This is a genomic window from Saccharomonospora iraqiensis subsp. paurometabolica YIM 90007, assembly GCF_000231035.2.
GTDB classification, from domain to species: domain Bacteria; phylum Actinomycetota; class Actinomycetes; order Mycobacteriales; family Pseudonocardiaceae; genus Saccharomonospora; species Saccharomonospora paurometabolica.
Genome location: NZ_KI912258.1, coordinates 229969 through 276602, shown reverse-complemented (window position 1 = coordinate 276602; position 46634 = coordinate 229969). Strand labels below are relative to the sequence as shown.

Below are 46634 nucleotides of genomic sequence, written 5' to 3'. Positions count from 1 at the left end.
GAGCCGCCGCACCCCGCTGGTGGCGACCACGGTGCCGCGCCGCCCGCCCACGCTGTAGGCGACGGGGGCGGCCTCGTCCAGCCAGAACACCGACTCCTCGCACCGGCACACCGAACCGAGCACGCTCAGGTGCTCGCGCCGCCACCGCCGGTACCGGGCGGTCCTGCGCACCGCCACCGACGCCACCCACGCGAGCAGCCCGAACACCGCGGCCGCGGGACCGAGCCGGGCGACGTCGTCCCACGGCATCCGCCCGTCACGCAGGGCGTTGACGCAACTGTTCGCCACCCCCAGCAGGCCGTCGACCCCGGACGGCGGCAGCACCAGCAACGTCGCCGCCGCCGAGGCCGTCCCCAGCATCGCCGTGACCGCACTCACCCACCCCGCCAACGCGAGACCGGGCCGCACCTCCGGCGTCACCACCCGGCGCAGGAGGACGGGCCCGAGGACACCGAGGAACACGGCCGCCACCAGCAGCCCGAGCGCGACGGTCACGACGGATCCCTCCTGCCCAGCGCACGACGGAGGATGTCGGACTCCTCCGGGCTCGCCGACCGCGCGAAGTGCAGCAACACCTGCTCGGTGTCCCCGCTGGACTGCAGGACCTCCCGCAGCAGCCGCGCGCCGACCTCCTCCCGGGACTCGACGGCGGTGTACTCGTAGGCACGCCCCGCGCGGTGGCGCCGGACGTAGCCCTTGCCGTGCAGATTGTCCAGCACGGTCATCACCGTCGTATAGGCCAGCGGCCGGTCACTGTCGAGCCGGTCGAGCACCGCACGCACCCGCAGCGGCTCCTCGGCCGACCACAACACGTCCATCACCCGAGCCTCCAGCTCCCCGAGCCCACGCATGCGGCCCCCTTTCCACCACCGGCGATGATAACGGCCGCCCACCACCGTGGGGGTGTTGCCGTGAAGGGCACTTTCCCTGCGTGTGGTGCCGTGAGGGGCACATTCACTGCGCCGGATGCAGGGAATGTGCCCCTCACGGCACAACCCGCCCCGCCGCGACCGGTGCGCGGTCAGCGGCGGCGGTGGGCGAGGTAGCCGGGGGTGGCGCCCGCGGTGCGGTCGGTGGGCTCCGCGTCCTCGGGACGCGGGGCCGGGGTGATCAGCACACCGGCGTCGGACGCCGCGACCGGGGCGGAGCCCTCGCCGCGGTCGATCGTCAGGCCCGTGCGGAGGTCGACCGCCACGGGCGCGCCGGAGCGCGTGCCGTACCCCACGCCGCTCCCGGCGACGGTGAGGGCCAGCAACCCGTCGGCGCCGTCGTCGGTCCACCGGGACTCCCCGGTGCGCAGATCGAACGCGCGCGTGACCCGGTAGCCGTCCAGGCCGCTGACGACCAGCGTGCCGTTGTCCGGGTCGACCACCGACCGGAACTCGGTCTCGTCACCGAGCGCGGCGAGCAGCTCACCGGTGCGCAGGTCGTGCAGGCTGGTGCGCTCGCCCCCATCGCCGGACCAGCGCAGCGCCACCACGCCCTCGTCCGAACCCTGGGTGCCCTCCAACAGCTCCACCCGGTCGGTCCCGGACCACCCGGACGGCAACTCCAGCTCCGACGACCGCCACAGCGTGTCCCCGCTGCCGGTGTCCAGCGCCGTGAGCTCCCCGTCGTGGCCGAACAGGCCCGCACCGTGGTGTTCGTAGAGCGCGACCGCCCCGTCCACCGGCGGCGCGACGGGCTCCCCCGTGTCGGCGGCCAGCATCACCCGCTGCCCCGACTCCCCGCCGACGACCGAGTTCGCCACCCGCCCGAAGATCAGTCCGGGCCCCTGCAACGGGCCGGGCACGGACGTCGGACCCCACAACCGGCGCCCGTCGGCGGTGTCGTACACGTTCGCGCTGGTCCTCGTGGCGATCTTGCCTTCGCGGTTGTCCGCGTCGCTGGCCAGCACCACCGCGCCGGGCCGGTCACCGACCTCGGTGACGCCGTACCCGACGCACGAGGGGTTGGTCCACACCGTCCACCGGGTCTCCCCGGACGGCGCCACCCCGACGATCCCCAACTCCGACTCGTCGTCCGCGGGGAACCGGATACCCACCAGGTTGTCGCCCGCCGGGTAGGGGACGTCGTCGAACGGCGCCTTCCAGGCGGCCTCCGGCTGCGCCAGCACCGGCGCGGAGTCCGCCTCGGGAGCGGGCAGCGGCGCCGAGGTGGACGTGTCCAACCGCGGCTCCGGCAACGCGGGCCCGGAATCACCGGCCCCGGATGCCGTGGTGTCCTCCACCGGCGCACCACAAGCGCCCACGAGAAGCCCGACGCCCAGCACGAGTGCCGGGAGCCGACCGGATGCGTGTCGCATGAAACCTCCGAGCCTTACTACTAGCCGCGATAGTAGACGACTCGTGGATCACCCGGTGACCACCCGGCACTGGGATGCCCGACGGTACCTGCAGGGAGCGTCGAACTGCACGTCAGCGGCTGTCGAGAGGGCTAACCCCGCACAGGCTGAGAGACCGACTCAGTCAACATGGAATCCTCCTGATCACCAGGACCGTCCCCGCCTATGCGGAGAAGACAGGAACTGCATCGGTCCGGCGGCCCCGGCGAAGGGACAACCCTGCATGAGCGGGGAAGACACGGTGCTGGTCGGCCCGTTCCCGCGCGCACGGGACCACCCCCGCACGCGCGGGGAAGACTGCGAGTCGGCACGGCGGTAGGCGGTCGACACGGGACCAACCCCGCACGCGCGGGGAAGACTCGAACGCGCTCCCGGCGAACGTCGGGTTTTGCGGACCACCCCCGCACGCGCGGGGAAGACGGCATCGTGGCGATATCGGTCGTGGTCGACCGGGGACCACCCCCGCACGCGCGGGGAAGACGGACGCGCTCGGCACCACGCCCCCTGAGGGCGTGGACCACCCCCGCACGCGCGGGGGAAGACTCGTCGGACCACTCGCCCAGCTCGTCGAACCCGGGACCACCCCCGCACGCGCGGGGAAGACCACCCGTCCATCCCGGACGGCTGGCCCGAGTTCGGACCACCCCCGCACGCGCGGGGAAGACGCCTGCTCCATGGGCGACCGGGGCCGGGCGCAGGGACCACCCCCGCACGCGCGGGGAAGACATCGTCGGGATGTTCGTCGCCGCCGGGACGGTGGGACCATCCCCGCACGCGCGGGGAAGACTTGGTGTTGAATCCGATCTCGGCGCCGCCGACCGGACCACCCCCGCACGCGCGGGGAAGACCCGACCAAGGCGACGAGCGCGGCCGGTTTGCTCGGACCACCCCCGCACGCGCGGGGAAGACTCCGTGATCCGGAAATCGGTACGGGTCTCCGGAGGACCACCCCCGCACGCGCGGGGAAGACCCACCGGGACGGAGCAAGATTCGTCACGCTCCGGGACCACCCCCGCACGCGCGGGGAAGACCCGTTCGACGCCTACGACCGCTTGTTCCCCGACGGACCACCCCCGCACGCGCGGGGAAGACCGGATGTTGGATTCGACCAGGTCGCCGCCTTGAGGACCACCCCCGCACGCGCGGGGAAGACTTATCGGGGTCTATCTGCCGTCTGACCTGCTGTGGACCACCCCCGCACGCGCGGGGAAGACGGTCTCTACGACGACATCCGGCTGTGGTGGGAGGGACCACCCCGCACGCGCGGGGAAGACCAGTGCTTGATGATCAACCCTGGGAGTGACCAGGGACCACCCCCGCACGCGCGGGGAAGACCCTGGTCGATCGCCCACGTCTTGTGGTGTGCGCGGACCACCCCCGCACGCGCGGGGAAGACACCAGGTAGTCCGTGCGGAACCGTGGATCCACCGGACCACCCCCGCACGCGCGGGGAAGACTCGCGGAGCTCGGCGATCAGCCTCGCGGCCTCGGGACCACCCCCGCACGCGCGGGGAAGACATCGGACGACTTGTTTCGTCGCGATCGTGGGTCGGACCACCCCCGCACGCGCGGGGAAGACTACCAGCAGTTCCAGCGCAAGGCCCGCACCAACGGACCACCCCCGCACGCGCGGGGAAGACGAGGGGTTGCCACTAGCCTGGTCTCACGGGAGCGGACCACCCCCGCACGCGCGGGGAAGACCTGGGCAATCGGGCGCTGGTGGTCAACGCCGAGGGACCACCCCCGCACGCGCGGGGAAGACGACCTGCTCATCGACCAGGAGAAGTCGTTCGACGGACCACCCCCGCACGCGCGGGGAAGACCGTGTGCCGGGTCGTCAGCGTCCATCCCACGGAGGGACCACCCCCGCACGCGCGGGGAAGACCCGCTCACCTTGAGGGATCTCATGCAGCCCACGGGACCACCCCCGCACGCGCGGGGAAGACGGAAGATTGACCTGTACGAACTCGTCGACTCCGGGACCACCCCCGCACGCGCGGGGAAGACTTCACCTCGGCCTCGGTTTCCCACACCCCCTAGGGACCACCCCCGCACGCGCGGGGAAGACGTACGTGCCGTCGACTTCACTCCGTAACCAACCGGACCACCCCCGCACGCGCGGGGAAGACCGTCGCGTCCTGCTCGGGCTGGGCGAGGTCGCTGGGACCACCCCCGCACGCGCGGGGAAGACGGGGTGCGTGTGGTGCCCATGGTCACGGCTCCGGGACCACCCCCGCACGCGCGGGGAAGACAAGACCAGCTTTCTCTACTCGCTGTTGTCCCAGGGACCACCCCCGCACGCGCGGGGAAGACGTCTCTATGCGGTCTTGTAGACGCTCTGCGTAGGGACCACCCCCGCACGCGCGGGGAAGACGCCCGCGACGGGCGCCCGACGGGCAAGGTGCCGGGACCACCCCCGCACGCGCGGGGAAGACGACGTGTTGACTGCGGGCTATCCTTGCCAGCCGGGACCACCCCCGCACGCGCGGGGAAGACGGTTACCTCCGTGTCGTCTCCTACCCGCTCCGCGGACCACCCCCGCACGCGCGGGGAAGACTTTGCGTCATCCTGAAAGTGATACCCGCCGTACGGACCACCCCCGCACGCGCGGGGAAGACCAGGCCGACCTGCCCGGCGCGCTGCAGGCCGAGGGACCACCCCCGCACGCGCGGGGAAGACCCGACCGCATCTACGCCGGGGACACGCTGCAGAGGACCACCCCCGCACGCGCGGGGAAGACGATCAGGCGACCGTCTACGCCAACCGCGATTGGGGACCACCCCCGCACGCGCGGGGAAGACCTCGCCACCCAGGGCGGGCCGATCCTCGCCGAGGGACCACCCCCGCACGCGCGGGGAAGACTGTCAGGGCGCGAGTCGTAGCGCCGGATGGTGGGGACCACCCCCGCACGCGCGGGGAAGACCCAGGAAGAGCCTGGTAGTTCACCTGGCGCCCGGGACCACCCCCGCACGCGCGGGGAAGACGCGCTGAAGGGCCTGGTCGCCGAGATCCGCCAGGGACCACCCCCGCACGCGCGGGGAAGACGCCACCAGCGGCGCAATGTCGGTCTCGGCGTCCGGACCACCCCCGCACGCGCGGGGAAGACGCGACGAGCCGTCGCGGTGGGCGAGGCTGGACAGGACCACCCCCGCACGCGCGGGGAAGACATCATCCTCACCGACCAGGGCAGCCCGAACCCGGGACCACCCCCGCACGCGCGGGGAAGACACGTGAACGTGCTCAACTCTGCTCCTTCGTCGCGGACCACCCCCGCACGCGCGGGGAAGACAACCCGAGGGAACCCCGGGCCCTTACGCTCTGATGGACCACCCCCGCACGCGCGGGGAAGACGACGGTTTCGCCTCCCGCCTGCTGGGCTTCGTAGGACCACCCCCGCACGCGCGGGGAAGACACTTGATGACCTGCGGCGATGTGAGGCACTGGGGCGTTTTTCATTCACTTTACTTCGTGCGTGCGCTCGGCCCCACAGACCCATGAGCGCCCTGCGGGCGCTCCTACCCCCGGTTGCCGAAGCGCCTTCGGCGGCTCGCCTTGCTCCAGCCCACCGACTTCGCACCGGACGACGGCGACTTCGCTTCGTCGGACGGGTTCGGGCGCAACATCAGGTTGATGCCGTCGAAGTCGACCGGTTGCCAGTCATGCCCGTGGACCTGGAACGCGAGCCCCTGCTCGTTGTCGGCGGAGTAGACCATGATGGCCCGGCCCGACTGCACCATGTCGAGCACCCGCTCCCACAGCAGCGCACGGATGCGCGCGTTGACCGTGCCGACGAACACTCCGGGAGAGATCTCCAGCATCCAGCGCGTGAGATGCCCGCGCAGCCCTACCGGGCAGGCGGCGACCACGACGACGGTCATTCGTCGTCACTCCCGTAGGAGACACCGCCGGCCACTTCCCGGCCGTCGTAGTCCCACAGCATGACCACGTCCGGGTCGTCGAACGCCTCCGGGCCGTACTCCACCACGTCGTCCTCCTCGTCGGCGAGCAGCGACTTGACGTCCCGCACGCACTCATCGAGGAAGTGGCCGTCCTTCATGTGGTCCCGCACGGCACGTCGGGTCTCCGCCCCGATGTCGGCGACGTTCGCGGCCGCGATGTCGAAGGCGATCGGGATGGTGACGTCGGCCTTGTACAGGTCGGCGACGTCGAACACGAACGAGCGCACGTGTCCGGTGTGGATGAAGCCGAGTCCGGGAGCGCAGCCCAGCGCGACGACCACCGCGTGCACCACGCCGTAGAGGCTGGTGTTCGCCGCCGACAGCGCCTGGTTCACGGGGTTCGCGCTGTCGAAGTCGCCGGGGTCGTACTGTCGTCGATCCCAGGGAATCCCCACCCGTTTCGCGTGTTCCCGGTACAGCCGGCGGACCCGCGCCCCTTCCCTGCCCCGGAGCTGCTGCATCGTCAGCTTCGCGGTGTCCTCCCCGGGGAACCGCATCGCGTACATCTGCCGGGCCACCCGGAGCCGGGAACTCCGCTGGGACACCAGCGCCGCCTGGGCCTCCAGCAGCCGGGACGAACGCGCGAGCGACCGCCCGTGGGCGTAGTAGCGGACGCCGTGCTCGCCGACCCACACCGCCGTCGCACCGCTCTCGGCGAGCAGCACCATCGCCTGCTGGCTCACCGTGGTCCCCGGGCCGAGCAGCAGCGCCCCGATCGTGGCGGCCGGGACGTGCACGGTTCCCCGGGCGTCGTGCGCGGTGATCGCGTTGGCGTCCCGGTGGATCACGCTGTGCTCCACGTACAGGAACGTCATCCGGTCCTGCGCACGGGTCAGGTGGTTGATCGGGACCGGCGGCGGCCCCGGGACGTTACCCATCGCCGGAGCGCTCGGCCGTCGTCACCGGAGCGAGGGTGAGCAGGCCACAGCCGTACCCTTTCGCGGGACCGATGCCGTGGGTGAGGGCATGCCGCAGCGCGGCCGGATCGGCGACCTCCAGGACGCCCTCGAACACGGCGGTCGCCAACGTCACCTGCCGTCCTTCACGGGCGAACTTCCACGTACGCCGATGGCGGACGGCGAGGTCGGGTTCCCCGCCGGTCCCCTCGGCGATCTTGAAGCCGTTCCGCGCGGCCCGGTCGAGCAGCCAGTCGTTCTGCTGGTTCACGGTGACGTGGCCGTACCGTTGCGACCGACCGGCGTCCGCGTTCCTCCGCCGGTTCACGACCGGGTTGGCGGTGAGCCGGAACGCCCAGCGTTGCCCGGCGGCGAGCCGGTTGAGCAGCGGGGTGTAGTCGCGGGTGTCCCAGGTCTGGGTGGTCGGCCAGCCGCACTGCTCCACCAGGTGCGTCAGGTCCGGCCGGCGCGGGCTCACCACATACAGCTTCGTGCCCGTCGCGCTCTCGTCGAGCCGCCACAGCACGCGGCCCTCGTCCGAGGTTCCGGCGGAGCGGCCGGGAAACGCGGCCAACACCGCGGCATGCAGCCGTTGCGGGGACACGAGCATGTTCTTGGCGCCGCGTCGTGCGGTGTTGATCTCGAGGCGGCTCAGATACATCGTCAGCCCTCTCCTGGAAGCGGCGCGAACGGCTCATGGTGGTCCTGTTCGGCGCGATCGTCGTGGGACGGCGTGAAGTGTGGGTTGTCCACCGTGACGGCGCCCCAGGACACCGAGCGCCAGCCGTAGCGCCGGTGTCGGGGGTCGAAACTCAACGGCTCGTCCCGCACCAGCACGGCACCGGGTTCCTCCGCGGGGCAGTCGGTGACCGTGGTCAGCGTGACCGAGCGCTCGTGCCGCCTGACCGCGACCGACGCGCTCGCCTGCCACCCGGTGTCGGTCAGGGCACGGTCGAGGTCGCCGTCCCACATCCCCAGCACCAACGGCCCGGTGGGCGGGCACGAGCGGCGGCCCAGATACAGCGGGAAGTGCGGGCGCCGCAGCGCGTCCCGCGCCGACGCCAGCAGCTCGGGATCGCCGTCGAGCACCGCGAGGAACACCGCGTCGGCCAGGTAGAAGCGGTAAGACAGCGGCAGGGGCTTCCCGTCGCGCGGTCGTGCGGTCTGGAAGTCCCGCTCCAGTCTGCCCGGTTGTTCCACCCGCACCCCGAGACGCAGCGCCCGCAGGTCGTCGAGGTCGTCGGTGCGCTGCCTGCCCAGCGCCGCCGCGAGGAGACCGACCACCCCGCTCTTGCTCGGCACCCGATCGGTGTTGCGGCGGGTGAAACGACTACTGGTGCCCCACGCCTGCAGCGGGGCCGCCAGCCGGAGCGCCAGCACCGTCATTCGGTGCCCAGACGCTCGTCGACCGCGGCGCCGACGCGCTGCACAGCCTCGTCGAACGAGACCCGCTCGGCGAGCCCGTCCAGGGCCGTGCCACGGTCGCCGACGGCCACCCCCAGGGCGGTCACGGGCTGCTCGTCATACGCCTCGTGGACCTCGGCGGCGTAGTCGCCGAGCCGTCGGACCGCGGCGGCGCTGCGTCCGCCGTCCCCGTCGTCGGTCACCGGGGTCTCGAACGCGCCGACGAGATTGATCGGCTGGGTGTCGCGCACCATGACCACCACCGCGTCCGGCTTCGTCCGGTTGGCGAACGTGGTCTGTTTCCCGCTGGGCATGCTGGCGACGAACGCACGCACGAACGCCTCGACGGCGCGGCGGGTCGCCTCGTCCCGGCCGAGCGTGTCCCGCAGGCGGTCGACGTCCACGGTCGCGTACCGGTACAGCGTCGAGGAGTTGTACTCGATCGTGCCGATCATCCCCGCGCCCGCGTCCTCTTCCGCGTCGGCGCTCTTGTGGTCGTCCACCGCGGTGTAGTAGTCGTACTCGTTGCTCACCTCGTGCACGCTGAGCGCGTGCGCCACCTGGGCGGCGGCGTCGACGTTGAGCTCGGGGTCGTCGGCGACCATGCGGCCGAACAGGGCCAGGTCGACGGAGCGGTCGCGAGCGGCGCGGGCCTTGGCCTCCTTCTTGTCGATCGTGACGTCCCCACCGTCGGCCTCGTGGTGGGCGGTGACCGCGAGGTCGGCCAGCGCGTCGATCTGCGGATTGCTGAGGAAGACCAGGTAGCCGGACTCGTGCGGCGCGTCGGCTTTCCTGGCGGGCTTGAGATTGATCCCCGCCGCGGTGATCGTCTTGTGGGCGAGGTCGAGCGCCTGCTCCGTCAGCATGGCATCCCGCTTGGTGATCCGTTCGGAGACGAGTTCGACGACCCGCTTCGTGCGCACGCCGAGCTCACTGCGGTCCAGCAGCCCGTCGAAATCGGTGCGGGTGGCGCGCTTCCACGCCTGGCTGGACACCCGGGCGCGGCGCCTGCCCCCGTACACGGCGGTTTTCGGGCTGCCGGTGTCGTCTCTGTTGATATTGCTCGGCGGGACGGTCTGCACGACGTGGATGTCGAGGATGGTGCGTGGCACGAGTCGGGTCACCTTTCTTCGGCGGTGTTGGAGTGGTCGTCGGCGGTGGCTTCGTCCGGGGTCGTCGCCCGGCCGTCGTCGGTGCGGAGGTGGAAGTCGCGCCCCCACACCAGGCGCACGCGCTGCGGGCCGCCCGGCCGTTGCCAGCGCCAGAGCTGGCCGGCGAGCACTCCGTAGTCCAACGGCAGGCTCTGTGCGCGGAGTTGTTGCACCAGGCCGCGCGCGTGGTGGGCGAGTTCGTCGAGGGTGGTGGACGTGCCCAGCGCCTGGAACCGGCGCAGCACAGGGTGCCGCTCCGGCACCTCGGCCTCGGGGACGAGCCGCCGCACCGCACGCCCCAGCCCGTAAGTCGGGCCGGTGCGGTGCATGGGCAGCCCCTGGCCCTGCTGGTGCACGGCGTAGAGGGTCATCGCCAGGTGCGCGGCCGTTTCGGCGGCGGTCGGTTCGTCCGGTGCGTCGCCCGGAGCCAGGTCCGCACCCGTGGTGTAGGGCAGGACCTCGAAGACCGATCCGGGTGGTTTGCCCACCGCACGGCGTAGTCGGGCGAGTGCGGCCACCTGCTCGGACCGGTTCGCCAGCACCCCACCCTGCAGGTCGTGGATCGTGCGCGCGACGAACGACCGCACGACCTCCGATGGGGCGGAGATCCGGGTGGCCTCCGAGGTTTCTGTCAACGGTGTCCTCCTGGAGAGGTGGGTGGAACGGTCACGCCGACGCGGCGGTGTGCTCGTCCGCACGAGCCTGTGGCAGGGCCTTGCGGAGTGTTTTCGCGAACCGGTCGGCGGCGTGTGCGGCGGTCAGCAGGCGGTCGTTCACCGTGCGCCCGGCCCACGCGGCCTCCGGTGCGCGTTCGTGCAGCTCCTGACCGAGCCGCCACACGATGTCGTTGGCGGTGCGGTGCCACCGGGCCTCGGCGGTGACCGGATCGGTGTCCGGTCCGAGGCCGGACAGCCACTCCCGGAACGGGCCGTCGAGTTCCGCGTAGGCGAGTTCGATGGCGCGGTCCCGGTCGCCGGTGTCGGTGGCGTCCGGCATGCCGGACTTCGGCGGCGGGGCCTTGCCCGCCGCCTGGGCGAGATTCAACGCCAGCGTCCCGAGAGCGTGCGCGGCCCTCTCGGAGGCCCCCACACTCTCGCGTGCCACACCGACGAGGTGCTGCGCTCCGCGCCGGAGCAATTCCGACCTCAGCGCCAGCGCGTCGTCGGTGACCTCCTCGGTGGTGGCATCCTGGGGGCCATAGCTCATGCCGAGGGTGCGCACGCGGACGCCGAAGTCCGGGCCGAGCACTCCCTCCTCGGTCAGCTCGGCGACCCAGTCGAGCACCCCGGCGGTGAGTCTGCCCGCCGCCTCCGCCCGCTGGTCGGCCGTGATCGCGCCCGGCAACAGCGCTTCCAATCCACGCCAGATCGCCCGCTTGGGGTCATGCGGGGTCGGCATGTAGACCGGTTCTTCGCGGAGCTTCTTCTCCTGTGCCTTGCTGCGTCGCCACAGGCTGTGCGGTTCGAGCTTGTGCCGGTTCTGCGGTTCGAGGCGGTCCCCGTTGCTGATGAGCACCCGTCGGATCCGTCCGCCGTCCGCGACCAGCCGGATCCGGCGGGCCTGCCAGGTATAGAGGTCGACGGGCCCGCTCGGCTCCGGTTCGTCCCGCACGGTCGGGCCCTGCGGGCTCCGCTCCCACGCCGGCAGATCGTCGGCGTGCGTACGACTCGGGGTGTCCGCCCGGCGGGGGATGAGGTTCAGCAGCAGGGTTTCCCGGAGCGTGCCGCCCTCGGGCAGCACCCCGCCGAGGCGCCCGCACCAGCCGGTTCCGATCGGGTAGCCGCGCCCGCCCTTCACCCGGTCGTCGCCCACCGCGCCGGACTTGATGCCCGCTGGGTCGAACGACTGGCAGTGCACCACCCACCGGGCCGCCTCGGCGTAGGTGAGGGACAACTCGCCGCCGAGGCGGGTGGTGAAGAACGGTTTCCCGTTGGGCACGTCCGCGATCAGTTTGCTCAGCTCGGACGTCTCGCCCTTGCCCGTTCGCAGCTCGGCGACCTGGAAGAACGGCGTCTCCGGATGCAGGAGGTCGAACCGCACCCGATACCGGTCCAGGTAGTCGACGACCGGCTCGGTCGGCAGGCGCTCGGCCCGCCACAGCCGCTCCCACTCGTCCAGATCCTCCGGGCCGTCCCACGCCCGGTGCAGGATCGCCAGCAGCAACCGCACCAGCGCGAGATCCTGCGTGGGCAGGTCACCGGACAGCGTCGCGACCTCGTGGGCCCGGGTGAAGACCTCGGCCAGCGACAGCTCCGTCGTCGCGCCGTCGCGCATCCGCACCGGGATCCACGGTTGGTCGACGAGGTCGAAGGACGTCTGGTCAGTGGCGCTCATGGATCAGCCCCCGGCGGGTGTCGTAGGTGAGCCGGAACTCGTGCTGCCCGGCGCACACGGTGGCACGGCGCTGCTGGTCGAGCGCGAGCACGAGTTGCCCGGCCAACAGCGGTGTCTGATCGAAGGCAGTGAACCGGCTTTCGTCCTCCAGAACGCGGATAACCTCATCGATCACACCTTCGTGTGACATGGCGAAGGGGAGACGCAGCGAGCAGGCGGCCACGATCCTCGCCAGATCCGGTGGCACGACGTCGTCGAGCGGGATCTGGGTGGCCGCCCCCTCGGCGATCCAGTCCGGGGTGAGCAGGCCGCCGTCCCGGTCCCGCTGCACAACCAGAACTTCCAGCGAGTCTGCCCCGTCCCGCACCTGCGCCGCGCCGTGCGGGCCTTCGGCGTCCCCGACCCCGGCCTGCACCCAGCCGATCAGGCTCGCCCCCGATGCGGCCTCGTCGAGCAGGAACGTCGCGGCCTTGTGCCGCCGTTCCCGCGCCTTCGCGTCGGCGGCCTCGGCGGCGGCCGTCAGCGCCGGATGCCAGGACGGGTCTCCGATCGGGTCGTCGCCGTATCCGGCCTGCACGAGCGGCGCGATGTCGTCCGGCAGGCGCACCGTGTCCCGCTCGACCAGCAACGCGGCCGACCGCAGCAACGGATACTCCCCGTACACCGCCCGCGAACCGCGGACCGCCCGCACCGGTGTGCCATGCCAGTCCTGGACCCCGACGACCGCGCACCGCGGCGCCCGCACCGGGCCGGGGCGCTCCCGCCGGTGGCGGTGGGTGCGGCCGAGGCGCTGCAGCACCAGGTCGACCGGGGCGAGGTCGGTGACGAGCAGGTCGAAATCCACGTCGAGGGACTGTTCGAGCACCTGCGAGGCCACCACGATGTGCGGGCCGGCGCGGTCGTTGTCCGGCCCCGGTGGGCCGAACCGGCGGACCAGGCCCGTGTCGATCCCGGCCCGGTCGCACGCGAGGAACCGCGAGTGGTTCACCGTAACGCGGTCGCCGCCGAACTCCTCGGCCAGCCGGTCGGCGGTCTCCTGCACCCGATCCACCGTGTTGCGCACCACCGCCGCACACCCACCCTCGGCGAGGGCGTCGCGGAGATAACGCACGAGCGCGTCGAGGTCGTCCGGCAGCCGGTCGATCCCCACCTCGGCCGGGGGCTCGTCGACGTCGACCGTGCGCGGTGCCGGATCGGCCGACGTGGACACCGCCGGGTACGCCGTGTCCTTTCCCGTCGGAATCTCGGGAACCTCTCCCCGGCCCGCGGCATAGGCGCGGACCAGTTCCGCCCGGCGCGCGGCCGGGAGCGTCGCGGACAGCAGCACGACCGGCACCCCGTACGCGCCGAGCCAGTGCAGCACCCGGTGCAGATACTGCGACATGTAGACGTCGTAGGCGTGCACCTCGTCGATCACCACGACCTTGCCCGCGAGCGCCAGGTGCCGCAGCATCAGGTGCCGGCTCTTCAGCCCGGCCACCAGCACCTGGTCGATGGTGCCGACCACGAACGCCGCGAGCGGGCCTTTCTTGTTCCCCTGCAGCCACTGATGCACCGCGATGGAGTCCGCGGAGTCCTCCCCGACACAGGCGAACTCCCCCTCGCGGACGAGGCCGTCGAACGTGTCGTTGAGCGAGGCTTTCCCGTGCGCGAGCGTCACGTCCACCGGCGGCGCGTCGTCGCCGCGCGGGAGGGCACGCAGCCAGTCGGCGACCCGGACGAACATCGCGTCACTGGTGGCCTGCGTCGGCAACGCGACGAACACCCCGCCGGAGCCGAACGTGCGGGCCAGGTCCTCGGCCGCGATGAGCGCGGCCTCGGTCTTGCCCACCCCCATGGGCGCTTCCACGATCATCAACCCGGGTTCGCTCAGGTCGCGGGCCGTCTCGACCACCGCGCGCTGCACCGGCCGTGGTTTCTCGATGTGCGGGAACCGCTCGCGGAACTGCGCGTCGATGTCCGTGCCCGGCGGGGGGCTCCACCGTGCCGGGAGGTCGAGCCGCCGCCAGGCGCGATCGAGCCGGTGCCGGGTGCGCTCGGGGTCCGGCTCGGTGAGGTACTCGGCCGTGCTGACCGGCTCCAACGGGAACAGGGCCGTGTTGGAGGCGATCCAGTCGGCCACCACGACGATCGCACTGAGCAGGACCAGCAACGGTGAGTCGAGCCGGGTGTCCCATAGCTTACGCAGCACACCGTCGGCGTCGACGGACCCGGTGATGTGCGACAGCGCGTCCACACGAGCCTCCTGCCACACCCCCGTCCCGGCGAGGTGCGGGAAGTCGGTGCCCCGCGACAACGTCGCACGCTCCGGCGAGATGCCGTGATGACTGCCCACGACGGACGCCAACTGGGTCGCCGCGCCCCGACGTGGGAGGTCCAGTTCGGAGACCAGCCAGTCCCGCACCGCGACGTGGCCGACGAGCGAGTGGTTCACGCCGCTACGCGCGGGACTGTCCTTCAAGGCGGGATCGGCGTGGAGCTGGTGATCCCGCATCCGGTCGGCCAGCCGCGGCGCCTGCACGACGAACGCGGGCGACAGCTTGCCGACATCGTGCACTCCGGCGAGCCACGCGGCGAGCGTGCCGACGTCGTCCTCCCCACCCGGAAGAGCCGCTCCGATGCGGTGAACGACCTGCCCCGGCACCCAGTCGGCGACCAGGCGATGCGCCACGGCGGCACTGTCCTCAAGGTGTTGGAACAGCGGAAGCCAATGCGTGACCTGGCTCGTTTCCCGGTCGAAGTACGACTTCGCCCAGCCCGAGAGCCAGGCAGTCGAGTGGCCCAACACAACCCCCAGAGGTCATCGTCGGCACGGTCCCCCATATGTCTCTCGGGCCGCGGCTGTCGTTACAGGCCGCTGGGAAGCGAATCGCGAAACGACTACACGGTCTGCCGGTGGGACCGACCACGAGGATCTGAACGGCAGCTATGACACCGTCGGATGGCATCCTGGTCCTCCCCCGCGAACATGAGGAAGACTCGGAGGTCATGAGCTGGATTCGGCTGCGTCGATGAATGCCCCGCATGCGTGGCGAAGACCTCGACGCGGACATCCTGCGGCCATGACCGCGAGGCCACTCGTCTGCGCAGGGAACACCGACGACGTCATGTGCCTCTTGTCGTGTTTGATCAGCCCTTCGCATGCGCTGGAACACGACCTGGCGCTGCAGCTCAACCACCAGATCTCGGACCACCCCCGCACACGCGGGGAACACGGCACACCCAACGCCACCGCGAAGCTGCGCACCGGACCACCCCCGCACACGCGGGGAACACATCTGGAACCCGAGCAGCCGGCCGAGGGTGGCGGGACCACCCCCGCACACGCGGGGAACACACCCGTCGAGCGGGTCGGCGATCACGAACACGGGGACCACCCCCGCACACGCGGGGAACACGGCGGAATCCCCCACGGCTGGATCGCCGTCTACGGACCACCCCCGCACACGCGGGGAACACGGACACCCGGCCGGATCACCCGGACCTCGTCCGGGGACCACCCCCGCACACGCGGGGAACACCACGACCGGGGACGTTGGGTGCCACCAGCCGTGGGACCACCCCCGCACACGCGGGGAACACCTTCGCGCGCTCCCGCCAGGGCGGAGCGTCGAGGGACCACCCCCGCACACGCGGGGAACACCCGCACACGGCTCCGCCGGGGGCGACGGCCGGGGGACCACCCCCGCACACGCGGGGAACACGACGGTGCGGCCCTCCAGGTCGTAGGTGAACACGGACCACCCCCGCACACGCGGGGAACACGTCTCCACCGCCGGCACCGAAGCCCGGTCACACGGACCACCCCCGCACACGCGGGGAACACTCCGGCCCCGCCGAGGTGGACCGGAACCGTTCCGGACCACCCCCGCACACGCGGGGAACACCGAGTTCCCGCTCTCAACCATGCTCGCCAACGCGGACCACCCCCGCACACGCGGGGAACACGGACATCGGTCCTCCTCAGATGAGTGCGAGCTGGGACCACCCCCGCACACGCGGGGAACACACCGCAAGCTCTGTTCTGCCCGCTTCTGTCCCCGGACCACCCCCGCACACGCGGGGAACACCGCAGACCTGCGCAGAGACACGCAGGGGATGGCGGACCACCCCCGCACACGCGGGGAACACCACCCGTCGGTGCGCTGCGCGGAGCAGTACTGCGGACCACCCCCGCACACGCGGGGAACACGCGGCATCGGCCTGGTGGGTGAAGCGGTGCCGGGGACCACCCCCGCACACGCGGGGAACACTGCCGGACGATGATCCATTCGGCGCGATGCTGTGGGACCACCCCCGCACACGCGGGGAACACACCCGCGAGGATGCGCAGCAGATCAAGGAACGGGGACCACCCCCGCACACGCGGGGAACACCGTCGAGCAGGGACTCGGCGGCATCGCCGGCGGGGACCACCCCCGCACACGCGGGGAACACGGCCTGCCACTGGCCGACGCAGCGGAGCGCCTCGGACCACCCCCGCACACGCGGGGAACACTCGGACAGCTCCTCGATCGAGCCGAGGATCTTGGGACCACCCCCGCACACGCGGGGAACACGCGCCGGACCGCTCGGGCGAGGCGTACGCCGTGGGACCACCCCCGCACACGCGGGGAACACGTCGCGTGTGCTCAGTCCCCGTGGGGATTTCCGGGACCACCCCCGCACACGCGGGGAACACCACCGACCACCGATCGTGACCTGCTTCAGCTGCGGACCACCCCCGCACACGCGGGGAACACGACGGCACCCACAGCCCCACCTGGTACTACGAGGGGACCACCCCCGCACACGCGGGGAACACCTGCGCGCGCTCCCGCCAGGGCGGAGCGTCGAGGGACCACCCCCGCACACGCGGGGAACACCTCTCGCTCGCCGAAGACAAGGTGCTCGACGGGGGACCACCCCCGCACACGCGGGGAACACTCCTCCCGCACGGTGTCGAGGTCGGCCCACGCCTGGACCACCCCCGCACACGCGGGGAACACGGCGCTGGTGCACACGGCCGCCCCGGACGTGGAGGACCACCCCCGCACACGCGGGGAACACTTGTCGTGGCACGGCGAACACAGCCCTTGGCCGGGACCACCCCCGCACACGCGGGGAACACGCGTAGACGCGTTCGCGGATGAGGCGGGTTCGCGGACCACCCCCGCACACGCGGGGAACACTCTCGCCACGCCTCCCGGTCGGACGTGGAGAGGGGACCACCCCCGCACACGCGGGGAACACCGGATAACGTCACTCTCAGTACGTGCCGTCGACGGACCACCCCCGCACACGCGGGGAACACCACGGTCGCCACTACATCACCACCCACGGATCAGGACCACCCCCGCACACGCGGGGAACACTCGTTCGCCAAGGCCACCGCCGACGGCACCACGGGACCACCCCCGCACACGCGGGGAACACGTCGCCGACGACGCCACGGCGCACGGCCCGCCGGGACCACCCCCGCACACGCGGGGAACACCCCGGCGGGCGCCGGGTGGGGCCATGAGCCGCGGGACCACCCCCGCACACGCGGGGAACACCGGTCGTCGGCGGCCACCCGGGTCAGGTCAGTGGGACCACCCCCGCACACGCGGGGAACACGTACTGGCCCGATCACGGATCGGTGTAGATCAGGGGACCACCCCCGCACACGCGGGGAACACTTACCGGTCGGGGGCGGAAACTCCGGGTCTTGCGGACCACCCCCGCACACGCGGGGAACACCGTGTCCCGCGCCGTGTCCCCGGTGAGCCCGAGGGACCACCCCCGCACACGCGGGGAACACTCGGCAACCTCGTCGCAGGCGATGCCGTCGCGGGGACCACCCCCGCACACGCGGGGAACACCCCCGACACCGTGAACGGCTGGGGGACGCGCCCGGACCACCCCCGCACACGCGGGGAACACCCGGGAGGGGCTTTTTCATTCGCGGGATCACCCGGACCACCCCCGCACACGCGGGGAACACGCCGGGAGGGGCTTTTTCATGGATTCCTCCCCAGGACCACCCCCGCACACGCGGGGAACACCGCTGTGTCGAGGCGATCGTGCACAACGCACAGGGACCACCCCCGCACACGCGGGGAACACCTCTACATCCTGAACAAGTACGGCGGGTATCACGGACCACCCCCGCACACGCGGGGAACACTCGTGAGCGTGGAATCATTTACCTCGTTTTTCCGGACCACCCCCGCACACGCGGGGAACACTTGCCCGTGATCGTGATCCGGCCCGTGCCCGGCGGACCACCCCCGCACACGCGGGGAACACTCCGTACCCGCCCGGTCCGGACCACGGTGGACCGGACCACCCCCGCACACGCGGGGAACACTACCCTGGTTGCGAGCATTACCCCGGACGGTGGGGACCACCCCCGCACACGCGGGGAACACGATCAGGCGACCGTCTACGCCAACCGCGATTGGGGACCACCCCCGCACACGCGGGGAACACCGCCTGCTCGATGGGCGACCGGGGGAAGGCGCAGGGACCACCCCCGCACACGCGGGGAACACGATGTCCAGCGTCTCGATCAGCGCCGACGCCTGGGGACCACCCCCGCACACGCGGGGAACACCACAGTGGAGTGCGCCCCACCCGGTGGGCGGGTGGACCACCCCCGCACACGCGGGGAACACACTTGATGACCTGCGACGATGCGAGCCCCAACAGCGGTTTTCATTTACTTTGCCATGCAGCCTACGCACCGCGAGCCCCTGCCCTCTACGGTGCTGGCCGCTCGAAGCCGCGGAGCTACCCACCCAGCGAGACTCATGCCGGGACCTCGTGTCGCGGGTCCTGATCGCCATAGTCCGGAAGGTCGTACACCCGCGCGACGGCTGCTTCGACCTCCGAACAATCCAATCCTCCCTCCTCCGCGATCGTGAAGCCAAGCTCAAGCGCCAAGAAGGCGATAGCTCGCAATGCCGGGAGAACGTCGTCGTGTCCGGCGTCCTTACGCCGGTACAGCGGCTCGGTCTCTGACTCGATCGCCCGAGCTATGCGCAGCCGCGCTGTCGACAGCCGCCCCTTCCCGGGTGAGCTGCCGACGTTGGTCAGTGCTGACATGTCCCTCCTCCTTTCACCCGAACTTCCGATCAAGACATCAGTCCCCGGCGATCAGTCCCGGTCGGATCCGGTAGGGGATCAACTCGGTCCCCCGGTGCTTGGCGATTCGTATAGGTCCTGTCGTGCCCCGCCGTTTCCCTCCGAATACCGAAGCATTCGCTCGCCCAGCTCACAAACCTGCCGCCCGGTCACTCGAATAGCCCGTCGGTCACCCGGAGCCGCCTCGGCGAGATGCAGGAGTGCGCCGACGATCTCATGGACGTGGCGTTGTAGGGCTGGATCACCTTCCGAGGGGTTGACCCGCGCATTACGCCACGAGGCCGGAGACACCGTCTCCAACACCCCACGTGCCCGGTCGTGCAGATCTTCCCACTGTCCATGGCTACGCTCGCACATCTCCGCGAAGAGGTCGTCCAGCGCCTGCCACTGGCTTCGCGACAACGAAGCCTTCTCCCCGTTGTTCGTTGACGGCATGTCTCCTCCTTCCTACTCGGGCACGGAAAGCGGCGTGTCGGGCGAGTACAGCTCCTTGGATCGGCCGGATCCGTCACGACGATCCTGCGCGACAAGGATGAGTGTGGGCATCCGTGTGAACGAGCGCGCACCTCATATTCACCCCTGTTCTCCGTGGTCTCCGCCGAGAGTCGGCGATAGTCTCGTGGATATCGTCGGCAGATTGAGGGGAAGTGACCGCCATGGCGCGCGAGCCGGACCACATCGTCGCCAAACGCCGTGCTCTGGGGGAGCAACTCGCCGTCTTGAGGAAGTCGGCGGAATTGACGCAAGGACAACTGGCGAAGTCCGCCTTCTGCGATCGCACAACCGTGGCACACATCGAGAGCGGCCGGGCACGCGCCGACGACCGATTCTGGAGCGTCTGCGACGAAGCGGTCGGCGCGGACGGATCTCTCCTGACGACCTACCACGACCTGGTCAACACCAAGCGGACCCATGAGGCAGACGTTCGTCGCGCGCTCGCGGCAGGGTCTCGCCGACACGCGCAGAGGCTGACCGACGAGTATCAACACGGCGAGGTCACGCTCCCCGGAACACGGCATGCCGACGACTGTTCCGCTTCCGCGGCAACGCCCGCTCCTCCGCTCGACGCCGACTACGTCGAAGGTCTGCACGAACGCATCCGCGAGCTGGTGGTGATGGACGGGAAGTTCGGTGGCGATTCGACGTCCCGGCTGGCGCTCTCACTGTTCCGCGCGGTGCGGCGGAAGCTGGGGAAAGCGGAGTGCTCCCGACGTGTGGAGCGCGACCTCCACGCGGCGGCCGGTGAACTCGGCGAAGTCACCGGGTGGCTCCTGTTCGACGCCGGGGAACACGATCTGGCCCGGGACGTCAATCACGAGGCACTGCACCTCTCCCGCATGGCGGGAGATTCGCGCATGGAACTCCTCACGCTGCAGAACATGTCCATGCACGCGGGCTACCTCGGCCACGCTGCGGAGGCTCGGCGCATCGCCCGGATGGTGCTGGAAACGCGAGACCTCTCGCCGCGTATGCGTGCCCTCTTCCACACCCGTGAGGCTCGGGCTCTCGCGCTCGGCGGCGCCGACTATGCTGCACGCGACACCTTCCGCAAAGCTCACTCGCTCTACCTGGAGGGGGTGCGGGATGACGATCCGGCATGGTCGTGGTGGATCACCGACCCGGAGCTGTCATGGCATCAAGGCATGATCAATGCGGATTCCGCGCAGTGGTCGAGCGCGATCGAGGCGTTCCACGAGTCCGTCACGCAACTCCCCCCACACGCGCTGCGCGGGCGCTATGTTCATCTGGCCTGCCTGCTCGACGCGCAGATGCGCGCAGCGTCGTGGGACGACGCCCGCCAGACCACCGAGCGGATACTCCCGCTGGTCGACGAGATCGGCTCGACTCGCAGCGCAGAGATCCTGCGTGGAACGCTGGCGTATGTGGAGGAGGACGCGCAGGCACTGACCCGAATCCGGGAGCCGGCTGAGCATCTCCGTAGAAGCCTGGTGGGGGCCGGGTACCAGATGTGACCGCGCACGTGCGACGTCCTCACGGCAGGCGAGTGGCCACGCCCTCGTCCTGGCCGAACCGACGACCCCCGCATGTGCGGGGAAGACGTGAGCGTGATCCGGCCGGTACCGGGCTTCACCGGACCACCCCCGCATGCGCGGGGAAGACCGACCTCGAACAGCAGGGCCGTTACGCAGACGTGGACCACCCCCGCATGCGCGGGGAAGACATCACCTCATCGAGCCGGAAACCTGGGCACGAGGGACCACCCCCGCATGCGCGGGGAAGACGCCCCCGACATCGTGTCGAGAAGCTGAGTGACCGGACCACCCCCGCATGCGCGGGGAAGACCTGCGCGCCGCCGACCTCGAATCGCTCGACTCGGGACCACCCCCGCATGCGCGGGGAAGACCGGTCCCCGGGGACACCGCGACCGTCTCGGAGGGACCACCCCCGCATGCGCGGGGAAGACCGGACCGGATGGGCACCGTCATGTCTCACCTCGGGACCACCCCCGCATGCGCGGGGAAGACGTACGGCGTCCGGGGTGCGGGTGATGCCCATGGGGACCACCCCCGCATGCGCGGGGAAGACCCGATCTGAAGCGTGCGGTCCGGACGGTCGTCAGGACCACCCCCGCATGCGCGGGGAAGACCGTCACGAGGTAGCCGTTCTTCCGGAGCGCGCAGGACCACCCCCGCATGCGCGGGGAAGACTTCCCGCCCGTAGCGGAACCCTTCAGGCGGACAGGACCACCCCCGCATGCGCGGGGAAGACCAACGGCACCCCGGCGGCATGGATTCCGTCGCAGGGACCACCCCCGCATGCGCGGGGAAGACTCCACGATGCGCGAGGCGAACAGCTCCCAGTACGGACCACCCCCGCATGCGCGGGGAAGACGACATTGACCGGCTCACGGATGAGCTGGAGGAGGGACCACCCCCGCATGCGCGGGGAAGACGACATTGACCGGCTCACGGATGAGCTGGAGGAGGGACCACCCCCGCATGCGCGGGGAAGACCCGACGGTGTCGGCCGACGCGGCGCCTTGACGGGGACCACCCCCGCATGCGCGGGGAAGACTCACGTTGTCCGGGTCCGGGCACTGGATCGCCAGGACCACCCCCGCATGCGCGGGGAAGACGTCGTCGGTCTGGTGATCCTCGCGGGCACCGTGGGACCACCCCCGCATGCGCGGGGAAGACACGGCCGGGCTCCAGTCGGTGGCGATCGAGCAGGGACCACCCCCGCATGCGCGGGGAAGACGTTCACCCGTTCCACAGCCCGGTCGGCGGCGTCGGACCACCCCCGCATGCGCGGGGAAGACGTACCTGACGGACCTTGCCGAGCGTGCCGTGGCGGACCACCCCCGCATGCGCGGGGAAGACGTGACCAACCCCGCGGTGCGGGACAGGGCCCGGGGACCACCCCCGCATGCGCGGGGAAGACTTTCGCGGTGCGCTTGACCACGGCATCCCGCGGGGACCACCCCCGCATGCGCGGGGAAGACGAGCCCGAGTTCGCCGAGCTGGGCGTGCATCCGGGGACCACCCCCGCATGCGCGGGGAAGACCCGCCGCTGGACGGCGAGACGGGCGAGATCCTGGGACCACCCCCGCATGCGCGGGGAAGACACTTGATGACCTGCACTGATGTCGGCCGTGACGCTGTTTTTCATTCACTTCTGACCCGCACCCTACCCGCCCTCGGCCCATCTCCACCCGGCGTGTCGCCCCCGACCCGTAGCCTGACGCTGGCCCAGCTCCGGGACAGCGAGATCACCGGGGCGCCGTCGGAGATATGGGTGGTGGAGAATCCGAGCATCCTGGCGATGGCGCTGCGCCGGTTCGGCACCCGATACCCGCCGCTGGTGTGTACGTCGGGCTGGCCGAACAGCGCGGTGCTGCACCCTGCGCCGCGCCGCGGACCTCGGTACCCGGCTGCACCACCACGGCGACTTCGACGGCGAGGGCCTGCGCATCGTGGCGCACGTGGCGGCCCGGACCGGTGCGCGGCCGTGGCGCATGGGCACCGGCGACTACCTCGACGGCCTCCGCGCCGACGTGCCAGCCCCCTTCCCGGGCCGGGTCACCGACGCGCGACGCGCCGTGGGACGCGGACCTAGCCCCGGCGATCCGGCAACACGACCGGGTGGTCGCCGAGGAACAGGTCGCCACCCGCCTGCTCGACGACCTCGCGGAGGCCGCCGCACCGCTACCGGAAAGCCCGGACGCCGGTGCGCGGCCGTGATCCGGGGTCGACCCCTTCGCGACCACTGGACCAGCTCGACGTACCGCGCTACATTTACGCCCAGTCTCGGCGCTACGGTCGGATCTCGCTGCGCATCCGGTGTCCGGGGCCGCCGCACAACACGTACGAACGGGGGTAACGGTGGACGTCACGGATGGCGGCGAGCTCGTCGCGCTGCTCGCGCCGCCGCACCGGACAACGACTGCCCGGGACAGGTCGATCGCTGGAGGCACGTTGATTGCCGCGGCAGACCCGGACGGCCTCCGGCACCTACCGGAACCCCCTCCGGCGAGCGGTGCATGGTCGACACAGTCGGTTCTCCACGAGCTGCGCGAGGACCGGTTGTGACGCCCCCGCATCCGCGAGCGAGCGAAAGGACGCCCCGGACGGATCCGGGGCGCCCCACGCGTGTCACTCACCGACAGCTGATCACTTGCCCACGTCGGAGCGGGCGGCGGCACGCACGAGGCGTCCCTTGTCCCGCTTCTCGATAATGCCCGCCTCGGCGAGCTCGTCGGCCACCGTCGAGACGTGGTCGACGAACGCGCCGTGGTTGGCGTACCCGGCGTCCTCGTCGATCAGGTCGTTGATCGTGCAGCCGTTCCTGGTGTCCACATTGGCCACACCGGTGTCGTGGTCACCGATCACGACGGTGTCCCGGGTGTCCGAGTCCGGGCAGGCGTCGTCCCCGCCGGCGACGACGGTGAACGAGACGTCACCGGAGGCCGTGTTCTCCGCGTTGTCGGTGGCGCGGAAGGCCACGGTGTACCCGCCCGGCCGGTCGAGGGTCACCGGCCCCTCGTAGAGCCGGTATTCACCGTCGTTGACGGCGTACTCGACCGCGGCGACGCCGGAGTCGGCGTCCGTGGCCGACACCGACACCGTCGCCGAACCGACGTAGGCACCGTCGGCGTCCCGCTCGCCGGTCACCTCCGCCGAGACCTCCGGCGGCACGGTGTCCTCCGGCGCGGGCTCCACCACGGTGAACGACACCGAGCTCACCTGCGAGGTGTTCCCCGCGTTGTCCGAGGCCCGGTACCGCACGGTGTGCTCGCCCGCGGCGTTGACCACGATCGGATCGGCATAGGGCTCGAACGCCCCGTCGCCGAGCGCGTACTCGACCGAGGCCACGCCGGAGTCGGCATCGGTGGCGGTGACCGTCACCGTGGCCGAGCCCACGTAGGCACCGTCGGCGTCCTGTTCACCGTTCACCTCGGCACCGACCTCCGGCGGCGCCGTGTCCTCCGGTGGCGGCTCGACCACGGTGAACGACACCGACCCCACCTGCGAGGTGTTCCCCGCCTCGTCCGTGGCCCGGTAGCGCACCGTGTGGTCACCGGGTTCGTCCACGGTCACCGGGTTGTCGTACGCGGTGAAGGGCGCGTCGTTCAGCGCGTACTCCACCGAGGCCACTCCGGAATCGGTGTCGGTGGCCGTCACCGTCACCGTGGCCGAGTCGAGGTAGTTCTCCCCGGCGTCCTGCTCGCCGGTCACCTCCGCCGAGACCTCCGGCGGCGTGGTGTCGCCGGGCGCGGGCTCGATCACCGTGAACGACACCGACCCCACCGACGACGTGTTGCCCGCGGTGTCGGTGGCGCGGTACTGCACCGAGTGGTCGCCCGGCTCCTCGACGGTGACCGGTTCCGAGTAGTCCCGGAACCCGGTGTCGTCGAGTTCGTACTCGACGCCGGCCACGCCGGAGTCGTCCGTCGCCGTCAGCTCCACCGTCGCCGGGCCGACATAGGCGCCATCATCGTCGCGCTCGCCGGTCACCTCCGCGGTGACTTCCGGCGGCGTGGTGTCGACGTCCCCGGACTCCGTGACGACGAGTTCGCCGGTCATCTGCCCGTGGCCGGGCATGTCGCAGATGTAGCGGTAGGTGCCCGGGGTGAGCTCCACCTGCGCCTCGTGTCTGCCCTCGTTCGCGTCGAACGGGCTGGCCACGATGTTGAGGTCCACGTCGTGGTTGTAGCCGGGGGTGGTGGTGTCGAACGTCAGGGTGTGCGCCACCCCGGTGGTGTTGCCGGTGTCGACGCTGTTCTCGAACACGATCGTCGCCGTGCCCGCGGTCGCCGTCTCCGGTGCGGACGCGTATCGGTCGATCCGGTCGTCGGCGGTCCAGGTCAGCACCTGTTCCTGCGCGGCCGCCGCGTCACCCCTCGTCGTGCCGGAGTCGTCGGTGCGCTCGGTGGCCGAGGCCGGAGCCAGCCACAGCGCCGCGACGAGCACGCCGAGCAGTGTCACCGCCGCCCGCCGTGCGTGTGCCGCCAGCCGGGCGGGGCCACCCCGCGTCGCCGCGGGCGCGGACATGCCTGGTCGTGGATACATCAGCTCGTCCCTCTCCTCGGTCCGGAGTCACAGCGTCCGGACGCGGATGTTGCGGAACTCGATGAGGTCGTTGTTCCCGTGGTTCTGCAGACCGACGAACCCGCGGGCGAATTGCCGCTCACCGGTCGGCGGGTCACCGTCCCGCAGCGAGTCCTTACCCGGGCCGTTGTCGAACTCGTTGATCACCTCACCGTTCCGGAGGATGGTGTACTGCTGGTCGACGACCCGGATCTCGTAGTCGTTCCACTCCCCCTTCGGCGTGGCACCGGAGTCGGCCAGGTCGACGGGGTCGAAGTTGTAGATCGACCCGGTCTTCTGCGGTTCCCCGGACTCGCCGTCGTAGATCTGCACCTCCTGTCCGCAGTAGACGGCGACCCACGCCTGCGAGGTCCGTGCCGCACCCTGGGTCGAGCAGCCCTCGGGCCGTTCCTCCAGCGGGGTGCGCGGGTCGGGGAAGCGGACGAAGACACCGCTGTTGGCCCGGTGTCCCTCCGGGGCCACGTCGCGGAACCGGAGCTTCAGGGAGAAGTCCCCGAACTCCTCGGCGGCGTACCAGAGCATCCCCATCCCGCCGGAGCTGCGCAGCGATCCCTCGTCGGTGATCTCGAAGTGCCCGCTGGGCGCCTGCCGCCAGCCTTCGAGGGAGCCTGCCGTGCCGTCGAAGAGGTGCTCGTAGCCGGAGTCGCCCTTCTTGCCGATGTCCGACCTCGCGGCGGTCCGGGTCAGCATGCCCTTCTCCTTGCCGCTGATCACGCCGTCGGCGCGGAGCCTGTTCGCGACCTCGTTCACGTGGTCGACGAACGCGCCGTGGGTGTCCCAGGTGCCCTCGTCGTCGATCAGGTCGTTGATCGTGCAGCCGCCACCGACCCCGGCGTTGGCGACCCCGCTGTCGGCGTCGCGCATCCACACCGTGGCGCGGTCGTCGGGCACGGCGCAGGAGACGGTGACCTCGGTGCTGGTGGTCGCCGTCTCCCCGTCCGCGTAGGTCACCGTGAGCGTGGCGGTGTAGGTGCCCGTCGCGGCGTAGGTGTGCCGCGGGTTCGCCTCCGTGGAGGTGGCTCCGTCGCCGAAGTCCCACTCGTAGGACACGCCGCCGGACCGCGCACCGGTGAACGCCATGGTCAACGGCGAGCCCTGCACGGCCGTCGCCTCCACCTGCGGCCGCGGGGTCGGGGCGCCACCGGTGTAGGTGACGCGGATCAGCTTCTGGTTGTCGCTGAGGCTGAAGAACCCGCCCCCGTAGTCGATCATGTAGAGGGCGCCGTCCGGACCGAAGTCGGCGTCCATCCAGCTCTGCAGCTCGCGGTCCCCGCCACCCATCGGGATGATGTCGCGGAGGTCCTCGGCGTACAGCGGCGGCGCCGCCTCGTCGACGGTGTCCGGGTCCACGGTCACCGCCACCCGGTTGTTCGGGTTGGACTGGTCCCCGATGAGCCACTTGCCGTCCCAGTGGGCGGGCCAGGCCACCCCGCTGTCGGTGTCGGTCTCCGAGCGGTGGTAGGTCGGTCCCGACATGATCGCCTGGGAGCCGCCGGTGAGGTACGGCTGGGTGTAGGTGGCCTCCTCCTGCACGTAACTCGGCACCCCGCTGCCGTCCCCCCGGTCTGGGAAGACCGGACCGCCGCCGTGTGGCGAGTACCAGATCATGTTGCTGCGTGCGTCCGGGATGTCGACCAGCCCGGTGTTGCGGGGGGAGGTGTTCTTCAGATCGTCGCAGTCGTACCAGCCGGTCAGCACCGAGGCGTCGGTGTTGCTGCGGTCGCGGTAGGGCTGCTTGTCGCCCATGCAGTACGGCCAGCCCTGGTTACCCGCCGAGGTGATGATCGTGGCGGTCTCGTACTTGGCCGGGCCGAGTTCCGGGCTCGGGTTGAACGCGTCCGGGCCCACCCAGGCCGCGGTCAGCCAGTCGTGCTTGTCGTCGATCTGGATGCGCGCCGGGTTGCGCACGCCCATCACGTAGATCTCCGGGCGGGTCTTGTCCCCCGGGTCCTCGGCCTCCGGGAAGAGGTTGCCCTCGGGGATGGTGTAGCTGCCGTCGGGCTCCGGGTGGATCCGGAGGATCTTGCCGTTGAGGTCGTTGGTGTTGCCCGACGTCCGACGGGCGTCCTGGAAGGACACTCCCTTGTAGTCCTCGGTCCAGTTGTTGCCCGAGTACCCCTGCGAGCCGCGGGAGGAGTTGCTGTCCCCGGTGGCGATGTAGAGGTTGCCCGCGTCGTCGAAGTCCATCCCGCCGCCGGCGTGGCAGCAGCTGTGGATCTGGGTGTCCCACTGCAGCAGGTCGACGCGACTGGCCTTGTCGATCGTGGACGTGGCGTGGTCGTAGGTGAACCGGGACACCGTGCGCTTGCCGATCCGCTCGTCCGTGTCGATCGAGCCGTACGGCATCCAGTACACGTACATCCAGCCGTTGTCGGCGAAGGAGGGGTCCAGCGCCATGCCGAGCAGGCCCTCCTCGGTCTTGACGAGCTCGTCCCCGCTGCCGCGGTTGCCGAACACCTCCAGCGTGGTCAGGTGGCTGACCTGCTCGGTTTCGGGGTCCCACTGGTGGATGGTGCCGCAGCCGAGGCCGACGTTCTCGTCCTCCCAGTCCGGGACCGGGCCGGAGGCGCACGCGGCCTTGCCGACGTAGAACACCGTCCCGTCGTCGGCGACGGTCAGCCCGTGCATCTCGCCGTGCTGGTCGAGCCCGCCCTCGGCATTGGTGCCGCTGAGCCGCTCGACCTCGTAGTTGTCGGCGACGGTGGCCTGACAGTCACCGCGCACCAGCCCGGTGGTCCAGCGCAGCGCGCCGAGCAGGTGGGAGCGGAACTGCTCCTCGTCGTAGGAGGCCGCCGTGCCGCCCATTCCGGTGTAGAACGACCGGCCGCCCTGGTAGTCGTGACACCAGGAGATCGGGTGGAACGCGCCGTTGCCGTCCCGGCCCGCGTCGTAGGTGTGCTCCTGCACCTGCGCCACGGTGTGCACCGACCCGGTCGGGTTGGTCCCCCAGTTCGGCCACACGTCGGTGCGGGTCCAGGTGGCGGGCAGGTCCTCGGTGGCCGGGTGCCGCCGGTCCACCACGCTGACCGTGGCCTCCTGCGGTTCGCGACCGGCGTCCGGCGGCGGGGTCGCGTCGGACGTGTACAGCTCGATCCCGGCGAGCTGGGTGGCGTCCTCGCCGTCGTTGGCGGTGATGTCGAGCCGGTAGTGGCGGTAGGAGTCCTCGTTGTCGAAGCGGAACTCCCGCGTCTGGAAGCGGTCGGGGAAGTCCTCGCCGGTGCGCCGGTCCAGGTCGGTCCAGCTCTGCCCGTCCGTCGAGCCCTGCAGGGTCCAGTCCTTCGGGTCGCGCCCGGCGAAGTCGTTGGCCGAGGTGAGCGCGTAGTGCGAGACGGCCGCCGGTTCGGCGAGTTCGAGTGTGACCCACCCGGTCGCGCCGAAGGTGAGCCACTTGGTGTTGTCGTCGCCGTCGACGAGCTTGTCCGCGGTCTCGTTCGGTGGGTTCTCCCCGCTGGCGGTGACGCCCGCGACCTCCTCCGGCTCGGGCCGGGTTCCCGCCGGGCGGGCGCCGACGAGGTCGGTGAACCACTCGGACCGGGCCTGGGCCGTGGCCGCGTCGCGGACGCCGAGGAAGCCTCCGCCGTCGCTGACGTAGGAGCGCAGCGCCGACTCCTGGGCGTTGTTCAGTTCGGCGCCCTGCGCGGACAGGAAGACCACACCGCGGTGGGAGCGCAGCGTGTCGGGCGTGAACACCGCCGGGTCGGTGGTGGTCTCCACCCGGATGTCGTGGGCGGCGCCCAGCTCACCGAACGTCTCGGCGGCGCGGGCGACCGGGTCGTCCTGCTGGTCGGTGGGGCCGTGGAAGACCAGGACCGAGGGCGTCGCGTCCCCGTCGCCCGTGGCGCCTCCCGCTTGGTTCCCGGCGGGTTTTCCGGCGGCGCCCCGTTCCGGTCCGTGCGGACCGTTCGGTTGCCCTTCAGCGCCGAGACCCGGGGCCGCGGCGAGTCCCAGGACCAGGGTCGTCCCCGTCAACAGCACCAGACCGCGCCGCAGCGGCGTCGGCCCGGTGCGTCTCCGGCGGGGTAGAGCTGACCATCTCCGTCGACTCATCTCTACTCCTTACTCGGGTGTCGGCACGCCGGTCCCGGCGTGCCGTCGTCGTCCGCCGACTCAGCCGCCGGCGTGCCCGTGGTAGCGGTCGAGCGCCTCCCGGGCGCCCTCCGGCATGCTTCCGTCGGCGTTGCGGACCAGGAACACACCGGCCATTCCGCCGTCGGAGTGGAACTGCACGTGGCAGTGGTACATCCACGCACCCGGCCCCACGCCGTCCCCCGCGAGGACCTGGAAGCCGATCGAGTCGCCGGGGTTCAGGTCGCGGTTGTCGATCACCCGGCTCGGGTCGTTCGGGCCTTCCAGGTAGCCGGTGCGGTTGTCCGCCCACCGGTGCGCGTGCAGGTGGAAGGTGTGGAAGTTGTTGCCGTGCCCGATGGCGATGAACTCGACCCGCTCACCGAGGTTGGCCTCCAGCACCGGGACGTCGGGCGCGACCCGGTTGTTGATGGTCATGTCGTTGAACACGACGGTGAACTGCCGGTCGGGCAGGACGTCGCCCTTGCGGCGGACGACGAGCGCGCCGTACAGCCCCTTACGCAGGCCTTCCGTCCCGTGTGGAGTGCCCATCGCGTGGTCGTGATAGTGCCAGTACCCCGCACTGCCGGGCATCCAGAGCTTTCCCGGGCCCTTGGACGGGGCACGTGTGCGCCACACGTAGGTGCGGGTCTCGCCCGGTTCGTTGAACGACCCGTTGAGCGGGGCGCCGTCGGAGTCGACGCTGTAGTCCACGCCGTGCGGGTGGATCGACAGCCGCTTGTCGGTGGTGTTGACCAGCTCGATCTCGAGCGTGTCGCCTTCCCAGATCTCGAGCACGGGGCCGGGGACGGTGGCACCGCCCGGTTCGAGCCCGTACCCGATCATGCCGTCGGGCAGTTTCTCCGCGTACATCGTGATGCGGCGGAGGCGGCCATCACCTCTGCCTGCGTTCCCCGGTGCCCGGCCGTTGCCGGGATCCGCCGTCGCGGCGGCCGCGCCGAGCGACGAGACCGCGACCGGCGTCACGACGCCCGCCGCGGTGCCGACCAGCATGGAGCGGCGCGAGAGTCCTCGTCCCGGTGGATCGTCCGAAGCGTTGCGTTCGGTCATGTGACCTCCGCCTCCCATGAACGGAAACTTCACGAGGACGTTAAAGACTTAGGGCCACCACGTAAACTCCTATGGTCGGAAAAGTCGGACTTCTGACTTGAAGAAGCAGAAGTTAATGGGCCGGACGGAGTAGACACCGAGGCCGTTCAGCCGAACAGAAGGCCGCGGCGGGGGCCACGACGTGCGGTCGGATCCGAGCCGAACGACCGACCGGCCCCCCGGCCGACAGTTCGGCGGCGTCCGGGCACCCCGGCGAGGTCGGCGGCCCTGCCGACCGTGCTCCTGGGCCGACGCCGGACGGTGCGGGCGCACCGGACGTGCTGCTCGATGTGCCGAACCTGTCCGTCGATCAGATCTCGCTCGAAGTGGAGAATCTGCGCGCGCACGTCTCGTTGCAGGCCGAGGTGCTCGACCTGGTGAAGCTCAACGTGGGCGCCGATGTCGCCCTCGGCCGGGTCGCGCTGGACATCACCGGTGTCCAGGCGCAGGCACTGCTCAAGGTCCGGCTCGACCGGGTGGCCGAGATCCTGGAACGGGTGCTCACCACCATCGACCGGAACCCGCAGATCCTCGAACTGCTGGTGCAGTCGGTGCAGCCCGCGTTGCACAGGTCGGCGGGGCGGTCGGCGAACTCGGGGCCGGGGGCGGCGCGCCGTCGAGCAGGTCGGCCACGGTGCGGGCGAGGCCGTCAGCGACGTCGGACAGGGCGCGGGACAAGCGACCACGGAAGTCGGGCGAGGCGCGGGACGGGCGACCGAGGACGTCGGCCGGAACGCCGGAGAGACGACCCGAGAGGTCGGCCGGAGCGCCGGAGAAGCGGCCCGCGACGTGGGCGACACCGCCGGAAGCACCGCGCGCGAAGTGGGCGGCGGCGCCGGTACGGCAGCCGGGGACACCTCGTCCGACGGGAACCGCACCGGGGGAGACGACAGTGACCGGGGCGGTGACCAGCGCACCGGTGACGGGACCGGTGACCGGTCCCGGGAGAGGCGGACCACACGGCGGCCACGGCCACGGCCCCGCACCTCCGGCGGGACGACACACCGGCCACGCTCCGAGTCCGGCGGAGGTCGCACCTCCCCGGAACGGCGCCGCCGGAGGCACGGGACGTGAACCGCGTCCCGCGCCTCCGGCGACCTGACATCGACTTCACCTCGACCGTGCACGCCGAGCGGATGTGCTGGCGGGACGACCCGGAAACCGGGGTGTCCTTCAGTGGCTCACCCGGCTACCGTTCCCGGTCCGACAGCGACCGGGTGAATCTCCCCGACCGGGTCCGTGCAGGTGAGACCTACGAGAACGTGCGGGTCGACTACCGACTGGCGGCGGCACTCGACGAGGACGAGCCGGGCTGACACCGCCGCCGATCAGACCCGCCGTATCCGGGCCAGCCATGCGGGCAGGTCCACCGCGGTGTCGTCGGCGACACCGAGTTCCGCCGCATGGTCTCCCCAGGCCACGGCGCGATAGCGACTGGCGCTGAGATCCTCCAGCTCCCAGCCGTCCGTGAAGGCGTCCCGGATCGCGGCGTCGCTGATGCGCGGGCCGAACGACGGCTCGTCGGTCAGCGCCAGCGCGAGCACGAACACCCGCGCCCCCGGCCGGCACACCCGGTGCAGCACGTCGGCGTAGCGGGCGCGGTCGTCGGCCCCGAAGACGTGGAACAGGGCGCTGTCCACGACGGTGTCGAAACGCTCCGCACCGTCCAGGGCGAGCGCGTCGGCCGACTCGAACCGGACGGACACCCCGTGCGTCTCGGCGTTGCGCCGGGCCAGGTCCACGGCGCGGTCGGAGAAGTCGATTCCGAGCACGTCGTGGCCGCGCCCGGCGAGCAGCACGGTGTTGTCGCCCGTACCGCACCCGGCGTCCAGCACGCTGCCGCGGAACCAGCCCTGTTGCTCCAGCTCGGCCACGACGGGCTGGGGCTGTCCGATCACCCAGCCCGCCCAGCCCTCGTCGTAGGCGGTGTCGAACGTCTGCTGCGGCACTGTCGCGTCCATGTCCGTCCCCTGTCTGTGGTGATCCCTCGGGACACCAGCCTCCGACATCAACCATGGTCGAGGTCAATCGGTTTTTCCCGATCGGGACACCGGGCCCACCCGAAACCGACGCGGCATAGCGCGCTACATGTCAGGATGGTGCACCGGGAGGGACCGTCAGGCGGTGTTGCGATGCGGCTCCGAGCCCGAGAATTGGTCACGGCGAACGGGAGGGACGGGGTGGACGACATTTCAGGTGACGAGAACACCATTTCCGGCGACATCTCGGGGCCGGCCGTACAAGCGGGCGCGATCCACGGAGGTGTTCATGTGCACGCACGCCCCCGTGCGGCTCCGCCGCGACAGTTGTTGTCGGTGCCGGACTCGTTCACCGACCGCGCGGACGAGCTCGCCCACCTCGATCACCTCCTCCTCGCCGAGCAGCGGCAGGGGCCGGCGGTGGTCGTCCTGTCCGGCCCTGGCGGGGTGGGGAAGACCGCGTTGGCCACCCGCTGGATCACCGAGCACCTCGACCGGTTCCCGGACGGCCAGGTGCACGCGGATCTGGGCGCGTTCGGCCCGACCGGCCCCGCGGCGCCGGAGACCGTGCTGCGCAGACTGCTGCGGGCGTTCGGTGTCGAGGCCGACGCCGTTCCCCCCGACCTCGCCGGGCAGGCCGCGCTGTACCGGTCGGTGACCGCGGGCAGGGCCGTGGCCATCCTCGCCGACGACGCGGACACGGCTGCCCAGGTGCGTCCGTTGCTCCCCGCGTCCCCGGAATCGGTGGTGATCGTGACCAGCCGATGGCGTCTGGGCGGGCTCGCCCTGGACGGAGCCCGGATCCTCCTCGTCGACCCGCTCGACGAGGAGGCGGCGTGGGAGCTGCTGTCGGCGACCGCCGGGCGGGAACGGGTCTCGGTCGAGCAGGACTCCGCGCGGCAACTCGTCGGTTTCTGCGCGGGTCTGCCAATCGCGTTGTGCGTCGTCGCGGCACGGATCGCGACCCGGCCGCGGCAACCACTCTCCCGACTCGTCGATGCACTGTCGGACGAACGGCGACGGATCGGCGAGCTCGGCGTCGCCGACGAGGCCGTCGTACAGGCCAACTTCGACCTGTCCCACCGGGGGCTTCCCGAGGACGCCGCCCGCACCTACCGGCTGCTCGGACTGCATCCGGGCCCGGAATTCTGTGCCGAACGCACCGCCGCCGCCCTGGGCATCCCGGTGGACGAGGCGGAGAAGGCGCTCGACGACCTGGTCACCGCCAGCCTGCTGACCGAAGCGGGGCCGGAGCGGTATCGCTTCCACGACCTCGCCCGGCTGCACGCACGGCAACAGGCGGAAGAACGGGAGAGCGGGGGAGAACGCGCCGAGGTTCTGCGGCGGATCGTCGCGTGGTACCTCGACGCCGCGGCCGCGGCCGATGTGGTGGTTCTGCCGCTCCGGCCCCGGATCGGCCCCGCGTACGAGCGGTTGCGCGGGAGCCCGCCGCGTCAGGCGGGTGCGGTCGAGGCGTTGGCCTGGCTGGAACAGGAGCTGGACAATCTCGTGGCCGTGGTGCGGGCCTCGGCGGAGCGGGAATGGTGGGAATTCACGTGGCAGCTGTGCGAGGCACTCTGGGGACTGTTCCTCTACCGCAAGCACTACGGGGACTGGGTCCGCACCCACCGGTGGGGCGTCGAGGCCGCGCGGCGCTGCGGCGACCACCGGGCCGAGGCCCGCATGCGGGTGCAGCTCGGCTACGCCCACCTGGACAGCGGCGACCACGAACAGGCGGGTGACTGTTTCACCGCTGCCCTGGAACTCGCCCGGGAGGCCGGGAACGCCGAGGCCGAGGCGACCGCGTTGGAACATCTGGGGTTGCTCGCCCGTGCGACCGGCGAGGCCGAGGAGGCGTTGCGCCGCTTCCGGCAGGCACTGGCGATCGCGGAGACCCTGCGACAGCCGCGTCTGGTGGCGCTGCAGCTACGGCGGACGAGTGAGGTGCTGTGTGATCTCGACCGCCCGGCGGAGGCGTTGGCTCCGGCGCGGAGAGCCGCGGCACTCGCCGCCGAGCTGGGCGATACGGTGCTGCACCTGCGCGGAATGACCCGGATCGGCACCATCCAGCTGCGGTCGGGCCGGCTCGCCGAGGCGGAGGACGCACTCCGGCACGCGGTCGACGCGTTGGCCGGATCCGGCGCGGACCACTACCACGCCGAAGCTCTGGAGGCGCTCGCCGACCTCCGGTTCCGGACCGGGGAGACCGGCGCGGCGGAGGATCTTCTCCGCCGTGCGCTCGCCCACTACGAGCGCACCGGCAGCCCCCGCGCGCGCCGGCTCCGTGCTCAGCTCGCGGAGATCCCGGCCGCCCTCGGGCGGGAGACCGGCGACCCGGCCCCGCACAACGACACGTAGCACCGCAACGCGTGCCCGCGTGCCCGCGCGACGGGATTCCCGGATACCTGTGTTCCGGCGGCGAATAGGACAGGGGGACGGCTACGGGCCAGGACGACGCACTCCCCCGTCGCCGCGACGAGTGCGACGAGCACGCATCCGGGCAGTGCGGCCAGGATACCCACCGCCGTCCCGTGGGCCGCGCGGACGGACGGGCGCGTTCCACCCAGCACGACGTCCGCACGTTCCAGACAGGCGCGCGGCGCCCGTGCGAGGTCGGCGACGAGTATCCGCTCCCGTCCGCCGTGCCGGGCCGTCAAGAGGACGGTCGCCACACCCGGCCACGGTGTCCGGCGACGATCGATCGGTCCCGTCACGGCTCGACCCTCCGATGCGCTTCGCCGGTGGCGGGGACGGGGAGGGGCACAGGGGAAAGGGGAACGCCCCGCGCGGGCTCGGACAGACCGAGGAGCCGGTACATCTCCCGACGCAGACGCACACCCGCCCTCCCGTGCGCCGAACTGATCCGCTGCGCCAACGCCGTACCGTGGGACGGACTCGCACTCCCGGAGGCACGGAGCTGGGCGGGGAAGGGACGGTCCGGATCGATCGTGCGCGCCACCCGCCACAGGTGACCCGCCGGGCTGTCCGGCCGGACGTCCTGCCCCGCTGCGGGATGCAGCAGCGCCGGGAGCCCGAGTGCGGCTCCGTACAGGGTCACCGAGCCGTGGTCGCCGACCAGGTGGTCCGCGGCGACCAGGCCGGCCCGCCAGCCTTCCTCCGGGCGGAGGAGCACGAGGCCCTCGTCGAGCGCGGCGGCGAGCCAGGCCCGGATCTGCCATGCGCCGTGCGCGGCCCAGATGAGGGGATGCAGCGCGGCGACCACGCGGTACTCGTCGGCGGGCAACTGCCGGACCAGCTCGGTCAACAGGCCCTCCTCAGTGCCGAACAGCGACCATCGGGACCAGGTGGAGCTGACCAGGACGATCCGTCGGTCGTCGTTCACCCCCAGAGCCCGGCGGTACTGGTCGCGGTAGGGCAAGCTGGCGCGGATACGGTCGAGGCAGAGGTCGCCGGCCACGAGGGCACGGGACGCCGCCTCCGGGCAGTCCGCGCGGAACCGGCGGGCGTCCTCTTCCCGGGCGAAGACCACACCGGCCGGCACCACCCTCCCGTCACGGACGACGAGGTCGCGCATCCGGGACGACGTGTCCTCGGCCTGCCCGGAGTCGCGCGGGCTGATCCGGGACCGCTCGGCGACCCCGTGCGGGAGTACCAGGACCGGCGCGTCGATCTTGTCGATCTCCTGGTAGCTGGCCGCCAGCGCGAGATCGAAACGCGTGCGCAGGGCCTGGTTCCAGGGCACCAGCACCCCGTCCCACGACCGCACGTAGTCCTCGACCCCCGGCCACATGTCGGCCGTCGTGGGGACGGTGAACAGGACCTGCACCCGGTGGTCCGCCTCCAGTAACGGCAGGACGTCGGCGAGGCGGGTGCCCGCGGTCATGTGCGGCACCACCACCAGGACCGTGCGACAGTCGGGCCGGGTCAACCACCTCCGCGCGGCGGCGTTGCCCGGGGTGCGGAGCCACGGTGTCGACATCGAATCAGTCACCGCCGCTCACCCCTCAGCGTGCCCACCGCGGTCCCACCGCGCTCCGCTCCGGCCCGATACCATTCGGCGAAACCGAAGTCCCAATGAACCGTTGCCATCTCCGCACTCCTGTTCCGGACGACAGGGTCCTGACGTCGAAACAGTGCGGGACGCTTCTTTCACGTACCTGTCAGCGGTTCTCACACAAAACTTTCCCCGAACCCCGGAAGATGACAGGTCGGTGTCGGTATCAGCAGGCCACTGGCTCCCATGCCGGGTGGATGGCACCATACGACCGTTTCACAGGCGAAGTCCCTGAAATTGACCGGACGGGGGTGCGCGGATGGTTGCTGAGATCGCGTTCGGGATTCTCGGGCGGACAGCCGTGCGCCTGCACGGGAAAATGGATGTGCAGTGGGGCAAGCGACGGGAACGGCAGGTGCTCGCCACACTGCTCGTCCACGCCGGTCAGCAACTGCCCATCGACACGCTGATCGGATGGGTGTGGCCGGAGGAGGAGTTCCCCCGGAATCCCGTGGCCGCGCTGCACACGAACACCACGCGGATCAGGAAGGCGTTGCGCCTCGCCGGCGAACGCGCCCGACTCCCCCGGGCGGACCGGGCCTATTCCCTCGACACCAGCCCCGACCTCGTCGATTACCACGTGTTCCAGCGGCTCGTGGCCGAGGCGCGGACGTCGTACCAGGCGGATCGGGTTCCGGAGGCGGCTTCCCGGATCGACCGAGCGCTGGGTCTGTGGCGGGGACGCCCGCTGGCCGACCTCGACACCGAGTACGCCGACAACTGGCGCGTCCATGTGGTGCGGCAGGAGTGGCTCCCCGCGGTCCGCCTCGGCCTGGACGTCCGGATCGCGCTGCGGGACTGGGACCGCGCTCTACGGCAACTCGACGAACTGCCCACCGAGTTCACCGACGACACCGGCCTCGCCGAGCGACGCATGCGGGTGCTGTACGGACTCGGACGAGAGGACGAAGCCGGCCAGTTCTTCTACTCCCTGTACCAGCGGCTCCGCCGGGAGAACCCGGAGGACGCCACCCGTCTCCGGCACTGTCACGACTCACTGGTCTCCACCTCAACGACGGACGGGCGACCCCGCGCGGGCACGCCGCCCTCCGTCCCGGGTAAGCACCACGTACCCCGGCAACTCCCGCACGATCTCCGGAGTTTCGCCGGGCGCGAGAGTCTGCTGGCCGAGCTCGACGACCGGACCGGAATCACCGACGGCACCGTCCGTCCGCACATCGTGATCCTGACCGGCCTCGGCGCCGTCGGAAAAACCAGCACGGCCGTGCACTGGGCGCACCGGGTCGAGCACCACTTCCCCGGTGGCACGCTCTTCGCCGACCTGCGCGGCTATTCCGGCGCCACCCGGATGGACACGACCGAGATGGTCGACACCTTCCTCGCCGCACTCGAACCCACCATCCCGCATCCCGCAGGCCCTACCGTGCGAGCCGAGCGGCTGCGGGAACGCCTCGCAGCACAACCCGCGCTGGTGCTGCTCGACAACGTGCGCGACGCCGCCCACGTGCGGTCGATGCTTCCCCTGCTGGCACGGTGCGTCGTACTCATCACGAGCCGGCAGCGGCTCGGGGCACTCGCGGTGCGGCACGGGACAGACCCGATCACCGTGCCGCCGCTGACCCACGAACACGCCACCCGAATGCTCGCCGGACGACTCGGCGACCGCGCCGCCATCGAGCCGGACGACCTCGAGGTGCTGGCGCGGCTCTGCAACGGCATCCCGCTGGCGCTCAACCTGGTGGCCGACCGTGCCAATCGCAGCCCCCGCGCCCCTCTCCGGCACATCACGAACCAACTGCTCGACTCGCGCACGTTGCTCCGGATCGGGGACGACGGCGACGGCGTCGACGCGAGCCTGCACGCGGTGTTCTCGAATTCCTACGAGCATCTCGACGAGGCCGAGGCACGGCTGTTCCGGCTGCTCGGGATTCATGCGAGCCCGGAGTTCGGTGTCGAACTCGCCGCCGCACTGACCGGCGAACCGTCCCGGGAGGTGGCACACCGGCTGGACAGACTCCACGCCGCCCATCTGGTCGAGCAACCGGACTCCCTCGACCGCTTCCGCCTGCACGATCTCCTGCACGCCTATTCCACGACGCTGCCGACGTCTCCGTCGGAGACCGCGCGCGCCCGGGACCGCATGCTGAGCTTCTACCTCGTCAGCGCGCACAACGCCCAACGCACGGTGTTCCCGCACCGGCTCACACCGACCCCGCCGCCACCTCCCCCGGGCTGTGTGCCCGTCACGTTCCAGCACGACCGGGACGCGATGCTCTGGGGTCGGCGGGAGCGGGCGAACCTGCTCACCACGATGGACCGCGCGGCGGAGACCGGCAGGCACGACCACGCCTGGCGGATCGCCCACGCGATCGCCGGCCTGCTGGAGCACCACGGCCGGTTCGACGACGCGACCGCGGCCCTGGAGACTGCCGCCGCCTCGGCCCACGCCGCGGGTGAACCGCTGGCCCACGCGGCTTCGCGCAACGATCTCGGCCACCTCGCCCTGATGCGCGACGACCCCGACACGGCGTCCGACCATTTCCTGCACGCACTGCGGATCGCCAGGGAAGTGGGCGACCCGGTCGGCATCTGCACGACCACGTTGAACATCGCCCGCTGGCAACGCCACATCGGCGAACCGGACAACGCACTCGCGTTGCTGCATCGCTGTGCCCTGCTGGCGGCCGAAGCCGGGGACGACGACCGCAGCGCGGTCACCGAACACCGGTTCGGCGAGGTGCACACGGACAAGGGCCACCATTCCAAGGCCGAACACCACTTCCACCGGTCACTCGCGATCCGCGAACGGATCGGCGACCGTTCCGGACAGGTCGAGACCCTGACCGGCCTGGCCGCGCTCGCTCGGCAGCAGGGCGACCGACACGGGGCCCAGCGGTACGGCGGGCGGGCCCTGGAGCTGCTCGACCCGGTCCACGACATCACCGTGGGAATGTGGGCCTACGCCGTCATGGCCGAGATCGAGCTGGACGAGGGCCACCTGTCCCCCGCCCGCCAGTTCGCGGAGGAAGCACACCGGCGCGCCGCGACCACCGGGGACGAGCTCGGCGAGGCGCGGATCCTCGACCTGCTCGGCCGGGCCGCGCACGCACAGGGCGAGGTCGCGGCCGCGAGGAAGGCCTGGAGCCGTGCCGTCTCGCTGCTGCACGCGCGGGGTCGGAACACGGCCGCACGCGACATCGCCCGCAGACTGGCCGACCTTCCCGGCGAGTCCGGTCACTCGTTGCGGCACGGTTGAAACATCGCCGGGCGCAATACTCGGACGACGAGTAATCACCCTGTCAGATGAAATGATCTGCTACACAGAGTGACAGATTACTCCGTTCGTCCATTTTCGCTGATCATCCTTTACACCGACGCGGCATAGCGCGCTACATAGCGTAGCGATCTCTCTTGCGCGGAGATGCCGCTCCCCATACGCTGCGTTTCGTCAAGCGAACGCGCTTTTTCGGGAAGGTACGCAGACGACAAGTGAATGGTTTTTGGTTCCTATCCTCAGCGGTCACGATGGGCCCCGCCGCCATGACCATCGGCCTGCTGTGGTGGCGATGCTGAACCCGGTGCAGCGCGGACAACGGAACACCGGCGACTCTTGATAGACTCCCCCGGCGCAGCCGTCGAACAGGCACGCTGGGGGAGTATCACGTGATCGAGCCATTCTTCGGATCCGTCGCCGCCGCGATCGCCGGACGCGGCGTCATGGCCCTGTATCGACTCGTCAAGGAGCAGTTCGCCGACGACCCCACGGCCACCGCCGTCCTCGAAGCGGCAGCGGATTCGTCCGCGGACTCGCCCGAAGTCGACCGACTACGCGCCCGGCTGCACGATGCCGCCGACCACGATCCCGAGTTCGCCACCCGCCTGCGCGAGACCTGGGAAAGTGTCCAGGTCGATCAGCAATCCGGGCCGGGCGGCGTCAACAACCAGACCACCGGCCAGTTCAGCGGCAACGTCGTCCAGGCCCGCGACATCCACGGCGACATCCGGTTCTGACCGGCCTGCGGTACGGAAACGGCGCCCGCACTCACCCCAGCAGCTCCGAGGGTTCGCCGGTCCAGGAGAGGTAGAGGTGTTCCCGGGCGCGGGAGCCCGCGACGTAGAGCAGGCCGCGTTCGCGTGCCCAGGCGGCGTCGCGGTCGTCGCCGTCGAGTTCCCGCACCGCGCGGGGTGGGAGGTCGCGGCGACCGGTGCCGAGCAGTGCCACCGCCCGGTACTCCAGCCCCTTCGCCCGGTGCATGGTCATCACGCGCACCACGTCGCCGAGCGCGTGCTCGTCGTTGTCCCGCCCGACCTCGGTCGCGGGCACGTCCGCCCCGGTCAACGCCGCGGCCAGCTCGGCCACGCGGTTGTTGGAGCGGGTCACTACCGCGATCTGCGACCACTCCAGCCCCGCCCGGTGCCAGTCGCGCAGGACCTCCACCAACGCGGCCTTCTCCGCCGCGGCGGTGTCGAACCCGGCCGTGCGTGGTTCCGGCCCGGCGAACTCCGAACGGGCACCCGACAGGGAGTCGGCCCCGCCCTCGAGGTCGTCGACCGCGTGCCCGTAGGCCACGCGCAGCGACCAGTCCAGGATCTGCCGCGACGTCCGGTAGTTCACGGTCAGCCGCCGGGAACGGCCCCGGGTCTCGATGCCGTAGTGCGACAGCACCAGCGGTTTGCCGTAGATGCGCTGGTGCGCGTCGCCGACGAGGAACAGGTCGTCGGCTCCCTGCGGGACGAGGGCGCGCACCAGCCGCCAGTGCGCGGGGTGCAGGTCCTGTGCCTCGTCAACGACGCCGTGCCGGTAGCGGGGCAGCGCGGCGCGGCGGACGCCGCTGTCGGTGCCGGGGTCGTCGTGCGGGTCGAGCTGCCGGGCGACGGTGGCCGCGCGGGCGGCCGCCTGCGTGAACGTGAGCAGGTTGCGTGCGTTGAGCTGCTGGGTGAACCGTTCGAACACCGCCCACAGCTCCGCCCGTTGCGGGCGGGAGAGCCGCCTGCCGCGGCCGCTGCGGGGGGCGCGCAGGTACTCACCACGTTCGCCGATTCCCTGGGCGAGCACCACCTGGTTCCACTCCGCCTGCAGGAACGCCGTCTCCCACGCCTCGGTCGCGTCCGCGCGGGCCGTCTCCCACGCCGCCACCACGTCCGGCGCGTCGTCGCGCACCTGCCGGGGGCGGGTCTGCCGGTCGTCGGCGGTGCGCAGCACCCGGTAGGCGAGCGCGTCGATGTTGACGACCTCGACCCGCTTGAGGATGTCCGGCCCGGCCAGTTCGGTGAGCTGGGACTCGATGTTGCGCGCCAGGTTGCGGGTGTAGGTGGTGAACAGGACCTTCTCGTCCGATCCGGCCCGGGCGAGGCGGTCGGCGAGGTGGCGGGCACGGTGCACGGCGGTGACGGTCTTGCCGGTGCCCGCCCCGCCGGTCACCCGGTACGGCCCGCGCCAGCCGTCCTTGTACGCGAGCCTGCGCTGCAGCGGGTGCAGCCACACCCGCCACGCCGTGAACTCGCCCTCCAGGGCGGCGCGCAGCTCGTCGGCACTGCCGTCGGTGAACACCAGGCGGGACTGCGGCCGTTCCAGGGCCTTGAGCAGGTCCCCGGTGTCGATCTCGGGTTCCTCCTCGGCGATGAGGTCGGCCCACACGTCGTCCACGGTGCGTCCGGCGGCGAGGTCGAGCACCGCGTTCGCCTGCACCCCCGGCAGCTCCTCGGCCACGGACAACAGCCGGCTCTCGTCAGTGATCCCGACGAGGCGTTCGGCGACGTCGGTGTCCACACCGAAGCGCCGCAGGTCCCGCACCCGCACGCCGTCCAGCACCGGCCCACGCTCCGGAGCGGTGCCGGTGCCGCCCCCGGAGGTCGCCCCGGCGGTGTGCGCGTGGGTGATCGCCTCGTCGAGGGCGGCGGCGTCGACCACGTCCAGCGCGCCGGTGACCTCGTTGACGCCCACCCGCAGCCGTTCGGCGTAGGTGTAGGCGTCGTCGTGCGGTTTCACCGCCGCGAGCACGAAACCGTTCGACTCGGGCAGTTCGATGAGCACCGCCCGCCAGAAGTCGGTGACCCGGGCGGTGCGGATGCGCGGGTCGGCCACCCCCTCGGGTGCCTTGAGGTCGAGCCCGGTGAGGTCGGGGCGTTCCTGGAGTTTGACGATGAAGTCCAGCACCCGGTTCTTCATCGAACCGTCCAGTTCGGAGTAGGTCCGGGTGAATCGGTCGGACATCACCACGCGCCCGCTCACCGGTCCCCCACCCCGAACGCCGCCGCGATCTCGCGCACGAGTTCCTCCTCGTCGTCGCCTTCGAGAAACCACCAGACCCGCCAGCCGTGCCCACGCAGCCACTCGTCGCGGTCGGGGACGACGTCCACCACCACGGCACGCCGCTCGTCGTGCCAGCAGTACTCCACCGGCCACAGCCGCGATCCGGTCTCGCCGACCTCGTCGCCCGCTTGCGGTGCGGGCACGTCGAGCGCGTCCAGCCGCTTGCCGATCGGCCCGAGCCGGTCGTCGGCGTAGTCCACGGCCGGCTGCCAGCCCGGGGTGCGCGGGAAGGCCACGTCGACGTCCCGGCCGGTCCCGGTCTCCGGTTTCGGCAGCGCCAGCGGCGGTGTCCGGCCCGCGAACACGTCGAGGGAACCACGGGTCCAGCACTCGGCCATCCGTAGCGGTTCCGGGTCACCGTGCCGCGGCAGGGGCAGGAACTGCAGCAGGTTCGCCCAGCGCAGCCACTCCCGCCACCGGCGTTCGTGCTCCGGGCCGCCGACCTCGCTGGGCCGGTCGTCCAGCACGGTCAGCACGCCGAGACTCCGGTCCGGAGCGGACCCTTCGGTGCTGCCCACGACGGCGATCGGCAGCCCGGACGTCCCGGTGCAGCGCGCGAGCACCACCGTGCCCGCACCGGCCTCCGGCGAGCCGCCCTCGCCCCATTCCCGCAGGGCGGTCGCCAGCCCGTCCGCCGAACACCGCACCGGGGCGGCGACCCGGTGCCCGGGCGAGCCCATCAGCGCCAGGCAGGTCTGCACGGCGGTGTCGGCCCACACGTCCTCGGCCGGGTCGCGCAGGTACTCCAGCAGGGCGCGCATCGGGTTGCCCCACAGCACCGGGGCGCGCCGGGTGTCGGTCACGGCGCCGCGTGCCCGGTTGGCCGTGCGGCCGTCCACCAGTTCGTCCAGCCTGCTCTCGTATCCGTCGAGCAGGCGGGTGAAGTCGTCCACGTCGGCGAAGGTCAACGAGAACACCCGGTACCCCTCGTCCCGCAGGGCGGCGCGTTTGCGCGCGTCGTCGGCGGTGCGGTCGGTCTCCACCGAGGCGTGGTAGGCCTTGCCGTCCAGATACACGGCCACCGGGGCGTCCTGCGCGTCCTGCCGGGTGAGCAGGAAGTCCGGCTCGGTGGCCACGCCGGAGGCGGTGACCCGCACCAGCGGTCGTGCGGTCCACCGCCGGGGTGCCCCGTCGTCGCCGAGCAGGCGGATGTCCAGTTCCTCACCGCGCGGACCGGTGGTCCCGCTCCACGACTGGCCCTCCTGCGCGGCGACGCCCCGTTTGAGCTGTTCGCGGAAGCGCAGCTCCAGTTCGGACAGCCGCACCGCGGAGATGTCGATGTCGGCCACGGTGGGGATCTCCCGCACCGTCCACCCGTCCAGCAGTTCGGTGAGCAGGTCCAGCGCCGCCCGCCGGTCGGCGTGGGCGACCTCGCTCGGCGCGGCCACGCCGAGCAGGCAGCGGTGGCAGGCGGCGCGCCCCTCGTCCCGGCAGTCGCACGTGGCGAGCACGTCATACGCCCGGCGCAGGATGCGCCGCATCCGGTCGGGGTCGCCGAGCCGGTCGAGGTAGCCGGTGCCGCCGGGCACGGTGTCGTGCAGCACCAGGAACTGCCGGGTGCGCCGGTGGTCGTCCGGCATCCGGGCGGTGACGACGTCGAGGTGCTGCGGATCCCCGCCGAAGTCCTCGCGCAGGCCCAGCAGCAGGGCGGTCTTGAGCGAGGTGAGCCGCAGTTCGACGTGGAAGGTGGACACCGGCAGCAGCAGCCGCACGGCCTGCGTGGTGATCTCGTGGGAGAGCAGCAGGTCCTCCCACCGGACGGGCGTGCCGCGCCGGGTGGCGCACCAGCCGCGGTGCCGCACCTTGTCCTCGGGCTGCCCGTCGCGCACCACACCGCAGTGCGCGCAGGTCGGGAACCGGGGTGCGGAGGTGTGTGTGCCGGCCACCGACAGGTCCGGGCCGGGCCGGTCGCCGCGGCCGAGGTTGACGGTGCGGATGGTGGCCTGGCGGACGTATTCGGCGCCGAAGGTGCGGTCGTCCAGCCGCCAGGCCTGGGCGATGTGCTCGCGCTCGACGTCCACCCCGGTGACGGTGGTGAACCGGGTGCGGGTGCGGTCCTCGTTCTCGTCCTCGATCAGTGCCTCGTCCCGGCGGTGCACCGCCGACACCCGGCGCAGCGGCAGCACCTTGTGCACCGCCCCGGCGTCGGCGACGGCGGTGCCGTGACAGCGGGGGCAGTGGCCCGGTGCGGGGTCGACGGTCTCGGTGCCCCAGCCGCAGTCCGGGCACAGCCGCGTGTGCCGGTAGTGCGGCCTGCCGGACGGGCCGATCTCCAGCGCGTCGATCTCCACCCGGTAACCGCGGGCGTAGAACACGGCGCCGGGGGCGAACTCGGTCAGTGCCGTCCGGCTGCCCCGCGGGAAGGTCTCCTCGCTGGTGTGCAGGCCCTTGTCGCCCTCGTCGTCGCTGGTCCACCACAGCGACACGTCGAGTTCGGTGCGGTCGTCGCGGAGGTTGTAGCTGGGCAGCAGGGACAGTTCGGCCAGGCCGGTGAGCGCGTTGCGGTGCCACCCCTCGCGCAGCATCGCGCTCAGCGCCTTGTGCTCGCCGGAGTAGCGGCGGCGGTTGTCGGTGTCCCGGTCGTCGAGGTGCCCCTGGCGGTCCAGATCGGACAGCGCCTGGGCGAGTTCGCCGAGACGCCGGTGCTGCTCGGCGCGTTCGGCGGTCCAGTCCTCGACGGTGCGCACCAGGCGGTCCCGCATGCCCTTCGCGGCGAACGCGCGCACCGCCTCCCGGGCGGTGTCGTCGATGTCGTCGGCGTAGAGGTCGAGGAACCGCCGGGTGAGGTCGTCCGCGTCGGCGGTGACGGTGTCGACGAACAGCCGCAGCCAGCCGCCCTCGGCGAACCCGTCGTCGAGCAGCGCGCCGAGCAGCCGGGGCATCTCCCGGCCGAGGCGGATCTCGCCGGAGGCGACCCGGTCCAGGCAGAACGCCAGGTACTGCCGGCACAGCAGTTCGGTGGCCGACAGGTACGCCGCGGGCGGGGTGACCTCGCCGTCGATCAGATGTCGCGGCTCGGACAGGTAGTACAGGTCGCGCGGGCCGCTGGGCACCGTGGCCACGACGAAGGCATTGCCGGTGGCGCGCCCGGCGCGGCCCACCCGCTGCAGGTAGCTGGCCGGGGTGCGGGGCAGCGAGGCCAGGCCGACGGTGGACAGGTCCCCGATGTCGATGCCCAGTTCCAACGTCGGGGTGCAGGTGAGCACGTTCGGGTCGATCGACGAGCCGGTGCGGGCGAAGGCCCGTTCCACGTGCTGGCGGGTGTCGTCGTCCAGCAGGGCGGTGTGCTCGTGGCTGACCAGGTGCCGCAGCCTGCCGGAGCGGTAGAGTTCGCGGTAGAAGTTGCCCGCCCGCACCGCGCGCGGCTGGAGGCGTCCGGTGCAGCGGATCCGCGGGCACGGCGCGCCCCGCCACAGCTCCGCCCGCC

Annotated in this window: 23 protein-coding genes, 2 pseudogenes and 3 CRISPR repeat arrays; of the genes and pseudogenes, 6 read left to right on the top strand and 19 right to left on the bottom strand. The window is 71.4% G+C overall.

Features of this window, described 5'->3' with window-relative positions:
• The 12 genes and pseudogenes from SACPADRAFT_RS33365 to SACPADRAFT_RS0220395 form a co-directional block, all read right to left on the bottom strand.
• A pseudogene (locus SACPADRAFT_RS33365) lies at nt 1-495 on the bottom strand (M56 family metallopeptidase); the annotation flags it as partial.
• A complete protein-coding gene (locus tag SACPADRAFT_RS0220445) occupies nt 492-851 on the bottom strand; it encodes a BlaI/MecI/CopY family transcriptional regulator (protein WP_007023162.1) in 360 nt (119 codons plus the stop codon). The pseudogene SACPADRAFT_RS33365 and the gene SACPADRAFT_RS0220445, both read right to left, overlap by 4 nt.
• A gap of 170 nt (nt 852-1021) precedes the next feature.
• A complete protein-coding gene (locus SACPADRAFT_RS0220440) occupies nt 1022-2305 on the bottom strand; it encodes an outer membrane protein assembly factor BamB family protein (protein WP_007023161.1) in 1284 nt (427 codons plus the stop codon).
• Between the two features lie 309 nt (nt 2306-2614).
• A CRISPR array of direct repeats spans nt 2615-5756; the repeat unit is 28 nt; unit sequence GGACCACCCCCGCACGCGCGGGGAAGAC.
• Between the two features lie 103 nt (nt 5757-5859).
• Complete coding sequence (gene cas2e / locus SACPADRAFT_RS0220435) at nt 5860-6222, bottom strand: type I-E CRISPR-associated endoribonuclease Cas2e (protein ID WP_007023157.1); 363 nt, start codon at nt 6220-6222, stop codon at nt 5860-5862.
• Nucleotides 6219-7181, bottom strand: coding sequence for a type I-E CRISPR-associated endonuclease Cas1e (cas1e, locus tag SACPADRAFT_RS0220430; protein ID WP_007023156.1), 963 nt, complete (start codon nt 7179-7181; stop codon nt 6219-6221). The genes cas2e and cas1e overlap by 4 nt, the downstream gene beginning before the upstream one ends.
• Entirely contained in the window at nt 7174-7860 is a 687-nt protein-coding gene (gene cas6e / locus SACPADRAFT_RS0220425; protein WP_007023155.1) for a type I-E CRISPR-associated protein Cas6/Cse3/CasE, read from the bottom strand. Before cas6e ends, cas1e begins: the two co-directional genes overlap by 8 nt.
• Before the next feature lie 2 nt (nt 7861-7862).
• Entirely contained in the window at nt 7863-8585 is a 723-nt protein-coding gene (gene cas5e / locus SACPADRAFT_RS0220420; RefSeq protein ID WP_007023154.1) for a type I-E CRISPR-associated protein Cas5/CasD, read from the bottom strand.
• The gene (gene cas7e, locus SACPADRAFT_RS0220415) at nt 8582-9715 is read right to left on the bottom strand and encodes a type I-E CRISPR-associated protein Cas7/Cse4/CasC (RefSeq protein WP_028662639.1); all 1134 of its coding nucleotides are present in this window, start codon (nt 9713-9715) and stop codon (nt 8582-8584) included. The genes cas5e and cas7e overlap by 4 nt, the downstream gene beginning before the upstream one ends.
• Nucleotides 9716-9723: 8 nt before the next feature.
• Entirely contained in the window at nt 9724-10389 is a 666-nt protein-coding gene (gene casB / locus SACPADRAFT_RS0220410) for a type I-E CRISPR-associated protein Cse2/CasB (protein WP_007023152.1), read from the bottom strand.
• Between the two features lie 31 nt (nt 10390-10420).
• Nucleotides 10421-12088, bottom strand: a complete 1668-nt coding sequence (gene casA / locus SACPADRAFT_RS0220405; protein WP_007023151.1) for a type I-E CRISPR-associated protein Cse1/CasA — start codon at nt 12086-12088, stop codon at nt 10421-10423.
• Nucleotides 12075-14876: a CRISPR-associated helicase/endonuclease Cas3 gene (locus SACPADRAFT_RS0220400; RefSeq protein WP_007023150.1), complete on the bottom strand. Its 2802-nt coding sequence runs from the start codon at nt 14874-14876 to the stop codon at nt 12075-12077. Before SACPADRAFT_RS0220400 ends, casA begins: the two co-directional genes overlap by 14 nt.
• 399 nt (nt 14877-15275) lie before the next feature.
• Nucleotides 15276-18726: a CRISPR direct-repeat array (repeat unit 28 nt; unit sequence GGACCACCCCCGCACACGCGGGGAACAC).
• Between the two features lie 133 nt (nt 18727-18859).
• Nucleotides 18860-19156 carry a hypothetical protein gene (locus tag SACPADRAFT_RS0220395; RefSeq protein ID WP_007023146.1) on the bottom strand — a complete coding sequence of 99 codons (297 nt, stop codon included), beginning with the start codon at nt 19154-19156 and terminating at the stop codon, nt 18860-18862.
• Between the two features lie 695 nt (nt 19157-19851).
• On the opposite strand from SACPADRAFT_RS0220395, the gene SACPADRAFT_RS0220390 reads away from it, so the two are divergent.
• Nucleotides 19852-21168, top strand: a complete 1317-nt coding sequence (locus SACPADRAFT_RS0220390; protein WP_007023145.1) for a helix-turn-helix transcriptional regulator — start codon at nt 19852-19854, stop codon at nt 21166-21168.
• Nucleotides 21169-21227: 59 nt separating this feature from the next.
• Nucleotides 21228-22781: direct repeats of the CRISPR family, unit length 28 nt; unit sequence GGACCACCCCCGCATGCGCGGGGAAGAC.
• Between the two features lie 5 nt (nt 22782-22786).
• Nucleotides 22787-23891 (top strand): annotated as a pseudogene (locus SACPADRAFT_RS34540) (DUF2399 domain-containing protein).
• Here SACPADRAFT_RS34540 and SACPADRAFT_RS0220375 read toward each other — a convergent pair.
• The 3 genes from SACPADRAFT_RS0220375 to SACPADRAFT_RS0220365 are packed head-to-tail and all read right to left on the bottom strand — an operon-like array spanning nt 23827 to nt 30900.
• Nucleotides 23827-25725 carry a cupredoxin domain-containing protein gene (locus SACPADRAFT_RS0220375; protein ID WP_007023142.1) on the bottom strand — a complete coding sequence of 633 codons (1899 nt, stop codon included), beginning with the start codon at nt 25723-25725 and terminating at the stop codon, nt 23827-23829. The pseudogene SACPADRAFT_RS34540 and the gene SACPADRAFT_RS0220375 sit on opposite strands and share 65 nt — an antisense overlap.
• Nucleotides 25726-25752: 27 nt before the next feature.
• Nucleotides 25753-29811 carry a ThuA domain-containing protein gene (locus SACPADRAFT_RS0220370; protein WP_007023141.1) on the bottom strand — a complete coding sequence of 1353 codons (4059 nt, stop codon included), beginning with the start codon at nt 29809-29811 and terminating at the stop codon, nt 25753-25755.
• A gap of 60 nt (nt 29812-29871) precedes the next feature.
• On the bottom strand, nt 29872-30900 hold the full coding sequence (locus SACPADRAFT_RS0220365) for a multicopper oxidase domain-containing protein (protein WP_007023140.1): 1029 nt from the start codon (nt 30898-30900) through the stop codon (nt 29872-29874).
• Between the two features lie 1109 nt (nt 30901-32009).
• Here SACPADRAFT_RS0220365 and SACPADRAFT_RS28985 point away from each other — a divergent pair.
• Nucleotides 32010-32255, top strand: a complete 246-nt coding sequence (locus tag SACPADRAFT_RS28985; protein ID WP_007023138.1) for a hypothetical protein — start codon at nt 32010-32012, stop codon at nt 32253-32255.
• A gap of 12 nt (nt 32256-32267) precedes the next feature.
• Here SACPADRAFT_RS28985 and SACPADRAFT_RS0220350 read toward each other — a convergent pair whose 3' ends face one another.
• Entirely contained in the window at nt 32268-32900 is a 633-nt protein-coding gene (locus tag SACPADRAFT_RS0220350) for a class I SAM-dependent methyltransferase (protein WP_007023137.1), read from the bottom strand.
• Between the two features lie 171 nt (nt 32901-33071).
• On the opposite strand from SACPADRAFT_RS0220350, the gene SACPADRAFT_RS0220345 reads away from it, so the two are divergent.
• Nucleotides 33072-35276, top strand: a complete 2205-nt coding sequence (locus SACPADRAFT_RS0220345) for an ATP-binding protein (protein WP_007023136.1) — start codon at nt 33072-33074, stop codon at nt 35274-35276.
• Nucleotides 35277-35628: 352 nt separating this feature from the next.
• Here the strand turns inward: SACPADRAFT_RS0220345 and SACPADRAFT_RS0220340 are convergent, their stop codons facing one another.
• Complete coding sequence (locus tag SACPADRAFT_RS0220340) at nt 35629-36870, bottom strand: hypothetical protein (RefSeq protein WP_233357231.1); 1242 nt, start codon at nt 36868-36870, stop codon at nt 35629-35631.
• A 322-nt stretch (nt 36871-37192) separates the two neighbouring features.
• On the opposite strand from SACPADRAFT_RS0220340, the gene SACPADRAFT_RS0220335 reads away from it, so the two are divergent.
• Nucleotides 37193-40150 (top strand): AfsR/SARP family transcriptional regulator, encoded by a 2958-nt coding sequence (locus tag SACPADRAFT_RS0220335; protein ID WP_007023132.1) that lies wholly within the window; start codon nt 37193-37195, stop codon nt 40148-40150.
• Nucleotides 40151-40557: 407 nt separating this feature from the next.
• Complete coding sequence (locus SACPADRAFT_RS0220330; RefSeq protein ID WP_007023131.1) at nt 40558-40905, top strand: hypothetical protein; 348 nt, start codon at nt 40558-40560, stop codon at nt 40903-40905.
• A gap of 31 nt (nt 40906-40936) precedes the next feature.
• On the opposite strand, the gene SACPADRAFT_RS0220325 is transcribed toward SACPADRAFT_RS0220330, so the two are convergent.
• Together SACPADRAFT_RS0220325 and SACPADRAFT_RS28980 are read right to left on the bottom strand one after the other, a co-directional pair.
• A complete protein-coding gene (locus SACPADRAFT_RS0220325) occupies nt 40937-43126 on the bottom strand; it encodes a UvrD-helicase domain-containing protein (RefSeq protein WP_007023130.1) in 2190 nt (729 codons plus the stop codon).
• Nucleotides 43123-46634 (bottom strand): Zn-binding domain-containing protein (locus SACPADRAFT_RS28980; RefSeq protein WP_007023129.1); only part of this gene is annotated, 3512 nt, incomplete at its 5' end. The genes SACPADRAFT_RS28980 and SACPADRAFT_RS0220325, both read right to left, overlap by 4 nt.

What these genes read in the sequence shown, in the direction of transcription:
- SACPADRAFT_RS0220445 (WP_007023162.1), bottom strand. Translation starts at nt 851, where the DNA reads ATGCGTGGGCTCGGGGAGCTGGAGGCTCGGGTGATGGACGTGTTGTGG.
- SACPADRAFT_RS0220440 (WP_007023161.1), bottom strand. Translation starts at nt 2,305, where the DNA reads ATGCGACACGCATCCGGTCGGCTCCCGGCACTCGTGCTGGGCGTCGGG.
- cas2e (WP_007023157.1), bottom strand. Translation starts at nt 6,222, where the DNA reads ATGACCGTCGTCGTGGTCGCCGCCTGCCCGGTAGGGCTGCGCGGGCAT.
- cas1e (WP_007023156.1), bottom strand. Translation starts at nt 7,181, where the DNA reads ATGGGTAACGTCCCGGGGCCGCCGCCGGTCCCGATCAACCACCTGACC.
- cas6e (WP_007023155.1), bottom strand. Translation starts at nt 7,860, where the DNA reads ATGTATCTGAGCCGCCTCGAGATCAACACCGCACGACGCGGCGCCAAG.
- cas5e (WP_007023154.1), bottom strand. Translation starts at nt 8,585, where the DNA reads ATGACGGTGCTGGCGCTCCGGCTGGCGGCCCCGCTGCAGGCGTGGGGC.
- casA (WP_007023151.1), bottom strand. Translation starts at nt 12,088, where the DNA reads ATGAGCGCCACTGACCAGACGTCCTTCGACCTCGTCGACCAACCGTGG.
- SACPADRAFT_RS0220395 (WP_007023146.1), bottom strand. Translation starts at nt 19,156, where the DNA reads ATGTCAGCACTGACCAACGTCGGCAGCTCACCCGGGAAGGGGCGGCTG.
- SACPADRAFT_RS0220390 (WP_007023145.1), top strand. Translation starts at nt 19,852, where the DNA reads ATGGCGCGCGAGCCGGACCACATCGTCGCCAAACGCCGTGCTCTGGGG.
- SACPADRAFT_RS0220375 (WP_007023142.1), bottom strand. Translation starts at nt 25,725, where the DNA reads ATGTATCCACGACCAGGCATGTCCGCGCCCGCGGCGACGCGGGGTGGC.
- SACPADRAFT_RS0220370 (WP_007023141.1), bottom strand. Translation starts at nt 29,811, where the DNA reads ATGAGTCGACGGAGATGGTCAGCTCTACCCCGCCGGAGACGCACCGGG.
- SACPADRAFT_RS0220365 (WP_007023140.1), bottom strand. Translation starts at nt 30,900, where the DNA reads ATGACCGAACGCAACGCTTCGGACGATCCACCGGGACGAGGACTCTCG.
- SACPADRAFT_RS0220350 (WP_007023137.1), bottom strand. Translation starts at nt 32,900, where the DNA reads ATGGACGCGACAGTGCCGCAGCAGACGTTCGACACCGCCTACGACGAG.
- SACPADRAFT_RS0220345 (WP_007023136.1), top strand. Translation starts at nt 33,072, where the DNA reads ATGCGGCTCCGAGCCCGAGAATTGGTCACGGCGAACGGGAGGGACGGG.
- SACPADRAFT_RS0220335 (WP_007023132.1), top strand. Translation starts at nt 37,193, where the DNA reads ATGGTTGCTGAGATCGCGTTCGGGATTCTCGGGCGGACAGCCGTGCGC.